Genomic DNA, 56,470 nt, shown 5'->3' on the forward strand with positions numbered 1-56,470 from the left:
CTGGGAACCAACTGGCAGCTCATCTCCAACGTCAGCCACATTTCCGACGACCGCTATTTCGAGGACTTCGGCGACTCGCTCACGATGGCGGCCACCAGCCTGCTGGAAAGCACCGCCGGCATCTATGGTCGCGGTGCGGGGTGGTCGGCCAGTCTCAGCGTCGAAGACTGGACCATCGCCGACCCGTATGTTCCCAAGAGTGCCGAACCCTTCCGACGCCTGCCGCGCGCGCTGCTGGCCTGGGAGCATCCCTTTGCGGCGGGTCTGGTGACCGGCGTGCGCGCCGAAGGCGTGGCCTTCGATCGCGACGGCGACCTCGATGCGACCCGCGTGGATGTCCATCCCTACGTGGGCTGGCGCTACGAGCGCGCCGCGGGCTTCATCCGCCCGGAACTGGGCATGCGGCACACGCAATACCGCCTGGGCGACAGCTACCTCCCGGGCTTCTCCGACCGCTCGCCCTCGCGCACCACGCCGATCTTCAGCCTGGACACCGGCCTGGTCTTCGAACGCCGCGCCGACCTGTTCGGAACCCGCACGCTGCAGACGCTGGAGCCGCGCCTGTACTACCTCAACGTTCCCTACCGCGAGCAGGATGCACTCCCGATCTTCGATACGCAGGAACTGGGCTTCAGCTGGGGCCAGCTGTTCCGGCCCAACCGCTTCTCGGGGGCCGACCGCCAGTCCGACGCGAACCAGGCCACGCTTGCGGTAAGCACGCGCTTCTTCGAGGAGGACAGCGGCCGCGAGCGGCTGTCGGCCAGCCTCGGGCAGATCCGCTATTTCGAGGCGCAGCGCGTGCAGATGCCCGGCGTACCCGGCATCGATCGGGCCGGCTCGGCCTTCGTGGCCGACGTCGAACTCCAGCTCGACGACCGCTGGAGCGTGGCGGTCAGCCAGCACTGGGACCCCAGCCGCGAGCTTTCCGACCTTTCCACGCTGCGCACGCAGTACCGCTTCGGCGGCCAGGGCGTCGTCAACTTCGCCTACCGCTTCCGGCGCGATGCCGGGATGGCGACGCAGGATCGCGTGACGCTGGAGCAATTCGACGCATCGACCCTGGTCCCGCTCAACGAGCGCTGGCGCTTCGTCGCCCGCTGGAACTACTCGCTGCTGGAGAGCACCACGCTGGAAGCTTTCGCCGGCGTGGAGTGGGAAAACTGCTGCCTGGCCACGCGCGTGCTGGTGCGGCGCTACATCCGCAACTTCGAGGGCGAGGTCAATACCAGCCTCTACGTCGAACTTGAACTGAAGGGTCTGTCCACGCTGGGGCGCAAGTCCGAGGAGCTTCTGGAGCGTGCTATTCTCGGCTATTCGCATTGAACGGTGCGGCGCGGAACCGCGCCGCGCCCCCGGCCCCCGCCATCGAATCCCCGAACATGACCATATCCTCCGCCCGCCTTCTGGCTTTCACCCTGCTCCTCGGCCTGGCGCCGGGCGCTTTTTCCCAGGCCCTGCACACGACCCCGATCGACGGCATCGTGGCGGTCGTGGAAGAGGACGTGATCCTGCGCTCGGAGCTGGATCAGGCCGTACGCAACATCAAGGAACGCTTCAGCAGCCGCACCGACCAGCTTCCGCCGGATGCGGTGCTGGAAAAGCAGGTGCTGGAGCGGCTGGTGATGATGCGCCTGCAGCTGCAGCGTGCCGAAGGCATGGGGCTGCGGATCGCCGACATCGAGCTGGACCAGACCATCGCCCGCATCGCCCAGCAGCAGAACCTGACGATGGAGCAGCTGCGCCAGCAGGTGTCGGGTTCGAGCGGCGGCTTCGAGGACTTCCGCCAGCAGATTCGCGATGAAATGATCGTGGCGCGGCTGCAGCAGAACTTCGTGCAGAGCCGGGTCAGCGTCAGCGAGACGGAAATCGACAACGCCCTGGCCTCGCGCGGTGCCGATCAGCCCCAGGTGCATCTGGGCTACATCCTCGTGGCGCTGCCCGATGGCGCCACGCCCGAGCAGATCGAAACCGCCAAGACCAAGATCGACGGCGTGCGCGACCTGATCACGCGCGGCGAGATGGATTTCGCCGCCGCCGCCATGCGCTATTCGGACCACCAGACCGCGCTGGAAGGCGGCGACATGGGCTGGCGCAGCATGGACGAGATCCCGCCGCTTTTTGCCGACGCGCTGCCTTCGCTGGCGCAGGGCGGCGTATCCGAGCCGCTGCGCGGACCCAGCGGCTTCAGCCTCATCCGCGTCATCGAAACCCGCGACCGCGAAACCGAGATCGTGACCGAGTACCACGCGCGCGGACTGATGGTGCGCGCGAACGACGTGGTCAGCCGCGAGCAGGCGCGCGCCAAGATCGACGCGCTGCGCGCCCGCATCGCGGGCGGCGAAGATTTCGCCAAGGTGGCGCGCGAGGGCTCGGACGACCCGATCACGCGCGCCCAGGGCGGCGACATGGGCTGGTTTCCCGTTTCCGCGTGGGGCAAGGCGGTGGCCGACGTGCTCGAGAATCTTCAGGACGACGAACTGTCCCAGCCGTTCGCCAGCGACGTGGGCTGGCACCTGATCCAGCGCCTTGGCACCCGGCAGCAGGACGTGACCCAGGAAGCACAGCGCAACCGCATGCGCGAGACCATCGTGCGGCGCAAGGCCGACGAGGAGTTCGACCGCTTCCTGCGCCAGATGCGGGATGAGTCCTACGTGGACGAGCGCCTCGGCGGCAACGGCTGAGCGCGCCGCGGCGCGGCCTCGTCGAATGGATGGTGCCACGCCCGCGCTGCTGGGCCTGATTCCCGGCGAACCGGCAGGCATCGGGCCGGAACTGTGCGCGCACCTGGCGCAGACCACGCTGGGCAACGCGCTTGTGGCCATTGCCGACGGCGACCTGCTGCGCGAAGCCGCCGCAAGCATCGGAAAACCCCTGGAGCTGCTGCCGCCCGATGCGTCCGTCGCCGGCCCGGGCCAGCTGCGTCTTCTGCACCGCCCGCGCCGGGTTCCCGGCCGATTCGGGCAGCTCGACGCCCGCAACAGCGCCTACGTCCACGACAGCCTGCTGGAAGGCGCGCGCCTGGCCGCCGCCGGCACCCTGTCCGGGCTGGTCACCGGGCCGGTGCACAAGGGCATCCTCAATGAGGCCGGCATCGCCTACACCGGCACCACCGAACTCCTGGCCGCCGAGGCTGGCTGCGAAGTGGTGATGATGCTGGCCAGCGCGCAGCTGCGCGTCGCGCTCGCCACCACCCACCTGCCGCTGCGCGCGGTGCCTGACGCCCTCACCCGCGAGGGCCTGCGTGGCACGCTGGAAATCCTGCACGCGGCGCTCATGGCCGACTTCGGCATCCTCGCCCCGCGCATCGCCGTGCTGGGCCTCAATCCGCACGCCGGCGAAGGCGGCCATCTGGGCCGCGAGGAAATCGAGGTCATCACCCCGGTGCTCGACGCGCTGCGCGCGCGCGGCATGCAGCTGACCGGCCCGCTGCCGGCCGATACCGCCTTCCTCCCGCAGAAACTGCAGGAAGTCGACGCGGTGCTGGCGATGTACCACGACCAGGGCCTGCCGGTGCTCAAGCACGCCGGCTTCGAAAACGCGGTGAACATCACCCTGGGCCTGCCCTACGTGCGCGTGGCGGTGGACCACGGCACGGCGCTGGAACTGGCGGGCCGCGGCGAAGCGGATCCCTCCAGCATGATCCTCGCCGCCAAATGCGCCATCGGGTTCGCCGCCCGGCGCGCGCGACTCGCGCCCCGGCTGCTGGCCTGAACATGCACGCGGACCGCTACCAGACCAAGAAGCAGCTCGGGCAGCACTTCCTGCACGAGGCCGGCGTCGTGGACAGGATCGTGCGCGCCATCGATCCCGCACCCGGCGATCGCCTGGTCGAAATCGGCCCCGGCCAGGGCGCGCTGACGCTGCCCCTGCTGCGCCGCATCCTCGAAGTCTCGGGCGATGCGCCGCCCGATCCGGCGCTCACCGTGATCGAATTCGACCGCGATCTCATCGCCGGGCTGGAGCGCATCAGCGCGGGCGTGGCACCGCTGCGGATCATCCATGCGGACGTGCTGGAGGTCGATCTCTCCACGCTCGGGAAAAACGGCCCGATCCGCCTGGTCGGCAACCTGCCCTACAACATCTCCTCGCCGATCCTGTTCCACGCGCTCGACCACGCCGCATCCATCGTCGACATGCACTTCATGCTGCAGAAGGAAGTCGTGGACCGGATGGCGGCCGAGCCCGGCAGCAAGGTTTACGGACGCCTGTCGGTGATGCTTCAGGCGCATGCGCGGGTGCAGGCACTGTTCCGCGTACCGCCGGGCGCGTTCCGGCCACCGCCGAAGGTCGATTCGGCGATCGTGCGGCTGCTGCCGCGCGCGCCCTCGGAAATCGGAATCGCGGACCCGGCGGTTTTTTCCCGCATCGTCAAAGCCTCCTTCGGGCAGCGTCGCAAGACCCTGCGCAACGCCCTGCACGAAGTCTGCCCACCGGCGTGGATGGAAGCGGTCGGCATCGATCCGGGCGACCGCGCCGAACGCATCGACGTGGCGCGCTTCATCGCCCTGGCCAATCACGCCGCCGCAGCCGGCGGCTGACCTCTTCCCCGCGGCGGGTATGCCGCTAGACTGTCCGGCATGGATATCCCAGACCGCCCCGCCATCGACATCCAGGTGCGCACGCGCTACCTCGACGAGCAGTCCGCGCCCGAGCAGAACCGCTACGTCTTCGCCTACACCATCCACCTGCGCAACCGCGGAAACACGCCGGCGCAACTCCTTTCGCGCCACTGGATCATCACCGACGCCAACGGGCGGGTCGAGGAAGTGCGCGGCGAGGGCGTGGTGGGCGAACAGCCCCGCCTGCGCCCGGGCGAGGGCTTCGAATACACCTCCGGCGCGGTACTCGAAACCACGATGGGGACCATGACCGGCGCCTACCAGTGGATCACCGACGACGGCACGCGCTTCGAGGCGCCGATCCCGCGCTTCACCCTCTCGATCCCGCGCACGCTGCACTGATGGCGATCTGGGCAATCGGCGACCTGCAGGGTTGCCACGACGCCACCTGTCGCCTGCTGGACGCCATCGGCTTCGACCCGGCGCGCGACCGCCTGTGGTTCTGCGGCGACCTGGTCAACCGCGGCGGGCAGTCGCTGGAAACCCTGCGCCTGGTGAAGTCGCTCGATGCCAACAGCCAGGTGGTGCTGGGCAACCACGACCTCTCGCTGCTGGCGATCGCGCAGCGCCGCGAGGAGGAACAGGCGCGGGTGAACCCCGACCTGCGCGCCGTGCTGTTCGCTCCCGACCGCGACGAGCTGCTGGAGTGGCTGCGGATGCGGCCCCTGATCCATGTCGACCACGCCCTGGGCTGGGCCATGGTGCACGCGGCGCTGGCACCGCGCTGGACCCTGGCGCAGGCCGAACGCCACGCCGCCGAAGTGCACCAGCGCCTGCACGGCCCCAACCCGCGCGCCCTGCTGTCGGGCATGTACGGCAATCGGCCCGACACCTTCCATCCGCGACTGCAGGGCATGGACCGGCTGCGCGCGATCATCAACGTGTTCACCCGGATGCGCTACTGCACCCCGCGCGGCACCATCTCGTTCGCCGACAAGGGGGCTCCTGGCACGCAGAAGCCCGGGACCTACCCGTGGTTCATGGTGCCGGGGCAGGTCACGCGCGAGCTGAAGATCGTGTTCGGCCACTGGTCCACGCTGGGCCTCTACATGGGCCTTGGCATCCACGGCATCGACACCGGCTGCGTCTGGGGCGGGAAACTCACCGCGCTGGCGCTGGACGAGGAAACCCCACGCTTCGTGCAGGTGGCGGGATGTGATGCGCCACCGGTGACGCGCGGTACCGCGCGCCGCTGACGCCGCGGCGGCGCGCCCGGCGGCGCACTGCGCGGAACCGGGCGTCGCGCAGTCGCGGTTTTTCTGTCTGGCAGCGGCTCGTTCAGGCCTTCCCTGGTGCCGGGAGGCGGGATGCTTCTATCTATTTATTTATCAACCGAAGCAAGGCGGAACGTGCCGTGGAAGGCGTGCCCATGCCAGGCTGAAATATTTCTCCCGTGGTCACCACGAGGTATTCCCCGCTCGGAGAGATCGCTGTAACCCACATCGGAGGCCAATCCAGAGCCTGCCCCAGCTCCTGCAGCAGTTCCGGTGCCAGCACGTGGCCGGTATCCCGCGTCCAGATCAATGCGCGCCAGGCTGAACCGCCATTCGGCAAGCTGCCGATCATCGAGGGGGAGCGATACGCACCCCCTGCAAGCGTGCCATCGGCAGAGGTGTGGTTGACTGCATGCTGCCAGTCATACGGCGACTCTTCGGAGGGGTGAATCAAGCCCAAGTGACCGCTGATGCCATCCCGCGTGAAATACCCGGGCAGGACATATGCCAGGCCGTTTTCATCGGCTCAGAACGCGTACTGGAGCTGCACCCAGAACTTGTCGGCATCCACGGTGCGGGCGCGGTCGTCGGAGCTGTAGCTGGCGTATTTAACCAGGCCCGACAGACCCTTGATACCGGGAATCGGGCGCGCGTAGCTCAGGTCGAACTCGCTGCCGTAGTCGCCGCCGCCGCGCTCGGGGGTGAAATCGTGGTACCAGCCCTGCAGATTGCCGCCGCCCAGCGGCACGGTGACGCCAACATAGCGGTCATCCACGCCATCGGCGGGCGTGGTGAGGAACATGTCGGCCCAGCCCTGGAAGGCGTGCTTGGTCGCCAGCGGGGTCTGGAAGGCGCGGTTGCCCGCGCCGCTGCCGGCACCCAGCACCTCCTGCCCGGCGCGCAGCTTCACCTGCTCGAAGGCATAGCCCACTTCGATCAGGTGGTAGCGCGAATCCAGCGCCAGCGGATTGCCCTCGGCATCCTTCTGCGTGGCGTATTCCAGAACATAATCCAGCGCGCCGCTCCTGCCCTGGGCGCGCAGCCCGGTGGTGGCGCTGGAAAGCGTCCCGCGCGCGGCCGTGGGCGCAATCGCGAGGTCGTCCAGCCCCAGGCGGTAGTGGTAGGCACCCAGGCTGAAGCTCGGCGTGAACGCCCAGCGCAGGTCGAACAGGTGGCTGTCGCCATCGACGCGGGCCGGGTTGACGGCGGTTGCAAACGCGCCGGTATCCGGTCCCCAAATCGTGTTCACCCGGCCGATGTAGGCGTAGGACAGGGCGAGATCCCTGCCCGGATTGAGCTGCAGCATCGCGCCATCGTAGGTCTGTTCGTTCTGCCGCCAACCCACACCGCCAACGAAGCGCTGGTTGCCCAGGTTGATGCGCTGGCGGCCCACCGTCAGGCTGCCGTAGTCGCCCGAGTGGCGCACCCAGGCCTGGTTGACTGCGGCACCGCTCGGATCGGGGATCAGCGAGCGGCCGGTGTGGCCGTTGCGGGTGTCGTTGTAGTCGCCGCCCAGGTGGCCGACGTGATCCACTTCCACCAGTGCGGAAAAACCGCCGTGGACGCCGGTGGCATAGCCCAGCCGGGTGCGCACCGAGTTCATCACGGCGTGCGCCAGCGCGTTGTCCTGCTCGACGTGCTCGTAGCGGTAGCGCACGTCGAAAATCGGCTTGCCCTCGGCCGCCTGGACGCCGTTCGCGGCGACCAGCGACGCCAGGGACAGGCCGATGCCGAGAATCTTCAGCATTTTCATGGGAAACCTCGCTCACGGATACTGCCGGTGACGATAGGTTCGGGCCTCCCCCGCCCGCTTGATCATCATCAAACCGGAGCCGGACGGTCAGCTGCGGCTCACGTCCCGGCTTGACGCAGGTCAAGCCGACGGCAGATCAGGCCAGGGCCGCCCCGGCTCAGCCGATCCGGCGGTAGTCGACGAAATCCATCGCCCAGGCGTGGCGCGCGTCGGCCGGGCGGTGCTCGCGCCCGATTTCCTGCCACAGAGCCGGGTCGATCACCGGGAAAAAGGTATCCGCATCCGGGATGGCGGCATCGACCCAGGTCAGGCGCAGGGCGTCGGCCTGCGGCAGCGTCAGGGCATACGCCTCGCCGCCGCCGATCACGCACAGCTCGCCGCCGCCCGCACGCGCGAGCGCTTCGTCCAGCGTTGCGACCGCCTCCATGCCCTCGAACGGCACCATGCCGTAGCGCGTGAGCACCAGGTTGCGCCGCCCCGGCAGCGCACGCCCCAGCGATCGGGCCGTCTTGCGCCCCATGAGCAGGGTCTTGCCCAGGGTCAGCGCCTTGAAGCGCCTGAGGTCATCGGGCAGGTGCCAGGGAAGCGCGTTGCCCTTGCCGATCGCGCGATTGCGGTCGAGCGCGGCGATGAGGGTCAAGCGCGGGGATTGGGGATTGGGGATTGGGGATTGGTCCCGCGCGCCTGCGGCCTCCCGAAGCCCCGACGAATCCCGAATCCCGAATCCCGAATCCCGGCCTCCGTTCATACCGCCACCGGCGCGCGGATCGCGGGCCAGGGATCGTAGCCTTCGAAGGCGATGTCGCCGTAGCCGAAGGCGAACAGGTCGCGCACCTCGGGGTTGAGCCGCAGGCGCGGCAGCGGGCGCGGGCTGCGGGCGAGCTGCTCGCGGGCCTGTTCGAGGTGGTTGGAATACAGGTGGGCATCGCCCAGGGTGTGCACGAAGTCGCCGACGCCCAGGCCGCTGGCCTGCGCCACCAGGTGGGTGAGCAGGGCGTAGCTGGCGATGTTGAAGGGCACGCCCAGGAAAATGTCGGCGCTGCGCTGGTAGAGCTGGCAGGACAGCTTTCCCTGCGCCACATGGAACTGGAACAGCGCGTGGCAGGGCTGCAGTGCCATTTTCGGCAGATCCGCCACGTTCCAGGCGCTCACCACCAGCCGCCGCGAATCCGGATTGCGGGAGATTTCATCGACCAGCCAGCGCATCTGGTCGAACGCCTGCCCGTCCGGTCCCTGCCAGTGGCGCCACTGGTGGCCGTACACCGGGCCGAGGTTGCCTTCGGCGTCGGCCCACTCGTCCCAGATCGACACCCCGTTGTCGCGCAGGTAGCCGATATTGGTGTCGCCGCGCAGGAACCACAGCAGCTCGTGCACGATCGAGCGCAGGTGCAGTTTCTTGGTGGTGACGAGCGGGAAGCCTTCGCCGAGGTCGAAGCGCAGCTGCCGCCCGAACACGCTGCGCGTGCCGGTGCCGGTGCGGTCGGCCTTGGGCGCGCCGTGCTCGAGCACATCGGCGAGAAGATCAAGGTACTGGCGCATCTCAGGTGGCTCCGGGGGCAAGCGTCGGCGCGCGGCGCGCGCGCCACAGCAGCCACAGCCCGAGCAGGACCAGCGGCAGGGAAAGCACCTGCCCCATGGTCAGCCAGCCGAAGGCCAGGTAGCCCAGGTGCGCATCGGGCTCGCGCACGAATTCCACCGCGAAGCGGAACACACCGTAGAGCAGCGCGAACATGCCCGACACCGCGTAGCGCGGTCGCGGCCGGCTGGAGAACCACCACAGCACCACGAACAGCACCAGCCCCTCCAGGAACGCCTGATAAAGCTGCGAGGGATGGCGCGCATAGCGATCCAGCGCGCCGGATTCGTGCATGGCGCGCAGTGTGTCGGCGGGCGCGGCGGCCAGGCCGGGCGGCAGCGCGCTGCGGAACACCACGCCCCAGGGCTGGCTCGTCAGGTGCCCCCAAAGCTCACCGCCGATGAAGTTGCCAAGCCGCCCGAAGCCCAGCCCCGGCGGCACCAGTGGCGCGATGAAATCCACGCTGTCGAAAAAATGCAGCTTCTGCTTGCGCGACCACCACCACACCGCCGCCAGCACGCCGAGCAGGCCGCCGTGGAAGCTCATGCCGCCTTCCCAGACGCGGAAGGCATACATCGGATCGGCCGCGATCTGCGCGGTGCCGTAGAACAGGAGATAGCCGATGCGCCCACCCAGCAGCACGCCCAGCATGGCGTAGAAGATCAGGTCCGCATACGCCTGTTCGCTGACCGGCAGCCGTCCGGCGCGCACCCGCCGCAGCCCGAGCCACCAGGCCAGCCCGAAGCCGAGCAGGTACATGAGTCCATACCAGTGCACGGCTACCGGCCCCAGCTGGATGGCCACCGGATCGATGTCGTTGAGGATGCTCATGTCCAATCAGCTCGGCAGTACGCGGCAGATGTAGCCCTTGAGGTACTCGGTTTCGGGAATCGCGGCCTGCACCGGATGGTCCGGCCCCTGCTGCAGCACCTGCAGCACCTGCACCTGCCGATCCAGATGCCGCGCTCCGGCGTTGATCTCGCGCAGCAGCGCGTCGCGGCTCATGTGGTGGCTGCACGAACAGCTCACCAGCAGGCCGTCGCGCTCCAGCACCTGCATCGCCATCTCGTTGATGCGGCGGTAGGCGAGCGTGCCCTCGCGCAAGTCCTTGCGTTTCTTGATGAATGCCGGCGGATCGACGATCACCAGGTCCCAGCGGCGGCGCTCGGCGCGCGCGTCCTTCAGGAACTCGAAGGCATCGGCGCAGACGGCATCCACGCGGTCGGAAAATCCGTTGAGCGCAGCGTGCCGCCGCACCGCATCCACCGCCGGCTGAGAGCCGTCCACGCAGGTCACTTCCCCGGCACCGAAGGCCGCCGCGCGCAGGCCCCAGGCACCGACATAGCTGAAGAGATCCAGCACCTTCGCGCCACCACCCACCCAGGGCGCAAGCTGGTCACGATTGGCGCGCTGGTCGTAGAACCAGCCGGTCTTCTGCCCGCCCAGCGCGTCCAGCTCGAAGACGAGCCCGCCTTCCTCCACCCGCAGCGGGCCATCGACCGTGCCGAATGCGACGCCCACTTCGCTCGGCAGGGCCTCCAGCGCACGCGCGCCGGCATCGTTCTTCCAGATCATCGCGGACGGATCGAGCACCTTGCGCACCGCATCCTCGACCTGCGGCTTGAGCCGCTCCATGCCCGCCGTGGTGGTCTGCCCGACGATGACATCGCCGAAGCGATCCAGCACCAGGCCCGGCAGGCCATCGGACTCACCGAACGCCAGCCGGTAGAACGGCGCGCCCGGGTAGCGCCGCTCGCGCAGCGACAGCGCCACGTTGAGGCGATGCACGAGGAGCGATGCATCCAGCGCGTGCCCGCCGCGATCGACCAGGCGCGCGGCGATCAGGGTGGAGGGATTGACGTAGCCGGTGCCCAGCGGCCTGTCGCCGGCATCGAGGATCCGCACCGCATCGCCTGCGGCAAATCCGGTCAGCGGGGTTTTCGCCACGTCGATCTCGTTGCTGAACACCCACAGGTGGCCGGCGCGCAGGCGGCGGTCTTCGCCGCGCTTGAGCAGCAGTGCAGGCAGGGTCGAATCGGACATCGGAATTTCCTGGAAAAGTGGTGCGGGATGCCTCGTCAGGCCCAAAGCCGCGGCAGGAGCAGGAGCCCCCAGACCAGCAGCACGTTCATCATCAGCACGAACACCGCCGCCGAACCCATGTCCTTGGCGCGCCCGATCAGTTCGTTGCGCTCGGTACCGAAGCGATCGGCCACCGACTCCAGCGCCGAATTCATCACTTCCATCGCAATCACGGCAAGGAGGCTTGCGACCAGCAGCACGCGCTCCACCGGCGTCTGCCCCAGCCACAGTCCCAGCGGTGCCAGCACCAGGGCCAGCAGGCACTCCAGCCGGAACGAGGACTCGAGCCGCCAGCACGCCGCCAGGCCCTGCAGCGACCACTGCAGCGCACGCCACACCTGGGTCGGGCCGCGTACCAGCCGGCGCTCGCTGTCAGCCATGCCGCAGGGCCCCGAACCCGCGCGCTGGCGGCACCCGCGCGACCTGTTCGATCCCGATCACGGCGCGCCCTTCCTGTCGCCCTGCCCGACCGGCGCATTCCACTTGTTGTGGCGCGACAGGCGCGCGAGCTCTTCCGGGGTGAGCATGCCCTGGTGGCGCTGCCCGCGGATCACCCAGGTCGGATAGCTGTCGATGCCCTGGCTGGCGCACTCGAAGGCAATCGCGCCGGTGCGACCGTTGGGACTGCACTCGACATAGGGCAGCGCGTCGGCGGCGCGACCGAACAGACGGCGCTGCTTCTGGCAGTTGGGGCACCAGAAGGCCCCGTAATATTTCGCGCCGCTGTCCTTCAGATGCACCGCCAGCGCCTCCAGTCGCGGATCGACCGGCGGCGACAGCCAGCCCGCCTGCGCCGCGCCGATCAGCGCGAGCATCGGCAACAGCACGATGGCATGGGTTCCGAGCCAGCGCGGCCAGCCCGCGGCGGGCGTCTGCGGCGGCCGGCGCGCGATGCAGTACGCGAAGATCGCGGTCACCAGCGCGAACGAGGCCAGGCACCAGCCGCAGAACGCTTCCAGCGCAACCCAGCCGACAACGGTGAGATAGAGGCTGACCGCGACGCCCAGCAGGGACAGCGTCGCGGCGCGACGCCAGCGCACCGCGGCGGTGCGTCCGGTCACCGCGACGATCGCGATCAGCACATACAGGCCCAGGCCCCAGAGCGTGATCGGCAGGCCGAACAGGTTCGACCAGCGGCTTTCCTGCACGATGTCGCAGGCCGCACCCTCGCTGCAGAACAGCGCGCCGCCGCCCGACAGGTGCACGAACAGCAGGTAGGCGGTCAGCAGCACGCCCGCGCCCGCCAGACCCAGGAGCCAGCGGTCCGGTGCCAGCCGCGACCTCTGCGCGCCTGGGACTCCCGCGCCCGCGCCCTTGCCCGGCACCTTCTTGCGCACTTTGGCCATGAATCCGACTCCCCTTGCAATGCTGTGACGATGGCGCGGAATCGTAGCAGCACGCGCCCATCCGCGGCCCGCGCCATCCGTGCCGCGCCTGCGGGGAATCGCGCGGGATTCCGACCGATGGGGCAAAAATCCGCCAATCTGGCTTATGCTTGCAGCCCTCAAGGGCGGAATCCGGGAATCGACGATGCGAGCGCCTCGCACCCTGTCCATCGTTGGCGCCTCCGAAGAAAGCGCGGCACACGTCCGACTGCTGCTGCGCATGGCCGGCATGCGCCTGGAGCACGCCTGGGCGCTGCAGGACGGCGAAGAGGCCGATCTGGTCATTTTGGAGCCTTCCGACGACGTCGCCTCGCGCACCCTGCAGGCACGCTATCAGGCCGCAGGCATCGCGTTCGCGATCCTGTGTGACGCCGACGCCGTGGTGATGCACGGGATGGTGCTGCGACGCCCGATCAAGCTCGGCCAGCTCGTTGCCGTCCTCAACGCCGCCGGCAAACTGCGTGACAACATCCCGGTCGTCACCGGAGCCGACTCGGACTTCTACAACGCCGAACTGGGCGATCTGATTCCCGATGGCCGCAGCGCGGCCACCTGGGACCGACCCGAGCACGCCCACGGCGAGGTGGCGGACGATGCCACGCCCGCCTCCACGGTGGACGCCTTCGAGCTTCTGGTGCACGGCGACCCGCTGGAGGAACCCCTGCCTTCGGCACCGCTGATCACCAGCGACACCCGCATCGAACCACATCGGCATTCGGCCACCGCGCGCAGCGCGATGCGGCACAACGAGACAGGGACCCATGATGCCAGTCTGCTGGGCGTTACCCCGATGCAGGTGGAGCCCATCTCGCTGGGTGACCACTCCCATCTCCCGCCGGCGCAGGCGAGCACCGCCGGTCTGGACCAGGGTCGCCCCGTACTGCCCGCGCTTCTGGCCGAGGGCGCGATCCTCAGCCCCACCCGCCTCAGCGGCGAGGGCCTCGCGGACCTGATCCTGGATCCCAAGCTGCGCCGTTACTACAGCCGTGCCGGCCTCCACGAGCTGCAGCCCTACGTCGAGGCCGGCAGCGATCGCGTCCAGAGCGCGCGCAGCGTCGGCTCGGAACTGCAGCAGGCGCGTGAAAACCAGCGTGCCGGGTCCTTCGACGAACTGCGCTGGCTGGTGGCGCTGACCACCTCGCGCGGTCGCCTCGATGCCAGCCTGGACCCGGGCGGCAGCTACAGCGTCAGCCATGCCCTGGACAGCGCGCCGGATCTGCGCGCCCACGGCCGCATCGTCGCGCTGATGGCGACCCCGATGCACCTGCACGTGCTCGCGCGCGTAAGCGGCGCGCAGATGGAGGAAGTGTTCGACGTGGTCAACGCCTACCACGCCATCGGGCGGCTCGACTACGTCCCGAGGCAAAGCCTGCAGGGCTACGCGAAGAAGGATGAGCGCAACCCGTTGTCGCGGCTGTTCTCGCGCAAATAGGCCGGCTCAGGGATACAGCAGCCCGCGCGTCCAGATGCCATCGACGCGGCGATAGGCGTGGCGATCGTGCAGCCTGAACCGCGCGCCGTACCAGAACTCGACGGCCTCCGGCACCACGCGGTAGCCGGACCAGTGCGGCGGCCGCGGCACAGCCTGCCCCGCATGGCGAGCCTCGACCTCGGCGTAGCGCGCCTGGAAGGTTTCCCGGTCGGCCAGCGGCTCGGACTGGAGCGAGGCCCAGGCCCCGATCTGGCTTTCGCGCGGGCGGCTGGCAAAGTAGGCATCGGCTTCGGCGGCCTCCACCGGCTCCACCGCCCCTTCGATGCGCACCTGCACCCCGTCGCGCAGGGTCTTCCAGTGGAACAGCAGCGCGGCGTGCGGATGCGCCGCCAGCGCACGACCCTTGCGGCTGAGGGTGTTGGTGTAGAAAACGAAGCCGCGCGCATCGAAGGCCTTGAGCAGGACGGTGCGCGCCGACAGCCGTCCGTCCGGATCCTTGGTCGCCAAGGTCATTGCGGTCGGCTCGGGATCGCCGGCGGCACGCGCGCCTTCGAGCAGCCGGCCGAAGGTATCGAGCACCTCGTCGGGCAGTACCGCAGCCACCGTCAGGTGCGCTCCAGGCGATAGCCGTGCTGGTACACGGCGTTGAGCCTCCAGCCGTGCTCGCCGGACAGCCGGAGCTTCTTGCGCAGGCGGCTGACGTGGGTATCGACGGTGCGCGTGGCCACGTCGCCGCGGATGTTCCAGATGTTTTCCAGCAGCGTCTCGCGGCTGACCACGCGGCCGCGACGCCGGAACAGGAACAGCACGAGGTCGAACTCGCGATCGGTGAGCGCGATCTCCTCGCCTGCCACTTCCACGCGACGGCGCGCCACGTCGATCCGGTAGGGTTCGGCGTCTTCGTCCGCACCGGCTTCCATCTGCAGGTGGGTGCGGCGCAGCAGCACCTCCACGCGGGCGAGCAGCTCGCCCTGCTTGGCGGGCTTGACCACGTAGTCGTCCGCGCCCTCGCGCAGGCCGGCCACGATGTCGGCCTCGTCATTGCGTGCGGTGAGGAACAGCACCGGCAGGATCGATCCGGCGTCACGCAGCGCGCGCAGCACGGACAGACCGCTCTCCTCGGGCAGGTTCCAGTCGAGGATCAGAAGATCGATCGAGGCCGCGCCCTGGCGGCGGCGGAATTCGGTCGCGCTGGGGTAGCAGCGCACCGTATAGCCCGCCTGTACCAGCCAGGCTTCCAGCAGCCGGCTCTGGTCCTCGTCGTCTTCAAGCAATCCTACGAGTTTGCTGTCGGTCATGGGCGCTCCGCAGGAAATGGCGGCCGGCAAGAGGTCATGCGGCCGCCGGCAGGCCCGCGTCCGGCGGCGGCGTGCGCCCGGGGCGCTTGCGACGCGGCAGGTAGCGCAGCCAGATCAGCCAGACCGCCAGCGCATCGAGCACGATCAGTGCCTGCCACAGGTAGAGGTGGAACCAGTCGAACCAGGTCTGGTTCCACTGGCCGAGATAAAAGAGGCTGATGATGCGGACCAGGTTGAGCGACTGGATCGCGACGAATCCGATCAGGATGCCGACCAGCTTGTGCTTCCAGGGCGAGGGAAACGCCACGATCGCCGCGATCAGGATGATGACCGCCTCGATGCCGTCGCAGCCCGGCGCGATCCCCACCGCAAAACCGTTGACCTGATTCTGGATGATGACGCCATAGGAAATCACGTCCTTGTCCCAGAGCTTGATCAGGAACGCGCTGACCGAAGCCAGCAGGCCGGTGAACGGTTCGGTGACGTAATCGTGGCCGATGGTGGTGATCCGCAGCGAGAACAGCGTGATCAGGAGCACGACAAAGATGGTGAAAAATCGAATCATCCGAATCAGTACGGCGCAGCCGCCCAGGGAATATGGCCCGCAATGCTAGCATCCACGGCATGAAATCTGCTTCAAACCTGATCCTGGTCGGCCCGATGGGCGCGGGCAAGTCCTCGATCGGCCGGCGGCTGGCGGCCCGGTTCGGCCTGCCCTTTGTCGACGCCGATCGCGAGATCGAATGCGCCACCGGGGCCGCGATCCCGCTGATTTTCGAACTGGCGGGCGAGGCCGGCTTTCGCGAGCGCGAGCACGAAGTGCTGGCACGCCTGTGCCGCTCCGGCCCCTCGGTGATCGCGACCGGCGGCGGCGCGGTGCTGCGCGCCGACAACCGTCGCCTGCTGTCCGAGCACGGCTTCGTGGTGCATCTGGACGTGGACCCCGAGAGCCAGCTGCGGCGCCTCGCCAATGACCGCGCCCGTCCGCTGCTGCAGCGCCCGGACCGGCGCGAGGTGCTGCAGCGCCTGGGCGAGGAGCGCGCACCGCTGTATGCCGACGTGGCCGATCTGCGCTTTGAAACCGGCCGCGGCAGCGTTCGCCAGGCCGCCGAACGCCTCGCCGGCCTGCTGTGCGAACACTGGCAGGCTCCCATCCGCCCCGCTCCGGACACCATCCCGTGAACTCCGATCGCGTGCGACGGATCGACGTCGAACTCGGCTCGCGCCGCTATCCCATCCGCATCGGCGCCGGTCTTCTCGCCGATGACGACTGGCCCGCGTTGATCCGCGGCCGGCACGTCCTGGTGCTCAGCGACGCCAACGTCGCCCCACTCTACCTCGCGCGCGTGCAGGCGCGCCTGACCGGCAGGGTCGTCGCGGTCCGCGTGCTCCCGGCCGGCGAACGGGAAAAGACCCTTGCCCGCTTCACCGAGGCGCTGTCCGACCTGGCGGCGCTCAAGGCCAGCCGCGACGCCACCGTGATCGCGCTGGGCGGCGGGGTGATCGGTGACCTTTCCGGCTTCGTGGCGGCCTGCTGGATGCGCGGCATCGCCTTCGTGCAGCTTCCCACCACCTTGCTGGCGATGGTGGATTCGTCCGTGGGCGGAAAAACCGCAGTGGACCTGCCCGAAGGCAAGAATCTGGTCGGTGCCTTCCACCAGCCGGCCGCGGTGATCGCCGATACCGACACCCTGGCGACCCTGCCCGAGCGCGAACTGTGCGCAGGCCTGGCCGAAGTGGTCAAATACGGCGCGCTCGGTGATGCCGGGTTCTTCGCCTGGCTGGAAGAACACGCCGAGGCGCTGCTCGCGCGCGATACCGCGGCGCTGGGCGAGGCGATCGAGCGCAGCTGCCGGCACAAGGCCGCGATCGTGGCGCGCGACGAAACCGAACGGGGCGAGCGCGCCCTGCTCAACCTCGGACACAGCTTCGGCCACGCGCTGGAAACCGCCGACGCCTACGGTGGCCTCCTGCACGGCGAGGCGGTCGCCATCGGCATGGTGCTGGCGGCCCGGCTGTCGGCGCGGCTGGGTTTGGCACCGGCGCAGGACGGCGCGCGTCTGGCATCCCTGCTCGCGCGCCTGCGCCTGCCCACGGCGCTGCCGGCGGGCAGCGATCCGGCGCGCCTGCTGAACCTGATGCGGCTGGACAAGAAGAACCTCTCCGGCCGCCTGCGCCTGATCCTGTGGCACGGACTCGGCCACGCCGTGATCGTCCCGGACGTGGACGAGGCTGCGGTGCTGGGCACGCTCGAAGCAGCCGCTTCCGACAGCGCACGACGCGCAGGCTAGAATGCCCGGATGCGACAACTCACGATGCAGCAAACCTCGACCAGCCTCCCGACACCCCGCTTCGTGCGGCTGGTGCTGCAGGAGGACCTGCTCGGCGGCTGGGAACTGATCCGGGAAACCGGGCAGGCCGGCGGTCGCAGCCAGGTGCGGCGCGCGCTGTTCCTGTCCCGCGCACAGGCCGTGGACGCCTTCGAGGCGGCCCGCGCCGAACATGCCCGGCGCGGATTCGAGGTCCGCGGCCCACACCCCGATGCCGCCTGAGTCGGCCCCACCCGGAACCACACCATGAAAAACGATCGTTTCCTGCGCGCGCTGCGGCGCGAGCCCGTCGACTGCACCCCCGTCTGGATCATGCGCCAGGCCGGACGCTACCTGCCCGAGTATCGCGCCACCCGCGCCCGCGCCGGCAGCTTCCTGGCGCTGGCGAAAACCCCGGAGCTGGCCTGTGAAGTCACCCTGCAGCCGCTGGAGCGTTTCGAACTCGACGCGGCGATCCTGTTCTCCGACATCCTCACCGTGCCCGATGCGATGGGGCTGGGCCTGTATTTCGTCGAAGGCGAAGGCCCGAAGTTCGAGCGTCCGGTGCGCAGCGCCGCCGACGTGGCCAGGCTTGCCGTGCCCGATATCGGAGCGGAACTGGGCTATGTCACCGACGCGGTTTCCCTGATCCGGCGCGAGCTCGATGGCCGCGTGCCGCTGATCGGATTTTCCGGCAGCCCCTGGACGCTCGCCTGCTACATGGTCGAAGGCGGCAGCAGCGACAATTTCGCCCGCATCAAGGCGATGATGTACGACGATCCGGCCACCCTGCATCGCCTGCTGGACGTGGTGACACAGGCCGTGATCGCCTACCTCGCCGCCCAGCGCGAGGCCGGCGCGCAGGCGCTGCAGATCTTCGACACCTGGGGCGGCGTGCTTGCGCCGGCGATGTACCGCGAGTTCTCGCTGCGCTACCTCACCCGCATCGCGCAGGAACTGCCGCGCGGCGAAGGTGGAAATCGCACTCCGCTGATCCTGTTCGGCAAGGGCAATGCGCCGCATCTGGAAGCCCTGGCCGACAGCGGTGCCGAAGGCATCGGGGTGGACTGGTCGGTGACGCTGGAAGAGGCGCGTCGGCGCACCGGCGGGCGCGTGGCGCTGCAGGGCAACCTCGACCCGGCGGTGCTGTTCGCCTCGCCAGAACGCATCCGCAGCGAAGCCGCCGCGGTGCTGCAAAGCTACGGCCCCGGCCCCGGCCACGTCTTCAACCTTGGCCACGGCATCACCCCGGACGTGAAGCCCGACCATCTCAAGGCGCTGGTCGATGCCGTGCACGAGCTGAGCCGCACCGCCCCCTGACCCAGCGCACAGGCGCGGCAAGCGCCGCCCTGACGCCGGTTACACTTCCCTTTTCCGCTCCGCATGCCGCCATGTCCGACGCTACGCCCGCCGCGCCAGAACGCAACGACTTCATCCGCCAGATCGTCCGCGAGGATCTCGCGTCGGGCAAGCACGGCGCGATCCAGACGCGCTTCCCGCCCGAACCCAACGGCTATCTCCACATCGGCCACGCCAAGGCGATTTGCCTGGATTTCGGCATCGCGCAGGAGTTCGGCGGGCGCTGCAACCTGCGCTTCGACGACACCAACCCGGCCAGGGAAGATCCCGAGTACGTCCGGGCCATCCAGGACGACGTGCGCTGGCTGGGCTTCGAATGGAGCGAGCTGCGCCACGCCTCGGACTACTTCGAGGTGTATTACCTCGCCTGCGAGAAGCTCATCGCGCAGGGCGACGCCTTCGTCTGCGATCTCTCCGCCGAGGACGTCCGCGCCTATCGCGGCAGCCTGACCGAGGCGGGGCGCGAGTCGCCCTGGCGCAACCGCAGCGTGGAGGAGAATCTCGACCTGTTCCGCCGCATGCGCGCCGGCGAGTTCCCCGACGGCGCGCGCACCCTGCGCGCCAAGATCGACATGGCCTCGGGCAACATCAACCTGCGCGACCCGGCGCTGTACCGCATCAAGCACACCCCGCACCAGAACACCGGCAACGCCTGGTGCATCTATCCGATGTACGACATGGCGCACGCGCTGGGCGATGCGATCGAAGGCATCACCCACTCGCTGTGCACGCTGGAGTTCGAGGACCACCGCCCGCTCTACGACTGGTGCGTGGACAAGGTGGACCTCGCCGGCCACCCCGAACTGATGGCACCGCTGGTGGCGAGAGGTTTCCCCAACACCGCCGCCAAGCCGCGCCAGATCGAGTTCTCGCGCCTCAACCTCAACTACCTCGTCATGAGCAAGCGAAAACTGCTCGCGATGGTGAACGACGGCCTGGTCGACGGCTGGGACGATCCGCGCATGCCGACCCTGCAGGGCATCCGCCGCCGCGGCGCGACGCCCGCGGCGCTGCGCCTGTTCACCGATCGCATCGGCATCTCCAAGCAGAACTCGCTGATCGACTACTCGGTGCTGGAAGGCTGCATCCGCGAGGACCTCGACGCCCACGCGCCGCGCCGGCTGGCGGTGATCGATCCGCTCAGGCTGGTGCTGACCAACCTGCCCGACGACCACGCCGAAACCCTGGATTTTCCGAACCATCCCAAGGATGCGTCCATGGGCCAGCGCAGCGTGCCCTTCTCGCGCCTGCTGTGGATCGAGCGCGAGGATTTCGCCGAGGTTCCGCCCAAGGGATTCAAGCGCCTGGTGCCCGGCGGCGAAGTGCGCCTGCGCGGCGTGGGCATCATCCGCTGCGAGGAGGTCATCCGCGAGGGCGAACGCATCGTCGAACTGCGCGCCACGCTCGATCCGGACACCCGCCCCGGCGGCAGCGCGGTGGATCGCAAGGTCAAGGGCACGATCCACTGGGTCTGCGCGCGGCGCGCGATTGCGGCCGAGATCCGACTCTACGACCGCCTCTTCACCGTGCCCGACCCGGACGTGGATGCCGACGGCAAGACCTACCGCGACTTCATCAATCCTGATTCGCGCCGCGTGGTGCAAGGTTACGTCGAGCCGGCCGCGGCCGAGGTTGAGCCGGAAACCCGCTTCCAGTTCGAACGCAGCGGCTACTTCGCCGCCGATCGCTACGACCACGCGCCCGCGCGCCCGGTGTTCAACCGCGTGGTGACCCTGCGCGACACCTGGAGCGCCTGATGCGCCCCGCGCTGCGCTACTTCGCATTCGCCGTGCTGCTGGTGCTGCTGGCGGCCTGCGGCACACCGCGCGAGGTGGCGGCACCGGAGGATGCGGACGCCGCGCCACCCGCGGCCGTCGTCGCCGACTCGTTCGAACCCGACGACGCGGACGAGGAGGAGCGGTACACCCTGGACGAGGACCTCATGCCCCCCGCGAAAGGCGATGCCAGCACGGCCAAGGACGGCACCGGCGCGATCGGCGAAGTCGACTATTCGTGCCGCATCGACGCCGACTGCGCCGTCAAGAACGTCGGCAACTGCTGCGGCTACTATCCGGCCTGCGTCAACGTCGACAGCCCCACGTTTCCCGATCAGGTGAAAGCCGCCTGCGCGGCCTCGGGCACGAGCGGCGTCTGCGGTTTTCCCGCCATCAGCGGCTGCGAGTGCGTGCAGGGGCGCTGCGAAGCTGTGCGCACCGGATTCCTGCGCGAGGACGGCCCGGTCCAGTAGCCGACCCGCGTTGCGGCGGCCTCACGATGCCGCCTGGCGCGCCAGCCAGCGCCGCGCCATGCGGCGGATCGAGGCATCCAGCGAGGCGTCTTCCGGCAGTTCGGCGACGCTTCGCCAGGCCAGATCGAGCGATTCCTCGCCCACGCTGAACGCCTCGCTCCCGGTCGCCCGCACGACGTGGCGCACGTCGTAGTGCCAGTGCGCAGGCTCAGTGCCGCGCGCCGGGATCAGGTGGCGATCCAGGTCGAAGATCGCCGGCTCCACCACCAGATCGGACAGGCCCGATTCCTCGCTGGCCTCGCGCAGCGACACGCGCACGAGGTCCGTATCGCCATCGGCGTGGCCGCCAGGCTGGAACCAGCGCCCGAGCTTGCGATGGTGTGTCAGGAGCACGCGAGCGCCGTCCGCACTGACCAGCCAGGCCGAGCCGGTGAAGTGCCCCGGCGGGTGGCTGCGCTCGAAAACGCCCGGGTTCGAGCGCAGGAAGGCGAGGAAGATTTCGACGGCATCGCGCTGATCGGGCACGGCATGCGCGTGATGCTGCAATGCAGCGTGCAATGGCGAATGGAGCGGCATCAGGAAAGGCTCGTGGCATCGCGGCGCTGCAGTATGACCGTGAACATCGCGTTTCGCGCTTGATGCGGCTCTCAGGCCGCGTTAAGGTTCGGCGCTCATTGCGGCAGGCTGCGTCCTGCCGCTTTTCGGATTCGCCATTTGCCGCGAGGGGAAACACCGCATGCTCAAGAACCTGTTGGCCACCAAGCCGATCGCACCATCGGGCCACGTCGATGCGGGCGAGCCGGTGGAAGGCAGTCTCGAAGGCGAGGCCACCCTCAAGCGCACCCTCACCGCCCGGCAGCTGGTGATGCTGGGCATCGGCGCGGTGATCGGCGCGGGCATCTTCGTGCTCACCGGCCACGCTGCGGCCGCGCACGCCGGTCCGGCCCTTGTGCTGAGCTTCGTCCTGGCCGGTTTCGCCTGCGCCCTGGCTGGCCTGTGCTACGCCGAGTTCGCCGCGATGATGCCGGTCTCGGGCAGCGCCTACTCCTACTCCTACGCCACCCTGGGCGAGTTCATCGCCTGGTTCATCGGCTGGAACCTGGTGCTGGAATACCTCTTTGCCGCCTCCACCGTGGCGGTCGGCTGGTCGGGCTATCTCAACAGTTTCCTCGGCAATCTCGGCATGGCCCTGCCGGCCGCGCTGTCTTCGGCGCCGCTGACCATCTCCGGCTCGGAGATCGTGATGAGCGGCGCCATCGTGAACCTGCCGGCGGTCTTCATCGTCGCTGCGATCAGCGGGCTGTGCTACGTCGGCATCACCCAGTCGGCCTTCGTCAACTCGATCATCGTGGCGATCAAGGTCACCGTGATCCTGCTGTTCGTGGCATTCAGCATCCAGTTCATCAACCCCGACAACTGGGTGCCCTTCATCCCGGAAAACACCGGCCCGGGCCAGTTCGGCTACAGCGGCATCGTGCGCGGTGCGGCGGTGGTGTTCTTCGCCTACATCGGATTCGACGCGGTATCCACGGCAGCCGGCGAAGCCAAGAACCCGCAGCGCGACATGCCCATCGGCATCCTCGGCTCGCTGTTCCTGTGCACCATCATCTACATCGTCGTGGCCGCGGTCCTCACCGGCATGATGCATTACACCCAGCTCGGCACCGCCAAGCCGGTCGCCACCGCGCTGGAAGCCTACCCCTCGCTGGCCTGGCTCAAGTGGCTGGTGGAACTGGGTGCCATCGCCGGCCTGTCCTCGGTGATCCTGGTGATGCTGATGGGCCAGCCGCGCATCTTCTACTCGATGTCCAAGGACGGCCTGCTGCCGGCCGTGTTCGGCAAGGTCCACCCGAAGTTCCGCACGCCCTACATCAGCACCATCATCGTGGGCACCGTGGCCGCCATCCTCGCTGGCCTGTTCCCGATCGGCCTGCTGGGCGAGCTGGTTTCCATGGGCACGCTTCTGGCTTTCACCACGGTATGCATCGGCGTCCTGATCCTGCGCTATACCCGCCCGGATCTGCCGCGCCCGTTCCGCGTGCGCGCGGTGTGGGCCGTTTCCATCCTGGGTGCCGCCGCCTGCCTCTACCTGTTCATCCAGCCGTTTTCCGAGCACTGGCGTCTGATGGTGGGCTGGACCGCCATCGGCATGGTGATCTACTTCGCCTACGGCTACCGCCACAGCAAGCTGCGCAAGCGCTGATCCCGGCGGCCCGGACGCACTCCCCATGACCGCAGCATCCCCGCGCGAGCCCAGCCTGCTCCAGGCGCTGACGCCGCTGCTGTTCCTCATCGTCGGGCTGGTCGGCGCCGTCTATCTGTACGGCGACGACGCCTCCTCCGGGGCCAGCCCGATCGTGCTGATGCTGGCAGCCGGCGTGGCGGCCCTCGTCGGGCTGCGCAACGGCATCGCCTGGCGCGACATCCAGGACCACCTGGTGCACGGCGTGGCGCTGGCCGTGGTGCCGATCTTCATCCTCCTGTGGGTGGGTGCGCTGATCGGCACCTGGATCCTCAGCGGCACGGTGCCGACGCTGATCGTCTACGGCATGAAGCTGCTGCATCCGGCCTACTTCTACCCGGCCGCATGCCTGATCTGCGCCATCGTGGCGATGGCCATCGGCAGCTCGTGGACAGTGGCGGGCACCCTGGGCGTGGCGCTGATCGGCGTCGCCCAGGGCTTGGACATGTCGCCGGAAATCACCGCCGGCGCGGTGATTTCCGGCGCCTACTTCGGCGACAAGATGTCGCCGATCTCGGACACCACCATCATCTCCCCGGCGGCGGCCGGCGCCGAGCTGTTCTCGCACATCCGCCACATGACCTGGACCACCTTCCCGAGCATCGCCATCGCTCTGGTGCTGTTCACGTCGATCGGCCTGTTCGGCAGCCACGGCGGCAGCAATGAGGTCGGCTTCGGCGACCTGCCGGTGCTGCTGGGCGAGCACTACGCGCTGGGCTGGTACCTGCTGATCCCGCTGGTGGTGGTCTTCGTGCTGGCGGTCAAGCGCTTCCCGGCCATTCCCACGATCATGATCGGCGCCCTGCTCGGCGGCCTGTTCGCGGTGCTCTTCCAGCCCGACCTGACCGTGGCGCTGGCCGACGACGAGGAGCTGTCCCGGCCCCTGGCCCTGCTGGCGGGCGCCTGGAAGGCGGTCATCGACGGCTACCAGGCCGATACCGGGAACGCGGCGGTCGACAGCCTGCTGACCCGCGGCGGCCTGATCAGCATGCTCAATACGGTCCTGCTGATCATCTGCGCGCTGGGCTTCGGCGCGGTGATGGAGCGCACCGGCCTGCTGGAGCGCATGATCCGCAGCGTGCTGGCGGCGGCCAAGTCGGCCGGCTCGCTGATCGCCGCGACCATCGTCACCGCCTTCGGCACCAACGTGGTGGCCGCCGACCAGTACATGGCCCTGGTGATTCCCGGGCGGCTCTACCAGCCCGAGTACCGGCGCCGCGGCCTGGCCCCGGAAAACCTCTCTCGCGCGCTGGAGGACGGCGGCACCATCACCTCGCCGCTGGTGCCCTGGAACACCTGCGGTGCCTACATGGCGGCGACTCTGGGCGTAGCCACCTTCGACTACCTGCCCTACGCCTTCTTCAACCTGGCGGGGCCGCTCGTCGCCCTGTTCATGGCCTGGGCCGGCCTCAAGATCCTGCCGCTGGCCAAGTCCGAGGCGGCGGAGGCGGCGCCGGCCTGATCCGCCGGCCGGCGCCGAAAGCACGCTGAAGGCACAGCCCGCCGCCGGTCCCGCGCGGCGGGCCCGGCCGCTACAATGCGGGCCCTGTCTTCGCATGCTCCCAGGAACCCGCACGATGAAATCCAGTGATGTCCGCGCCGTTGTCACCGGCGGCGCCTCCGGCCTCGGCCTGGCCGCCGCGCGGCGCATCGTCGCCGACGGCGGTCGCGTCACCCTGCTCGACCTCAACAACGAAAGGGGCGCGGCCGCGGCCGCCGAACTGGGCGAGGCCGCCCGCTACCTGCACCTGGACGTGAGCGACGAGGCCGCCGCGGAAACCGCGCTGGCGCAGGCGCGCGAGCAGATGGGCGGACTCAACGCCGCGGTCTGCTGTGCCGGCATCCTCGGCGCCGGGCGCACCCTCGGGCGCGAGGGCCCGATGCCGCTGGAGCGCTTCGCCACCACGGTGCGGGTGAACCTCATCGGCAGCTTCAACATCGCCAAGGCCGCCGCGAACCTGATGCAGCACAACGAGGCCAATGCCGACGGCGAGCGCGGGGCGATCACCTTCACCGCCTCCATCGCGGCCTGGGAAGGCCAGATCGGGCAGGCTGCCTACGCTGCCAGCAAAGGCGGCGTGATCGGCATGACCCTGCCGCTGGCGCGCGAGTTCACCCGCATCGGCGTGCGCGTGATGGCGATCGCGCCGGGCGTCTTCCACACCCCGATGGTCGACGGCATGCCCGAGGCGATCTACCAGTCGCTGTGCGCGCAGGTGCCCTTCCCTTCGCGTCTGGGCGATCCGGCCGAGTTTGCCGACACGGTCGCCTACATCCTCCGCAACGGCTACCTCAACGGCAGCGCGATCCGCGTCGATGGCGCGATCCGGCTGCAGCCCAAGTAACTCCCCAGCAGGATTTCTCCCATGAAGGCATCCGATGTCCGCAAGGGCAACGTCGTCGAGCACAACGGCGGCATCTACCAGGTGCGCGACATCGAGCGCAGTTCCCCCACCGCGCGCGGTGGCAACGTCACCTTCCGCTTCACCCTCTACAGCGTACCGGCCGGCAGCAAGCTCGACCTGAGCCTGCGCGCGGACGATGAGCTCAAGGAGGTGGAGCTGAGCCGGCGCTCCTGCAGCTATTCCTACATGGACGGCGACGCCTTCGTCTTCATGGACGACGAGGATTACACCCAGTACGTGCTTGGGCCCGAGCTGATCGGCGACAGCGCCGGTTACATCAGCGACGGCCTCAAGGACTGCTACGTGCAGATCATCGACGATGCGCCGGTGGGCCTGCAGTTGCCCCAGAGCGTGGAACTGGAGGTGATCGACACCCCGCCCGAACTCAGGGGCGGCACCGCGACCAAGCGCCCCAAGCCCGCCCGCCTCAGCACCGGCATCGAAATCCAGGTGCCCGAATACATTTCCAACGGCGAGAAGATCTGGGTCAACACCGCCACCGGCGAATTCGCCGGGCGCGTCTGACGCGGCCGACGCGGCACCCTTCCCGGTGCCGCGTGATCAATCCTTGGTGACGCGGTTGATCTCGGCCAGGCTGGTGACGCCGGCCGCGCACTTTCGGATCGCCGACTGGCGCAGATCGTTGATGCCGGCGCGCTGCGCAGCCTCGGCGATCTGCATCGAATTGCCTCCTTCCAGGATGATCTTCTGGATCTCCTCGGTCAGCGGCATCACCTGGTAGATGCCGGTGCGCCCCTTGTAGCCCTCGTTGCACTGGTCGCAGCCCACGGCATCGAACAGGTGCAGGCCGGCATCGATCTGCTGCTGGGTGAATCCTTCGGCCAGAAGCGCATGGTCGGGCAGCGCCATCGGCTTCTTGCAGTGCTGGCACAGGCGCCGCGCCAGGCGCTGGGCGATGACCAGCGACACCGAGGAAATGATGTTGAACGGGGCGATGCCCATGTTCATCAGGCGCGAAACCGTCTGCGGCGCATCGTTGGTGTGCAGGGTGGACAGCACCATGTGGCCGGTCTGTGCGGCCTTGACCGCGATCTCGGCGGTTTCCAGATCGCGGATTTCGCCCACCATCACCACGTCCGGGTCCTGACGCAGGAAGCTCCTCAGGGCCACGGAAAACGTCATGCCGCGCTTGGCATTCTGCTGCACCTGGTTGATGCCGGGCACGCGGATTTCCACCGGATCCTCCACCGTTGAAATGTTGCGCGCGTCGGTGTTGAGGATGTTGAGCGCGGTGTAGAGCGACACGGTCTTGCCCGAGCCGGTGGGGCCGGTCACCAGCACCATGCCGTACGGTTTCGCGATGGCGTCCAGGAAGAGCTGCTTCTGGTCGTCCTCGTAGCCCAGCATGTCGATGCCCAGCTTGGCCGCGCTGCCGTCCAGGATACGCAGCACGATCTTCTCGCCGAACAGCGTCGGGCAGGTGCTGACGCGAAAGTCCATCGCCTTGTTCTTGGAAAGGTTGAGCTTGATGCGCCCGTCCTGCGGCACGCGCCGCTCGGCGATGTCCAGGCCGCTCATCACCTTCAGGCGCGAGGAAATGCGCGGGTTGAGCTTGACCGGCGGCTTGGCCACGGTGCGCAGGATGCCGTCCATCCGGTAGCGCACGCGGTACTCGGATTCATAGGGCTCGAAGTGCACGTCCGAGGCACCGCGCTTGATCGCATCCACCAGCATCTTGTTGACGAACTTCACCACCGGGGTGTCGTCGCCCTTGGCATCCACGCCGCCGCCGGCATCCTCGTCATCGTCTCCCGTCGAGGATTCGAGGTCGGCAAGTCCCTCGTCGTCTTCGCCGCCGGCATCGAAGGAGTCGGTCGCCATCAGCGCGGTCTCGATGCCACGACGCAGCTGGTCGGCATCGACGAGGATCGCCTCGGTGAACAGGTTGGTCTGGAACTTGACGTCGTCCAGGCCGCGGGTGTTGGTTGGGTCGGCGAGGCCCACGTACAGGCGGGTGCCGCGCTTGAACAGCGGCAGCACCTGGTGGGTGGTCATGGTCTGCTCGGAGACCAGCTTGGTCGGTGCCTGGCGCAGGTCCATCGAGGTCACGTCGAACAGCGGCATGCCGAACTCCAGCGAGTTCGCCGCGGCAATCTGGGCCGCGCTGGCCAGGCGTTTTTCCATCAGCCAGACCGGGATCGGCTTGCGCTCCTTGCCTGCTTCATCCTGTGCGCGTCGGGCATCGGCTTCGGTGAGTACGCCGTCCATCGCCAGACGCCGGATGATGCCGGTGATTCCGATCAGGGGGGCGGCAGGGGAAGTCGCGCTCATTACACACTCTCGCAGCAGCGGGTGGCGGGAGGAAAACTCTAGCGCGAAGCGCGCACTTACTCCAATGCCGGCATCCGGCGGCACCCGTCGCGCGGCGCACATGCCCCGGCGTATGGCGCGGACTGCGCCGCAAGCGCCGCGGCGCAAGGCTGAACCCGCCGTGACCCCGCGGCTGCGAAATATCCCGGCAAAGCACCCCGGGCACGCTGCAAGGCCACCGAAGCCGATGCCGTGGTGGCATAATTTCCGGCCGTGTTCCCAACCTTTCGGTTCACGATGACCACCCTTTCCGATTCAACCGCCCCGACAGCCGACGCACGGCTCGGGGCGGTCCTCGACGCGCTGCGCGGCAGCGTGCCTGCCAACAAGGCACACGACGCCGACCTTTTCGCGCGGGCGTTCTATGCCCGCATGGAGGCGGAGGAGTACGCGATCCGCGCGCCCGCTGCATGGGCGGCACTCGCCCGCGGATACCTCGAGTTCCTGCAGCAGCGTGCGCCGGGAACGACGGCCCTGCGCATCTTCAACCCGACGCTGGAGGCGCACGGCTGGGAGTCGCCGCACACGGTGATCCAGATCGCCAACGACGACATGCCCTTCCTCGTGGACTCGGTCAGCATGGTGCTCGACGCGGCCCAGGTCGGCATCCACGTCCTCGGCCACCCGGTGATCGACGTGGAGCGCGACGCCAGCGGTGTCGCCACGCGACTGGGCAGCGGGGCCACCGAATCGGTGATGCACATCGAGATCGACCGCCAGATCGGCCCGGCGGCATTCCTTCGGCTTGAGCGCGCCATCCTCTCGGCGCTCGATGACGTGCGCGCCTGCGTCACCGATTGGCGCGCCATGCGCGATCGCGCGCTTGAAAGCGCCGAACACCTGTCGCAGGCCGGTTCGGGCCTGCCACGCGAGCGCGTGGACGAAGCCTGCGAATTCCTGCGCTGGGTCGCGGACGACCACTTCGTGTTCCTGGGCTATCGCGAGTACGCGCTGGGCTCCTCGCCCGATGACACGGTCCTGCGCGCCCTGCCGGAAGGCGGCCTGGGCCTTTTGCGCAGCAACCAGCGCGCCGGCCGCCCGCGCTCGGTGCGCGGCGTGCTCGACTCGCTCACCGCCGCGCAAAGCGAACCGGACGCATTGATCCTGACCAAGACCAACGCCCGCTCCACGGTGCACCGCGCCGGCTACATGGACTACATCGGCGTGCTCCAGTTCGATGCCGCCGGGCGCACGACCGGCGAACGCCGCTTCATCGGCCTGTTCACCTCCAGCGCGTACAGCGCGCGTGCCTGGGACATTCCGCTGGTGCGCCAGCGCCACGCCTTCGTGATGAACCAGTCGGGGCTGGCACCAGACAGCCACAGCGGCAAGGCCCTGCGCCAGATCCTCGAGATCCTGCCGCGCGACGAACTGTTCCAGAGCAATTCGCGCGAACTGCACCGCACCGCGATGAGCGTGCTGGCGCTGCAGGAACGGATCCGCCCGCGCCTGTTCCTGCGCCGCGACCGCTTCGGCCGCTTTTTTTCGATCCTGGCCTACGTACCGCGCGACCGCTTCAACGCCGAGGTCAGCCAGCGCATCGAGGACCTCCTGATGGCGGCACTCAACGGCCAGCAGATCGACACCACCAGCCACGTCGGCTCTTCGCCGCTGGCGCAAATGCACATGATCGTCCGCCCCAAGGCGGGTACACCGGAGAACGTAGACGTGGATGACCTCAACCAGCAGATGGCTGGCATCGTTCGCAGCTGGCACGACGCCCTGCGTGAACACCTCGTGCAGCGCTGCGGCGAAGCCGAAGGGCAGAAACTCGCCAACCGTTTTGCCCGCGCCCTGCCGGCCGGCTATGTCGCGGAAGTCGCACCCGAGGTGGCGGCCGACGACGTGATCCGCCTCGCCGCGCTGGAGCGTGATGATGGCCTCGGTCTGAACCTCTACCTGCACCGCGCCAAGGACAGGACGCCGCAGCTGCGCTTCAAGATCTACCGCACCGGCAGCGACATCTCGCTTTCCGAGGCACTGCCGCTGCTGGAAAACCTCGGACTGCGCATCCAGACCGAGCGCCCCTACGCCGTGCACCTGGATGATGCCGGCACCTTCATCCAGGACTTCGAGATCGAGGCCATCGGCACGGTCGACGTGGACGCCGTGCGCGCGCGCTTCGAACAGGCCTTCGAGAACATCTGGCGCGGGCGCGCCGAGAGCGACGGGTTCAACCGCCTGATCCTGGCCGCACGCCTGGACTGGCGTCAGGTCGCCATGCTGCGCGGCTACGCCAAGTACCTCTTGCAGGTCGGGGTGCCGTTCTCGCAGAGCTACATGGAAGAAACGCTGGCGCGCTATCCGCTCGTTGCCCGTCTCCTGGTCGAACTGTTCGAAGCACGCTTCCATCCGGACGAGGACAGCGCGCAGAAGGCCGCCGGCCAGAAGGATTTCGGTACCGAACTGCAGGCGCTGGTGGGTGCCGATGAGGCCGCGATGAAGGCGGTCGAGCCGGTCATCGCCGCGCGCCTCGATGGGCGCCACGCCCAGATGGACGCCGCGCACCAGGCGCTGCTGGCGGTGCTGGACCGGGTCGAGAGCATCGACGAAGACCGCATCCTGCGCAGCTTCAAGACCGCGATGCTCGCAACCCTGCGCACCAGCTTCTACCAGCGTCAGAAGCCCCGCGCGCAGGAGGTCATCGCGTTCAAGATCGATCCCTCGGCGATGCCCGAATCGCCCAAGCCGCGCCCCTACCGCGAAATCTTCGTCTACGGCCCGCGCGTGGAAGGCACCCACCTGCGCTTCGGCCCGGTGGCGCGCGGCGGCCTGCGCTGGTCGGATCGTCGCGAGGACTTCCGCACCGAGGTGCTGGGTCTGGTGAAGGCGCAGATGGTGAAGAACACCGTCATCGTGCCGGTGGGTGCCAAGGGCGGCTTTTTCGTCAAGCGCCCGCCCACCGACCGCGAAGCGGTGCAGGCCGAGGGCATCGATTGCTACAAGCTTTTCATCGGCTCGATGCTCGACATCACCGACAACATCGTCGAAGGCAAGATCGTGCCGCCGCCGGACGTGGTGCGCCACGACGAGGACGATCCCTACCTGGTCGTGGCCGCGGACAAGGGCACGGCGCGCTTTTCCGACATCGCCAACGGCCTGGCGCTGGAGGAAGGCTTCTGGCTGGGCGACGCCTTCGCCTCGGGCGGCTCGGTGGGCTACAGCCACAAGGGCATGGGCATCACCGCGCGCGGTGCCTGGGAATCGGTCAAGCGCCATTTCCTCGCGCTCGGGCGCGACTGCCAGAACGAGGACTTCACCTGCGTGGGCATCGGCGACATGTCGGGCGACGTGTTCGGCAACGGCATGCTGCTGTCCAGGCACACCCGCCTGGTCGTCGCGTTCGACCACCGCGACATCTTCATCGACCCCAATCCGGACGCCGCCACCTCCTACGCCGAGCGCGAGCGCCTGTTCAACCTGCCGCGCTCGTCCTGGGCCGACTACAACCCCGCGCTGATCTCGGCCGGCGGCGGCGTGTTCCCGCGCAGCCTCAAATCCATCGCGATCACCCCGCAAATCCGCGCGCTACTCGTCCTGCCCGAAGACACCGAGCACCTGACGCCCAACGAGCTGATCACGGCCGCGCTCTGCGCGCCGGTGGACCTGCTCTACAACGGCGGCATCGGCACCTACATCAAGGCCAGCTCAGAAACCCACGCAGAGGTGGGCGACCGCGCCAACAACGCCATCCGCGTCAACGGCAACCAGCTGCGCTGCCGCATCATCGGCGAGGGCGGCAACCTGGGCATGACCCAGCGCGGCCGCATCGAGGCGGCGCAGGCCGGCGTCATCCTCAACACCGATGCCATCGACAACTCCGCCGGCGTGGACACGTCCGACCACGAAGTCAACATCAAGATCCTGCTCAACGACGCGGTGGCCCATGGCCAGCTCGACGTGCAGTCGCGCGCCGCGCTGCTGCACGAGATGACCGACGAAGTGGCCGATCTGGTGCTGCGCGACAACGTGCGCCAGAACGAAGCGCTGTCGCTCATGGAGCGCATGAGCGTGACCCGCCTAGGCTCCAAGCAGCACTTCATCCGCACCTTGGAGAGCCAGGGCCTGCTGGATCGCCAGATCGAATACCTGCCTTCCGACGCGGAGCTCTCCGAGCGCAAGGCGCGCGGCGAAGGCCTCACCCGGCCGGAGCTGGCGGTGCTGCTCGCCTACGCCAAGATGACGGTCTACAACCAGCTGATCGATTCCGACGTGCCGGAAGATCCGTTCCTGTCGGCCGAACTCCAGCGTTACTTCCCCAAGCCGCTGCAGGAGCGCTTCGCTCCCAACATGCAGCGCCACCGCCTGAAGCGCGAGATCATCGCGACCGCCGTGACCAACTCCATGGTCAACCGCATGGGCGCCACCTTCCTGCTGCGCATGCAGGAAGACACCGGCGAAACCGCCGCGCAGGTGGCCAAGGCCTACACCATTGCCCGCGTGATCGGCGAGGCGCGCAGCCTGTGGCAAGGCATCGACGCACTCAGCCTTTCGGTGCCCGACCGCTCCCGCCTGGACGCGCTGATGCTCGTCTGGAACAAGCTGCGCGGCATGACGCGCTGGCTGCTCAACCTGCCGGGCGTGAACCTCGACATCGCAGCCTCGGTGGAACGCTACGGCGCCGGCGTCGCGGCCCTGCGCACCTCCCTGGATCAGGTGTTGTCCGAACAGGACCGCCTGGCACACGCCGACGCGCGCGCGCGCTGGATGGATGAAGGCTTCCCGCAGGAAATGGCCGAGCAGCTGGCGTCCATGCCTTTCCTCGGCAGCGCGCTGGACATCGTGCAGGTGGCGCTGGACAACGGCTTCGAGGTGCTCGACGTGGCTCGCACCTACTTCGGACTCGGCCAGGCGCTGAACCTGGCCTGGTTCGGCGAACGCATCGATACGCTGCCGGTGGACGGACGCTGGCACGCGCTGGCGCGCGGCTCACTGCGTGACGAACTGCAGTCGCAGCAAAGCGCGCTGGTGGCCCAGGTGCTGCAATCGGGTGCCGGCAAACCCGCTGATCGCCTCACGGCCTGGCTGGCGCGCGAGGAGTCGGGCCTGCGCTTCACGGTGGCCATGCTCCAGGAAGTGCGCAGCCAGCGTGAGCTGGACTACCCGACGGCCTCGGTGGCGCTGCGCCGCCTGGCACAGCTGGTGCAGCACGCAGGCTGAGTCACGCCCAGCATTGGGGAAAACCCGCCCCTCCGTGCAAACGGAGGGGCGCTCGGTGTAGGTCGGGGCTACGTCCCCGACGGCCTGGCCGCATGGCACTCCTGCGTCGGCCACGTAGGGCCGACCTACGGCAGGGCGGCGTAGACGGCCTGCCGATCAAAAATCCCGATCCACCGCATAGCGCGCCAGCCCCCGCAATGCCGCCGTCCAGGCGTTCTCCGGCAGCGTCCCCAGCGCGCGCTCGGCGGCATCGGCGTAGTCGACGGCGCGCTGGTGGCTGTAGGCGATGCTGCCGGCCGTCTCGATGGCGGCAAGCACTTCGGGCATCGCCTCCGCGTCGCCCGCCTGCACGATCTCGCGCAGGCGCTGGCGGGTGGCCACGTCGGCGCGGGACATGGCGTGGATCAACGGCAGGGTGGCCTTGCCCTCGGCCAGGTCGTCGCCAAGATTCTTGCCCAGCGCCGCGGCGTCGGCGGTGTAGTCGAGCACGTCGTCGGCGATCTGGAAGGCATAGCCCAGGTTGAGGCCATAAGCGTGCAGTGCGGCACCGTGGCGCGCATCCAGATCGCAAAGCACCGCGCCCAGGCGCGTGGCGGCGGCGAACAACACCGCGGTCTTGCGTTCGATCACGCGCAGGTAGGCGGCCTCGTCCACGTTCGGGTTGTTGACGTGCAGGAGCTGCAGCACCTCGCCTTCGGCGATGGCGTTGGTGGTGTTGGCCAGCACCTGCATCACCGCCATGCGATCCAGTTCGACCATCAGCTGGAAGCTGCGCGAATAGAGGAAGTCGCCGACCAGCACGCTGGCGGCGTTGCCCCACAGCGCGTTGGCGGTCTTGCGCCCGCGCCGCAGGTCGGACTCGTCCACCACATCGTCGTGCAGGAGGGTGGAGGTATGGATGAATTCGATCACCGCCGCCAGCTGCAGGTGATCCTGGCCGGCGTAGCCGAGCGCGCGCGCCGCGATCAGGTGCAGCTGCGGGCGCAGGCGCTTGCCGCCGGCCCCGACGATGTGCTCGCCCACCTGGTTGATCAGCAGCACGTCGGACGCCAACCGCGCCCGGATCAGGGCATCGACCCCGTCCAGATCGTGTTTCACGAGCCGCCCGATCGCATCGGGGGCCAGGGCTGTCGCGGGAGGCGGCGTCGGGGCGGAGGCGGCAATCGTCATTGGCGCATTATACGGTCCGCCGTGGCGGCTTTCCGATGCGCGAATGCGGAAAAGTCGCAGGCCCGGATACGGCTATTTCCGGGCATTCGCGTCGCGACGATATACTAGTCTGTCATCCCGCCGCGAATGGCGCGGCAATCCAAAGGAATCAGGAACATGGCGCGCGGCATCAACAAGGTCATCCTGGTGGGCAACCTGGGCGCTGACCCGGAAACCCGCTACTCCACGTCCGGTGCAGCCATCACCTCGATCCGGATCGCCACCTCCGAGAGCTGGCGCGACAAGCAGACCGGCGAGCAGCAGGAGCGCACCGAGTGGCACCGGGTGAAGTTCTTCGGCCGCCTGGCGGAAATCGCGGGCGAGTACCTGCGCAAGGGCTCGCAGGTCTATATCGAGGGCTCGCTGCGCACCGACAAGTACACCGGCCAGGACGGCGTGGAGCGCTACAGCACCGACATCATCGCCAACGAGATGCAGATGCTGGGCAGCCGCGGCGAAGGCGGCGGCGGTGCCCGTCCCGAGCGCGCCGCGCCGCGCGCGCGCGACGACGAGTTCGAAACCCGCGGCGGTGCCGGTTACGGCGGCGCGCGCGGCGGTGACCGTCCGGCACCTGCGCCGCGTGCGGCCACGCCTCCGCCGCCGGCGGATGTGCCCTTCGAAGACGACGACATTCCGTTTTGATGAACACCGTCCTCGTCACCGGCGGGGCCGGATTCATCGGCGGCAACTTCGTGCGCGGCGCGGTGGCCGCCGGTTGGACGGTCATCAACCTCGACGCGCTGACCTACGCCGGCAACCTCGATACCCTGGCCGGTCTCGATGCCTCGGGGCGGCACCGCTTCGTGCACGGCGACATCGGCGACGCCGCGCTGGTAGCGAGCCTGCTGACCGGGCACCGGCCGCAGGCGATCATCAATTTCGCCGCCGAAAGCCACGTCGACCGTTCGATCGACGGCCCGGCGGCGTTCGTGCAGACCAACGTCGTGGGCACGCTCGCCCTGCTGGAATGCGCGCGCGACCATTGGCGCGGGCTGCCGGAGGCCGAGCGCGCCGCGTTCCGCTTCCTGCATGTTTCCACGGACGAGGTCTACGGCTCGCTCGGCGATACCGGCAGGTTCACCGAAACCACGCCCTATGCGCCCAACTCGCCGTACTCGGCTTCGAAGGCCGCGTCGGACCACCTGGTGCGCGCCTTCCACCACACTTACGGGCTGCCGGTTCTCACCACCAACTGCTCCAACAACTACGGCCCCTTCCAGTTTCCCGAAAAGCTCATCCCGCTGATGATCGCCAAGGCGCTGGCCGGCGAGCCGCTGCCGGTGTACGGCGATGGGGCCAACGTGCGCGACTGGCTGTACGTGGAAGACCACTGCGAGGCGATCCGCACGGTGCTGGCACGCGGACGCGTGGGCGAGGTCTACAACGTCGGCGGGGATGCGGAGCGGCGCAACATCGACGTGGTCCACGCCATCTGCGCCCTGCTCGACGCGCGCCGGCCGCGCGAGGACGGCAAGCCGCGCGCGGCACAGATCACCTTCGTCAAGGACCGCCCCGGCCACGACCGGCGCTACGCCATCGATTCCTCCAAGCTCAAGCAGGAACTGGGCTGGCGTCCGACGGTCAGCTTCGAGCACGGCATGGCGCGCACCGTGGACTGGTACCTCGCCAATCAGGCCTGGGTGAACCGCGTGCTGGACGGCAGCTACCGCATGGAGCGATTGGGCCAGTAGGGCGCAGCTCGCTGCGCTTGCACTACGTGAAACATGGGAGCAGCGCAGCAAGCTGCGCTCTACGAATCTCGTTACAGATGACGACATGACATCGAACACCCCTGCCGCCCCGCGCGGCATCATCCTCGCCGGCGGTTCCGGCACCCGGCTGTATCCGATCACCCAGGGCGTTTCCAAGCAGCTCCTGCCGGTGTACGACAAGCCGATGATCTACTACCCGCTCGCGACCCTGATGATGGCCGGCATCCGCGAGGTCCTGGTGATCAACACCCCGCACGAACAGGCGCTGTTCCGCACCCTGCTGGGCGACGGCCGCCAGTGGGGCATGGACATCCGCTACGCGGCCCAGCCCAGCCCCGACGGCCTGGCGCAGGCCTTCCTGATCGGGCGCGACTTCGTTGCCGGCGAGCCGAGCTGCCTGATTCTGGGCGACAACATCTTCCACGGCCACGGCCTGCAGGCGCAGCTGCGCGATGCGGCGCAGCGCACGCACGGTGCCACGGTGTTCGGCTACCGGGTCGGCGATCCGGAGCGCTACGGCGTGGCCGAGTTCGATGCCGATGGCCGGGTGATCGGGCTGGAGGAAAAGCCCGCCCGGCCCAAGTCGCACCATGCCGTCACCGGCCTGTATTTCTATGACGCACGGGCTTGCGATTTCGCCGCCGAGCTGAAGCCCTCACCGCGCGGCGAGCTGGAAATCACCGACCTCAACCGGCGCTATCTGGAGGACGGTTCGCTCCGGCTCGAACGCCTCGGGCGCGGCTGCGCCTGGCTCGATACCGGAACCCATGAATCGCTGCTGCAGGCCGGCAACTTCATCCAGACCCTGCAGGAGCGCCAGGGCCTGCAGGTGTGCTGCCCGGAAGAAATCGCCTGGCGCAACGGCTGGATCGACACCGAAGCGCTCGAACGCCTCGCGGCCCCCCTGCTCAAGAACGGTTACGGCCAGTATCTGGTGTCGCTGCTGCGCGAGGATGCGGCCGAATGAAGCTGATTGAAACCGATCTTCCCGGCTGCCTCATCATCGAGCCGCGCGTGTTCGGCGACGAGCGCGGGTTCTTCTACGAAAGCTGGAACAAGGCGAAGCTCGCCGAGGCGGGCCTGACGGTCGATTTCGTGCAGGGCAACGTCTCGGCCTCCTCGCGCGGCGTGCTGCGCGGCCTGCACTACCAGTGGCCCAACCCGCAGGGCAAGCTCGTAAGCGTGCTGGAGGGCGAGGTCTACGACGTCGCGGTCGATATCCGCCGCGGTTCGCCCACGTTCGGGCGCTGGAGCGCAGTGATGCTCACCGCCGCGAACAGGCGTCACTTCTACATTCCCGAAGGCTTCGCGCACGGCTTCGCGGTGGTGTCCGAACGCGCCATTTTCACCTACCAGTGCACCGCCGCCTACGACGCCGCCGCCGACACCGGCATCCGCTGGAACGACGCCACCCTCGGCATCGACTGGCCGCTCGCCGAACCGATCCTCTCGGACAAGGACGCGCGCGCGCCCTTCCTTGCGGAAGTCGCACCCGATCGCCTGCCGGAGTACACGCCATGAAGCTGCTTCTGCTGGGTGCCGGTGGACAGGTCGGATTCGAACTGCACCGCAGCCTCTCACCGCTGGGCGAGGTGATCCCGGCGACGCGCGACGGCCGGCTTCCCGGCGGTGGCCGCGCACGCGCGGCCGATCTCGCCTCGCCCGCCTCGCTCGAAGCGCTGCTGCAGGCCGAGCGCCCCGACGTGATCGTCAACGCCGCTGCCTACACCGCCGTCGACCGCGCCGAGTCGGAGCCGGAGCTGGCCACGCGCATCAACGCCGAGGCACCGGCGGTGCTGGCGCGCTGGTGCAAGGTTTACGGCGCGCGCCTGCTGCATTACTCCACCGATTATGTCTTCGACGGCAGCGCCAACCGCCCCTGGCGCGAAGCCGACCCCACCGCGCCGCTGGGCGTTTATGGCCAGAGCAAGCGCGAGGGCGAAATCGCCCTGGCCGATAGCGGTGCCGAATACCTGGTGCTGCGCACCGCCTGGGTCTACGCCGCGCGCGGCCACAACTTCCTGCGCACGATGCTGCGCCTGGCGGCCGAGCGCGACCACCTGCAAGTGGTGTGCGACCAGACCGGATCGCCCACGCCGGCGCGCTGGATCGCGGCGGCGACCGCATTGACCCTGGCGCGGACGCGGAACGGCAACCCCTGGCGCTCGGGCACCGTGCACCTGGCCGCCAGCGGCCACACCACCTGGCACGGCTTTGCCGAGGCGATCTTCGCCGATGCGCTCGTCGCGGGGCTGATCGAGCGCGCGCCCTTCGTCGAAGCCATCCCGACCCTCGCCTGGCCCACGCCCGCCCGCCGTCCCGCCTATTCCTGCCTCGATACCCGCGCGCTGCGCGAGCGCTACGGCGTCACCCTGCCGGACTGGCGCGAGGGCGTGACGCAGGTGGTCGGCGAGCTGGCGCGCTGAGCCGCGCATCCTTCCGGAGAACAACGTGTCCGTCCTGATTCCCGTGATCCTGTCCGGCGGTGCCGGCACGCGCCTGTGGCCGGTTTCGCGCCGCGCCTTTCCCAAACCATTCATGCGCCTGCCCAGCGGCGAATCGCTGCTCGGGCGCACGCTCGACCGCGCGCTGGCGGTGGCCGATGCCGGGGAAGTGGTGACGGTCACCGGCTTCGACTACCGCTTCCTCACCGCGGACGAATACGCCCGCAGCGCGACGCGACCGTTCCGCTCGCGCCTGCTGCTGGAGCCGGCCGGGCGCAATACCGCGCCGGCGATCGTGCTGGCCGCGCTCGACATCGCGCAGCGCCACGGCGAGGACGCCCAGCTTCTGGTGCTGCCGGCCGACCATCTGATCCGCGATGTGGACGCATTCGCGCAGGACGTCACCGCCGCGCGCGCGCTGGCGGCGCAGGATTACCTGGTCACCTTCGGCATCACGCCCACTGCGCCGGAAACCGGCTTCGGCTACATCCGCGCCGGTGCCGCGCTCGACGGCGGCTTTGCCATCGACGCCTTCGTCGAAAAACCGGATCTGGCCACCGCCGAGGGCTACCTCGCCGCCGGCAACTACACCTGGAACGCCGGCATGTTCTGCTTCAGCGCCGGCGCGCTGCTGGCCGCCGCCGCTGCGACCTGCCCCGAGGTGCTGGCCGCCGCCCGCGCCTGCCTCGACGCCACGCCCCGCGAGAGCGACGTGGTCAGCCTCGACAAGCCAAGCTTCCTGGCCCAGCCGGACATCTCCATCGACTACGCCGTGATGGAGCGCGCCGCGCGCCGCGCCGTGGTGCCGGCACGTTTCGACTGGAGCGACATCGGCTCGTGGAATGCGCTGGGCGAGCTCACCGCGCCCGATGCGATCGGGAATCGCGTACAGGGTGAGGCGATCGTGGTCGAAGGCCGCGGCAACTACATCCAGAGCGAAGGTCGCCTCGTCGCCGCAGTCGGCGTCAATGATCTGGTGATCGTCGATGCCGGCGATGCGGTCCTCGTAGCCGGACGCGACCAGGTACAGGCGGTGCGCCACGTGGTCGATACCCTGCGCCAGCGCGACCACTACGCCGCCCAGCACCACCTCACCGTGCACCGGCCCTGGGGCAGCTACACGGTGCTGGAGGACGCCGAGGACTGCAAGGTCAAACGCCTGACCGTGAAGCCCGGCGGCGTGCTCTCGCTGCAGCGCCACCAGCGCCGCAGCGAGCACTGGACCGTGGTGCAGGGCACCGCCAGAGTGCGCGTGGGCGACGAGGAGCGGCTGCTGAATCGCAACCAGTCCACCTACATCCCGATGAACACCCTGCACCGGCTGGAAAACCCCGGCGACAGCGATCTGCACCTGATCGAAACCCAGTGCGGCGACTACTTCGGCGAAGACGACATCGAGCGCCTGGAAGACGTCTACGGCCGCTGTTGACAGCGCCGTGCCCGCTGCCGACACTGTGCGCCGTCACTGGGGAGTAGCCGCCTCCGCAACGGAGGAGCCGACGTCAACAGACTTGGTCGACGGACCATGGCGTCGGTGGCAAGGGCGAGACCTTTGATCGTGTTTTCCGGAGCCGGGCCGGCGACGGACGACAGGGTCATTGGTATCCGATCGCCGGCCCGCATGGAACCCTGAGTGGAAGCCCTCATCACCTCGTTCGGCATGGTCGCCATCGCCGAAATCGGCGACAAGACCCAGCTCCTGTCCTTCGTACTGGCCGCGCGTTTTCCCGGTCAGGCGTGGCGCATCGTTGCCGGCATCCTTGCTGCCACCCTGGTCAACCACTTCGGTGCCGCCGCGATCGGCGACTGGGTCGCGCTGCACGTGGGGCCGGCGCTGATGCGATGGATTCTGGGCCTTGCATTCCTGGGTTTTGCAGCCTGGGCGCTGATTCCCGACACGCTGGATGAATCGGACGCGCGCCCGCTGCGGCGCGGTGCCTTCCTCACCACCCTGATGCTGTTCTTCCTGGCCGAAATGGGCGACAAGACCCAGCTCGCCACCGTGGCGCTGGGGGCACGCTACGACAGCCTCATCATGGTCACGCTCGGCACCACGCTGGGCATGATGGCCGCCAACGTGCCGGCGGTGCTGGTCGGCGAAGGTCTCGCGCGACGATTCCCGCTGGCGAAGATGCGTTTCCTCGCCGCCGCGATCTTCGCCCTGTTCGGTCTTCTGGTCCTTCTGGGCATCGATTTCGGGCTGACGGCTGTCGGCTGAGTCCGACTCGGTTAGACTCCCTGCACCGCAGCGGCAGTCCGACGCAGCATGGCCGGACAAACCGGCGTGATCGCGCGCCCGGCCGAGCCTTGCGCGAGCCGAAGGGGCGGCTTGCGCGCTGCGCCTGCGCGCGAACCTCGCCATCCTCGAGACCCATTGCATGAAACTCCTTGCACGCCTTTTCTTCGCGCTGGCAGCCGTGGGGCTGCTTGCGGCCTTCGCCCACGCGCAAACGGACGCCAGCGCACCGGATGCGCCGATCCTGCTGGAGCTGGGCAAGGTGCCCGCCAGCAGCTTTCCCGCTCTCGATCTGGAGGCGCTGGCCGATGAAGACCTGCGGCGCGACGCCGACTCCGGCCTTCCGCGCCGTTTCGCGGTCGCGCGCGGCATCGATGTCTCCACCCAGGCCAGCGGCCTCTGGGCGCAGGCCGACAGCGGCGACTGGGTATGGCAGTACAAGGTGCGCGGCAGCGGTGCCGTCCACCTCAACTTCGGGTTCGACCAGGTGCGGCTGCCGGAAGGCGCGCGGCTGGACATCTTCGGTGCGAAGGGTGCCACCGCGCTGGGACCGTACACGGCCGCCGACATTCCGCCGCATGGCCAGCTCTGGACCGCGGTGCTCGACGGCGAGGATGCCACGATCCAGCTTCGCGTCCCGGCCACCGGCCGCAACCAGGCGCACCTTCGCCTGACGCGGGTCGGACAGGGCTATCGCGGCTTCGGCCATTTTTCCAAGGTCTGCAAATCCGGCTCCTGCAATACCGACGTTGCCTGCCTGGCCAGCAATGATCCCTGGAACCGCCCGCGCCGCTCGGTGGGTGCCTACACCGTCGGCGGCACCGATACCTGCACCGGCTCGCTCCTGAACAACACCGCGAATGATCGCCGCATGCTCTTCGCCACGGCAACCCACTGCGGCGTTGGCAGCAACAGTGCGGCGCAAAGCATGGTGGTCTACTGGAACTACGAATCGCCGACCTGCCGCGTGCCGGGTTCGGCGGCGAGCGGTACACCGATCGCGCGTCCCACCACCACCTCGCAAGGCCTGGCCTTCGTGGCCGCCACGGACAGCCCCTGGGGCAGCGGCACCGCCAGCTCGCGCTCGGACTTCACCCTGATCGAACTGGTCACCCCGCCGGTCGGCAACAGCTTCAACCTGCACTGGGCCGGCTGGGACCGTCGCCCGCCGCCCACGACCTGCGGCGCGCCGGCCGATCCAGCCTCCACCGCCGGCCTGTGCGCCTCGATCCACCACCCCGGCGTGGACGAAAAGCGCATCACCTTCGTCGAAGTGAATATGCCGCTGTCGGGCATCAGCGGCGCGCAGAACACCCACTGGCGCGCGAACTGGGATCCGACCCCGCCCAGGCTTGCGAACATCAGCCCGATGCCGCCCGTCTTGCCGCCCAGCGTGACCGAGCCCGGCTCCTCGGGTTCGCCGCTCTACAATGCCCAGCAGCGCCTGGTCGGCGTGCTGTCGGGTGGTGCCTCCTATTGCAACGCGCCAGCGGGCAGCCTCAACGACGACTACGGCGGCCTGTTCGCGGCCTGGGAGGGCATCGGCACGCCCACCACGCGGGCCAGGGACCATCTCGATCCACTGGGACTGGCACCTGATTTCATCGACGGCATCGACAACTGCAATCCGCCGCCGGCACCGACCGGCGTCACAGCCGTCGCCACCGCGCCCAATCAGATCACGCTGAGCTGGAACGCCGCGGCCGGTGCCGATCGCTATCGCGTGCTGCGCACGCTCGGTACCTGCCCGGGCACCGGCTACGTCGAGATCGGCGAAGTCACCGGCACCGGCTTCGTGGACGGCAACGTGTCCGGCGGCAGCGCCTACAGCTATCGCGTGATCGCCTGGAACGATGCGGAAGAATGTCCGTCCGTGCAAAGCAGCTGCGCATCGGCCACGGCCACCGGCACCTGCGCCCTGCCGCCCGACTTCGCCGGCCTGAGCTCGGCCACCAGCGCCGGCAGCGCCAGCCAGTGCGGCATCAACCTCGCCTGGACGGCGGCCACCTCGAGCTGCGGGGCAGCCAGCGACATCCGCTACAACGTGTACCGCTCGACCGCGCCCGGCTTCACCCCCGATGTCGGCAATCTGCTGGCCTCGTGCCTCACCGGCACGGCGCTGTCCGACGTGGACGAAGTGGGGTCGGGAGTGACGCAGCATTACATCGTGCGCGCCGAGGATCTTGCCGCGCAGCCGGCCGCCGGCCAGTGCGGCGGACTGGAGGACACCAACCTGGTGATCCGCAGCGCGGCGGCTTTCGGCCCGGACGTCACGAGTTTCAGCGACGATGTGGAAAGTGGCAGCGCGCAGTGGACGATAACCGGCAGCGGCTCGGTCGGCAGCAACTTCGCCATCGTCACCACGGACGCGCACTCGCCCACCCACAGCTGGTTCGTACCCGATCCGAGCGGACTGTCGGACCGCCAGCTGGCGATGGCCCAGCCGATCGCGCTCCCGGCAAGTAGCAGCGCGGTGCTCTCCTTCGCGCACAGGTACGCCACCGAGGCCAACTACGACGGCGCGGTGCTGGAGTATTCGCTGGACAACGGCACCACCTGGATCGACATCCTCGCCGGCAGCGGCACGGTGCCGGCCAACGGCAGCCGCTTCCTCGCCAACGGCTACACCACCACGATCAGCACCAGCTACGGCAGCGCCATCGGCGGACGCGCGGCCTGGGCCGGGAATTCGAGCGGTTTCATCGTCTCGCGCGTGGATCTGGCGGACTTTGGCGGACAGTCGGTGCGATTCCGCTTCCGTTTCGCCTCGGACCAGAGCGTTGGCTCCACCGGCTGGTGGATCGACGACGTGGGGATCGTACAGGGCACGAGCTGCGCGGCCGGGCTGCCGGCCACGATCTTCGCGGACGGGTTCGAACTCCCCTGAGGCGCGGTGCCGCCGGAGTCAGGCTTCCGGTCGGTTCTTGAGGCGCGCGAGGATTTCCTCGCGCGCCTCGCGCAGGATGGAGTCGCGGTCCAGACTCTGGACGATATCCGCCACCACGCGCTTGGGGCCGAGTTCGCCCCAGCTCTTGCCCTGCGCCAGGTATTTCTCCGCGGCGCGGCCGACCAGCACGGTGGCGTACCAGGCCAGCGCGCCCTGGGCGGCGGCGGTCAGCGCGGTGGACAGCCCCGCACTGGCAAGCTTCAGCGCGGAAGCGACCAGATGCACGCCCCAGATCGCGCCCATCAGCGCGGCGAGCTGGGCGGCGATGGTGGCCAGCAGCCTGCCCGCCTCGACCCGCGTCAGCGGCAGGCCGTAGATGCGCGAGAGGTGCATCACCAGGGCCACGTCCAGCGTCGCGGCGGCGAGAAGGTCGGCCACGGGCACGGGATTGAGCGCCACCGCCACGCCCTTGGCCAGGCAGTACATGCGGATCGTGCGGCCGGCCAGATCCTGGCGGACGGCGGTCAGACGCCCGCCGATCTCGTCCGAGAGCTTCCCGGCGAAGAGCGCGGCGTTGAGCGCCGCCAGGGTCTTGCCCTCCGACTCCAGGATTTCAAGGATGCGGCCGCGCAGCGCGGACACGTCGGGCGCACGCGCGCGCTCGACCTCCACCTCGCGCCCGTCCGCCTGCACCTGAAGCACGCGCCGGGCCGCCGGCTGGGCCATCACCGCGATGACGTTTTCCGCCACCACCAGGCCGCGCGCGTGCTCGCGCAGCCGCGCCAGCAGCGCCTCGCGCTCTTCCGCGGTGTAACGGTCGGCCTTGTTCAGGGCCAGCAGCAGCGGGCGCTGGGTGCCTGCCAGCAGCCGCAGCGCATCCACCTCCACCGAGGTCATGTCGCCATCCACGACGAAGATCACCAGATCGCTGCGGCCGGCCACGTCCAGGGCCAGCGCCTCGCGCTCCTCGCCGGAAAGCTCGTTGATGCCGGGCGTATCGATCAGATGGACGCCTTGCCCCAGCGCCTCGCGCCAGGCGCGGTGGCCGGCGGTGACGGTGGTGCCGTGCAGTACGCCGACCTCGAACGCCGGCTCGCCGAGCAGCGCGTTCAAGAGCGCCGACTTGCCGACGCTGACGCGACCGAACACGGCAATGTGGACGTGCCCGTGCTCCAGCTTGTCCAGCATCACCTCGATGCGACCGTAGTCGGCCGCGAGGCTGGCGCGGATGCTGCCGGGGATGGAGGGATCGTCGAGCAGTGCGCGCAGGCTGTCGGCGGCGCGCAGCAGGTGCGTGTCACCGCCGCGCGCCGGCGCATCGCCACCGCGCGGCCGGCGCAGGTGCCGCCAGCGATCACGCCACCCCATGCACACGCCTCGCCATCAAAGCCCTCTCGTGCCGCTACTTCGCGCGCAGCGACAGGTGCGTGGTGACGCCGATCTCGTGCACGATGGTCGAGGCGTCGGCCCAGTCGCCGCCGCCGACGTTGAAATCGATGCGGTTGACGCTGGCCGTGCCGTCGAGCGTGGCGGTTGCGCCCTCCTGCGACCAGGTGAACTCCAGGGTCACCGGCTTCTCCACGCCGCGCAGCGACAGCGTGCCGTCGGCGGCAAAGCGCCCGCCGCCCAGATCGCGGAACGCGCTGGCGGTGTAGGTGGCGTTCGGGAAACGTGCCACCGAGAAGAAGTCGCCGCCGCGCAGGGTTTCGTCACGCTCGGCGCTGCCGCTGTCGGCACTGGCGAGGCTGATGTCCACCTCGAAGCGCGCGCTGGCCAGATCGGCCGGATCGAAGGCGATGGCCGGGGTGAAGGTCTTGAATGCGCCGACGAAGGACTCGCCCTCTGCGCTGCCGGAAAACTTCAGCGACGACGTCGCCGGATCGGCCTGCCAGTCGCCGGCATGCGCACCGAACGACAGCGCCAGCGCGGCGGCAAGGAATATGGAGCGAATCATGTCGGAATCTCCTCTCAGCGCGTTTTTTCGAAAGAAGCAGGCAACATGCGCCACAGCGTGCGATCACGCTGCACCCAATGATGGACCAGCGCGGCACCCGCGTGCATCAGGATCAGGGCGATCAGCACCCACGCGCCCCATTCGTGGAACTCGTGCGCCACGCTCTTGATCCCGGGATCGGGCGCGACCAGCTTGGGCACCGTGAACCAGCCGAAGAACTTCAGCGCCCGCAGTCCGCTGGCCGAGTCGTACAGCCAGCCGGAGATCGGCATCGCCAGGGCCACGAAATAGATCGCCAGGTGCACCGCCTGCGCCATGACGTGCTGCCAGGGCGGCGTGCCGGGAACCGGCTTGGGCGCGCCGGCGTAAATCCGCCAGCCCAGCCGTATCAGCATCAGCACCAGTACGGTCAGACCGATCGACTTGTGCAGGTCGTAAACCCAGAAGTAGCGCGGCGAGCGCGGCAGTTCGACCATCACGAAACCGACGCCCAGGAGCGCGAGGATCAAGAGCGCGATGAGCCAGTGCAGCGTCATGCTGGGCCAGGCCCAGCGATCGTTCGTATTGCGCAATGACATGGGATTCCTCATGGCTCCAGTGACAGGGAGCAGCCTAACCGCAGGCCGCATCGGGAAAAAGACGATTCGGCGGATCACGACGTTGCATCCGGCGAAACAATGGGCGGGCGCTGCGCATCATTCATCTTTCGGGATGCGGATCGCCTCGGCCTCGATCATCAGATGAACGGCATCGTCCACGGCCCTGGGATGCGCCTTCATCCCGAACGCTGCCCGGCTGAGCGTGGCGCTGGCGGAGAAGCCCGCCGTGCGGCGCATCGAATTGTAGGCCGTGCGGGCATGGCGATTGAGCCGAACCTCCAGCGTCACCGGCTCGCTGGTGCCACGCAGGGTGAGGGTTCCGTGCACGCGGGCGTGCGTGCGGTCGACGGGTTCGATCGAGGTGGAGACGAAGCGCGCATCGGGATGCGTTTCGATATCCAGCCAGGCGCGCCGCCGGATCCGCGCGTCGAAGTCCGCGTCGCCAAGATCCAGCGTCTGCAGTCTGATCTTCACGTCCAGCCGCGCCGTCGTCCAGTCTTCGGAATCGAACCAGAGGGTGCCTTCGGGACGCGAAAACGTGCCCATGGCGCTGGAAAAGCCATTGTGTCCCACCCGGAACAGGATCCGCGTATGCACCGGATCGATCCGGTAGGCCGCCGGCGCGGCCGCCAGCGGAGGGGCGCACAGCAACAGCGCCAGCCAAAGCCATCGGGGGGAAACGGAAGGGCGCATCATCCACACGGCTCCATCGGGCACGGGTTTGCCCGTACCGATGCTACGCCAGCAGGGCATCTGGTGGCGCAGCGGCGTTCCACGAGCCCGGCAACGGGTCTATGCTGGCCGTCAGGCTCTCATCGGAGTTTCACCGTGGACGCCATCACCCTGCAGCGCAGCCCGCTCGCCAACGACACCGTCCTGAGGCGTACCGAAACCACGCTCGGCGGCGTCACCCTGGCAGCCACCGCCGCCGGCCTGTGCGGGCTGTGGTTCGACGGCCAGCGCCACTTCCCGGATCTTGCGCAGGTTCCGGAGCGCCGGGGCAATCCGATCCTGGACGCTGCCGCGCACCAGCTGCACGAATACTTCGCCGGCAGGCGCAGCGCGTTCGAGCTGCCGCTGGACATGTCGCGCGGCACCCACTTCCAGCAAACGGTGTGGCAGGCGCTGCTGCGCATTCCCGCCGGCACCACGACGACCTATGGCGCGCTGGCGGCGCAGCTGGATCGCCCGCGCGCGGTGCGCGCCGTCGCCGCCGCCGTCGGCCGCAACCCGATCAGCGTCATCGTGCCCTGCCACCGCGTCGTGGGCGCGGATGGGGCGCTCACCGGCTATGCCGGCGGTCTGGATCGCAAGCGCAGGCTGCTCGCGCTGGAAGCGGCGTGACAGTTTGATCGCGTCGCCCGTTATAGACTCGTCGCTCCATCCATCGCGGATTCCGGAGCACCGATGATCCTTCGCCTGCTGGCCTGCGCCACCGCACTGGCCCTCGCCCTGCCCGCCGCGGCCGAACCGGTGCTGTTCACCCGCATGAACGGCTACACGCTGGACGGCAGCGGCACACTGCAGCGCTTCGATGCGCTGCTGGTGGACGAGGACGGGCGCGTGGTGGCAACGGGCGGCGAAGCGGCGCTGCGCGAGCGCGCCGGCGGGGCCCGGATCGAATCCATGGCCGGCCGCACAGTGCTTCCGGGCCTGACCGATGCGCACGGGCACCTGATGGGACTGGGCTTCGCCCTGCGCCAGGCCGACTTGGTGGGCACCCGCTCCCTCGACGAGGCGCTTGAGCGCGTGCGCGCCTTCGCCGACGCGCGGCCCGGCGACGGCTGGATCGTCGGCAACGGCTGGAACCAGGTGATCTGGCAGCTGGGCCGCTTCCCCACCGCCAGCGAGCTGGATGCCGTGGTGGCGGATCGTCCGGTCTGGCTGGAACGGGTGGACGGGCACGCCGGCTGGGCCAATTCCGCGGCGCTGAAGCTTGCCGGCATCGACCGCCACACGCCCGATCCGGTGGGCGGGCGCATCGAGCGCGATGCCGACGGCGATCCGGGCGGCGTACTGGTCGATGCGGCAATGGGGCTGGTGAGCGCAAAGATTCCGCCGGCCGATGCCGCGGAAGCGCGCGCCGCGCTCGAGAGCGCACTGGTGACGCTCGCAAGCCTGGGCCTGACCTCGGTCCACGATGCCGGCATCGATGCCGACGACTGGCACCTCTTCCGCCAGATGGCCGACGCCGACCGCCTGAGCCTTCGCATCTACGCCATGGTGCGCGATACCGGCGAGGACTTCGACCAGATCGCCGCCAACGGCCCGCTGCTGGCCTCGGGCAACGATCATCTGACCGTGCGCAGCGTGAAGATGTGGGCGGACGGCGCGCTCGGCAGCCGCGGCGCGGCGATGATCGAACCCTACAGCGACGATCCCCACAACCACGGCCTGCTGTTCCGCACCCCCGCCGAACTCCGGAACGCGGTGGACAAGGCCTTCGCGCAGGGTTTCCAGGTCAACATCCATGCGATTGGCGACGCCGGCGTGCGCCAGGTGCTCGACGCCTATTCCATCGCCTACAAGGCCCATCCGGAGGCGCGCGGCCTGCGCAATCGCGTGGAGCACTCGCAGATCGCCGCGCTGGCGGACATCCCGCGCTACCTGCCGCTGCAGCTCATCGCCTCGATGCAGCCGACCCACGCCACCTCGGACATGAACATGGCCGAGGACCGCGTCGGCCCGCAGCGCATCCTGGGCGGCTACGCCTGGCGGCGCTTCCTGGACCAGGGCACCCGCATCGCGGGCGGCTCGGATTTCCCGGTGGAGCTGCCCAATCCGTTTTTCGGCCTGCACGCGGCGGTGACGCGGCAGGACCACGAGAACCATCCCGACGGCGGCTGGTACGCCGACCAGCGCATGACGCGCGAGGAAGCGCTGCGCGCCTTCACCCTCGATGCCGCCTGGGCCGCGCACCAGGAGGCGCGTCAGGGCACGCTGGAACCGGGCAAGTGGGCCGACTTCATCGTGATCGACCGCGACTACTTCAGCATCCCGGCCGAGGACATCTGGAAGATCGGCGTGCTGCAGACCTGGGTCGGCGGCAAGCAGGTGTTCCTGCGCTGAGGGACGGACGCCTGCGCGTGAACGCGCCGTCCGGGACGCCGTGCTTCCGGCGCGATTCGAGCCGCATGCGCGGCGGCGCAGGCACCTAGGGATCGCCGTCGCCCATCGCCTCCAGCGCGATGATCCGACGTTGCTCCGGCGCGCTGAAGTTCGCCTGCAGCCAGGCATCGAAGGCCGCCGGCTCGGCGGCCATCGCGGCGCGCGCCGTGCGGTAATGCTGCAGTCGCACCGCCCAGTCGGCGTTCTGCGCATCCAGTTGCGCCAGGCGCAGTGCGGCGTCCTCGCCCCACAGCGCGGCGCGCTCGTGATGGCGCCTTGCCGCATCGGCGTTTTCCGCCTCGAAGCGAGCGGCCTGTGCCTGCGCCAGCGATGCGTCAAGGCTGCCGCGCAATACCTCCTGCACCTCGTCGGCACGCGCCTGATCCAGTTCGTCGAGCCACTGCTGGCGCTCTTCCGGCCCGACTCCGGGCGCGTCGCGCACCGCCAGCCGTGCCAGCGCCAGATCCAGCTCCGCCTCCTCGGCACCGAACCACGCCTGCGCCACCGCATCCCCAAGGTGCCGGCGGCGCAGCGTCTTGAGGTGCGCGGCATACGCCTGCGGATCGACCGCCGATGCTGCGCCTTCCGCGATGCGCAGGTCGCAATAGCGATCGAACCAGCGCAGGACATCCGCCACCTGCGCATCACCCAGGGTGCCGCGCACCCGCTCCGCCACCAGGGCACGGATTTCGGTCAGGGAGAACTCGCCCGAGAGGCTGAGGAAATGATCGAACAGGCGCCGCAGACCGCGATCAGGCCGTACCCGCCCCGACGCATCGAGCGTCAGCTCGCCGTCGGGTGTGGCTCCGCGCAGCGAGCTGTGCGCAAGGCGCTCGCGCAGGGTGGCAAGCCCGGTCTCGGGAAGGTCCGGCATCGTGGCATGCGCCTGAGGCGGCGCGGCCTCGGCCGTGGTTCGGCCGGGCCGTGCAAGCGGATGCGCTTCGGCCGCGACCAGCGGTGGCGCGCCGGGCAACGCGTCGACCGGCGCGCGTGGCGCGGCCTGCCGCAGAAGCAGCAGGCCGCCCGCAATCACCACGACGGCAACCGGCAGCGATCGACGCCAGCGCATCATCCCGGCCCGCGACGGGCCTACAGCCCGGCGTTCTTCAGGCGGTTGGCGTGGCTGCGGATGACGGCCTTGGGATCGGATGTGAACAGCCCGCGCAGGCCGAACATCTGGTTGACCTCATCGAGATGATTCCAGCCGTAGTTGTCGCGCAGCACGACGCCCAGGTGCGAGCTGCAGCGCCCGACCAGCCCGTCGTTGGCTTCGCCGCCGAAGAACAGGCCGCCCGCGACCATCATCGCGTCGCTGGGATCGAACAGATTCGTCAGGCGCGAGGTGCCGCCCCAGGAGTAGTAGCGGACGCCATCGACCACCGCCGCGCCCTGGCCGCAGGCCATGGACGGCATGCCCTGGGGATGCAGCGCATTGAACTGCGCGGCACCCGCGCTCGAGAGCGAAGCCAGTGCGCCGAGGGAGTCCTGCGCCAGCGCCGGATTGCCCGACAGGAAGGCGATCAGGCTCGACAGGGCGTTGGCGAAGCCGGCCACGAGCGGGCGCAGTGGCGAACCTGACGGCAGCGCGGCATCGATGGCATCGGCCACCTTGCTGCCGGTGTGCGGGCTGCCGATCGAGGTGACCGAGGCGACCAGATCGGGCCGTACCGAGGCCACATAGCGAATCGTCGGCCCGCCGTGGCTGTGCCCGATCAGGTTGAAGCGGCTATGGCCGTACAGCGCCCGCCAGGCGTCAAGCTGCGCGATCAGCTGTTCGCCGCGCACCTCCGAATAGTGGCTCTGGGACACCGAGGCCACGTAGACCCTCGCGCCGCCGGCGCGCAGGTCGCCGGGAATCGCGTGCCAGTAATCGACCGCGCCCAGCAGCGAATCGAAGCCGAACAGGCCGTGCACCAGCACGATCGGATGCTGGGTCCGGGTGTAATTGACCTGCGCGAACGCAAGTCCCGACGCGGCGCACAGCAGCAGCGCCAGCGTCAGCCGAACGAACGTGGAACGAATCATCATGCTCTCCCCATGGTGTCGATGCCGGGCGGTCTGCGCCGCGATCCGGCCTGAACGTACGCATGCGTACGGTGCGGAATCTACGACGCTCTTCACGCTTGCGCACGCTGCATTGCACCATGCGGCACCGTATGTCGACGCGGCTTCATCGGGCGCTCGGGACTCACGCGCTAGGCTTGCGCGTTTCCTTCCGGTTGCCGCGATGCCCACCCGCTCCTCCGCCCTTCTGTGGCGGCTCACCCTGCTGCTGGCCGGTCTGTCGATGTTCGGCCCGTTCGCGATCGACGCGATCTTCCCCGCCTTCCCTGCCCTGCGCGAGGACTTCGGCGCATCGCACGGCGCGGTGCAACAGACGATCAGCGTGTATCTGGCCGCCTACGCGCTGATGAGCGTGCTGCACGGGCCGCTGTCGGATGCGATCGGGCGACGCCCTGTGATCCTCGCGGGCGTGACGATCTTCGTGTTCGCCTGCATCGGTGCCGCGCTGTCGCAAAGCCTGTTCTGGCTGCTGGTGTTCCGCGCCCTGCAGGGCATGTCCGCCGGTGCCGGCCTGATCGTGGCGCGTGCCGTCATCCGCGACTGCCTGGACGGCGATGCCGCGCAGAAGCTGATGGCACAGGCCACCATGATCTTTTCGGTGGCCCCGGCCATCGCGCCCATCATCGGCGGCTGGATCCTGGGCTGGAGCCAGTGGCACGCGATCTTCTGGGCCATGGCCCTGTTCGCCTTCCTGGTGCTGCTCGCATGCCTGGCGTGGATGCCTGAAACCCATCCCGCACAGGCGCGCACGCCGCTGCGGCTCGCAGCACTGGTGCGCGGCAGCTGGGCCATTCTGCGCAACCCGCGCTTCCTGCAGCTTTCGCTCGCGGCCTGCTTCAACTTCGGCGCACTGTTCCTCTACATCGCATCGGCCCCGGTGGTGGTGCTGGAATACCTGGGGCTCAACGAGCAGCAGTTCGGCTGGATGTTCGTGCCGATCGTGGCGGGCCTGATGGTCGGATCGTTTCTGTCCAGCCGCCTGGCGGGGCGCGCCAGCCAGTCGGCCACCGCGCGCCTGGGCTTCGGGCTGTCGCTGTTCGCCGCCCTGGCCAACCTGGCCTACAACCTGTCGGTGGATGCGGTCAGCCTGCCCTGGGCGGTGATTCCGCTCGGCTTTGCCGCTGCCGGCATCGGGCTGGCGTTTCCGCTCCTGACCATCCTCATGCTCGACATGTACCCGCGCCACCGCGGCGCGGCGGCTTCGATCCAGGCCTTCACCAGCCTGAGCATCAACGCCCTCATCGCCGGCCTGCTCGCACCCCTGCTCGCGCCCCATCGCAGCCTGCTCGCACTGGCTGCCGCGCTGATGTGCATCGCGGCGGTCGCGCTGTGGTGGGGCTATCGCCGCGGCGTGAAGCGTGATCCGGTGCTGGCACCGCCGCGCCCGATGATCGAGGAAGCCGAGCAGCTCTGAGATCCGGCATCGCGGCCCTGGCGCGACGGCACGCGCCTACAATGGGCGCATGGAAATCTTCACGCTGGAATCCGGCCGCGCGCCGCTGCTGGTGAGCCTGCCGCACGACGGCAGCCACATCCCCGATGCGCTCGCGGCGCGCATGACGCCCGCCGCGCGCACCGCGCCCGACACCGACTGGTTCGTCTCGCGCCTCTACGCCTTCGCGCGCGAGCTGGGCGCGTCGATCCTGCGCCCGAACCACTCGCGCTACGTGGTCGACCTCAACCGCCCGCCCGACGACGTCTCGCTCTATCCCGGCCAGAACACCACCGGCCTGTGCCCGAGCGTGCGCTTCACCGGCGAGCCGGTGTACCTGCCGGGCCAGGAGCCGGACGCGGCGGAAGTCGCCGCGCGCGTGGAGCGCTACTGGCGGCCCTACCACGACGCCCTCGCCGACGAGCTGGCGCGCCTGCGCGCACGCTTCGGGCGCGCGCTGCTGTGGGACGGCCACTCGATCCGCGGCGAACTGCCCTTCCTCTTCGAAGGCCGCCTGCCCGACCTCAACCTCGGCACCGCCAGCGGCACCAGCTGCACGCCCGCGCTGCAGGCGCGGCTTGCGTCCGTGCTCGCGTCGCAAACCCGCTACAGCCACGTCATCAACGGGCGCTTCAAGGGCGGCTACATCACCCGCCATTACGGCAACCCGGCCCGCGGCGTCGAAGCGATCCAGCTGGAACTGGCGCAATCGACCTACATGGACGAGGGCGCGACAAGCTACCTGCCGGAGCGCGCCGAGCGCCTGGAGCGCATCGTGCTGCGCCCGCTGCTGGAAGCGGCGCTGGGCTGAACCGAAGAAACTGAACCGAGGAGAACGCCGCCGACCACAGTGGTCAGGGCGATCCGCTCTTTGGGAGGCTTTTTGTACGCCTGTCGCACGGAAACGAAAAAGGCTCGCCGAAGCGAGCCCAAATCGTTGTTTTCATTGGTGGGCGGTGCAGGGATCGAACCTGCGACCCTTGCCGTGTGAAGGCAATGCTCTACCGCTGAGCTAACCGCCCGGTAATGCGGCCGCGCATTATGATGGCGGCGCGGATTCCGGTCAATGACGGATGATCGCGCCTCCCATCATTCCGCGGCGGCCTTGGGCACCGCTGCCGGGGTTTCGTAGATGAGGTAGGGGTCGGCCTGGTGATTGATCACCGACTCGTCGACCACGACCTTGACCACGTTCTCCAGCGACGGCAGCTCGTACATCGTGTCGAGCAGGACCGATTCCAGGATCGTGCGCAGGCCGCGGGCCCCGGTCTTGCGCTCCATCGCCTTGCGCGCCACCGCAAGCAGCGCGTCGGGACGGAACTCCAGCTCCACGCCCTCCATCTCGAACAGTCTCTTGAACTGCTTGGTGATGGCGTTCTTGGGCTCGGTGAGGATCTTCATCAGCGCGTCCTCATCCAGCTCTTCGAGCGTGGCGATGACGGGAAGGCGGCCGATGAACTCCGGGATGAGGCCGAACTTGATCAGATCCTCCGGCTCGACCTCGGCCAGCAGCTTGCCGACGCTGGCCTTGCGCTTCTTGCTGCGCACGTCGGCACCAAAGCCGATACCGCTGGAATCCAGGGTGCGCTGCTGGATGATCTTCTCCAGGCCCGCGAACGCGCCGCCGCAGATGAACAGCACGTTCTTGGTATCGACCTGCAGAAACTCCTGCTGCGGGTGCTTGCGCCCGCCCTGCGGCGGCACGCTGGCAACAGTGCCTTCGATCAGCTTGAGCAGGGCCTGCTGCACGCCTTCACCGGAAACATCCCGCGTGATCGAGGGGTTTTCGCTCTTGCGCGAAATCTTGTCGATCTCGTCGATGTAGACGATGCCCTGCTGCGCCTTCTCGACGTCGTAGTCGCACTTTTGCAGCAGCTTCTGGATGATGTTCTCGACATCTTCGCCGACGTAGCCGGCTTCGGTCAGCGTGGTGGCGTCGGCGATGGTGAACGGCACGTTGAGGAGCCGCGCCATGGTTTCGGCCAGCAGCGTCTTGCCCGAGCCGGTGGGGCCGACCAGCAGGATGTTGGACTTCGACAGCTCGACCTCGTCGTTCTTCTGGCGGCTCTCGATGCGCTTGTAGTGGTTGTAGACCGCTACCGACAGTGCCTTCTTGGCGCGCGACTGCCCGACGACGTACTGGTCGAGCACGTCCATGATCTCGCGCGGCTTGGGGAGGTGGCTGCGCGAAGTGGAGGCCTTTTCCTCCAGTTCCTCGCGGATGATGTCGTTGCACAGCTCCACGCACTCGTCGCAGATGAACACCGACGGGCCAGCGATCAGCTTGCGCACCTCATGCTGGCTCTTGCCGCAGAACGAGCAGTACAGGATCTTGCCACTGTCACCGCCACGGCCTTGCCGTTCTTCACTCATGCCTGCCTTCGTCCCGCAAATTGCCTGACACGCCCCGAGGATAGCTCAGGGCGCAAGAAAAAAAGCGTGCCTTGCGGCATTTTCCCGTTCGGCGGCCCTTGCAAGCGCCGTATTTCCCAGGAAAAACAACCGCCTGGCCAGAATCAACCCGGCTTGACGGTGTCCTCGGGACGCCGCTCCAGCACCTCGTCGATCAGGCCGTAGGCCTTGGCGTCCTGCGCATTGAAGAAGAGGTCGCGCTCGACGTCGCGCTCGATGCGCTCCAGCGGCTGCCCGGTGTTGGCGGCGAACTCCTCGTTCAAACGGCGTCGCAGGTAGAGGATCTCGCGCGCCTGGATCTCGATGTCGGTCGCCTGGCCCTGCGCGCCGCCGTGCGGCTGGTGGATCATCACGCGCGAATTGGGCAGGGCGAAGCGTTTGCCGCGGGTTCCCGCAGCCAGCAGGAAGGAGCCCATGCTGGCGGCCTGGCCGATCACCATGGTGCTCACGTCCGGCTTGAGGAAGCGCATGGTGTCGTAGATCGCGAGGCCTGCCGTGACCACGCCGCCCGGGCTGTTGATGTACAGGTGGATGTCCTTGTCCGGGTTCTCCGACTCCAGGAACAGCATCTGCGCGATGACCACGTTGGCGACGTAGTCGTCGATCGGCCCGACGAGGAAGATCACCCGCTCCTTGAGCAGGCGCGAGTAGATATCGTAGGCGCGCTCGCCGCGGCTGGTCTGTTCGACCACCATCGGCACCAGGTTCAGGCCCTGCACGTTCATTGGCTCGTTCTCCCGAAAGGGTGGCACCGCCTCAGGCGGCGGCCCCGGAATTCATCACATCCTCGAAACTCAGCGTCGTGGTGCTGGCGTCGGCGTGGTCCGCGATCCAGTCGATGACCTGGTCCTCGATCACGCGGCTGCGCAGACCGTCCAGAAGTTGGGGGTCCTTGCGGTAAAGTTCAATGACCTGCTCGGGCTCCTCGTAGGTGGAGGCGATGAGCTGCATCATCTCCTGCAGACGCGCCGGGTCCAGCCGGATGTTGTTCTGCCTCGCC

52 protein-coding genes, 1 tRNA gene and 1 riboswitch (2 of these 54 only partly in view) are annotated in these 56,470 nt (G+C 68.6%); of the genes, 30 read left to right on the forward strand and 23 right to left on the reverse strand.

Features of this window, described 5'->3' with window-relative positions; genetic code table 11:
• The 6 genes in view from lptD to WB794_RS02315 are tightly spaced (at most 56 nt apart) and all read left to right on the forward strand, a layout consistent with a single transcriptional unit that may run on beyond the window.
• Positions 1–1,323 carry the 3' portion of an LPS assembly protein LptD gene (lptD, locus tag WB794_RS02290; protein WP_337334223.1) on the forward strand. Its footprint begins 933 nt before the window's first position, so the window shows 1,323 of its 2,256 coding nt (coding positions 934–2,256); the start codon falls outside the window, past its left edge; its stop codon occupies positions 1,321–1,323.
• 56 nt (positions 1,324–1,379) lie between these two features.
• A complete protein-coding gene (locus WB794_RS02295; protein WP_337334224.1) occupies positions 1,380–2,681 on the forward strand; it encodes a peptidylprolyl isomerase in 1,302 nt (433 codons plus the stop codon).
• Positions 2,682–2,706: 25 nt separating this feature from the next.
• Entirely contained in the window at positions 2,707–3,711 is a 1,005-nt protein-coding gene (pdxA, locus tag WB794_RS02300) for a 4-hydroxythreonine-4-phosphate dehydrogenase PdxA (protein ID WP_337334225.1), read from the forward strand.
• Between the two features lie 2 nt (positions 3,712–3,713).
• Positions 3,714–4,538 (forward strand): 16S rRNA (adenine(1518)-N(6)/adenine(1519)-N(6))-dimethyltransferase RsmA, encoded by an 825-nt coding sequence (gene rsmA, locus WB794_RS02305; protein ID WP_337334226.1) that lies wholly within the window; start codon positions 3,714–3,716, stop codon positions 4,536–4,538.
• A gap of 39 nt (positions 4,539–4,577) precedes the next feature.
• Positions 4,578–4,961 carry a Co2+/Mg2+ efflux protein ApaG gene (gene apaG / locus WB794_RS02310; protein WP_337334227.1) on the forward strand — a complete coding sequence of 128 codons (384 nt, stop codon included), beginning with the start codon at positions 4,578–4,580 and terminating at the stop codon, positions 4,959–4,961.
• Positions 4,961–5,815 carry a symmetrical bis(5'-nucleosyl)-tetraphosphatase gene (locus tag WB794_RS02315; protein WP_337334228.1) on the forward strand — a complete coding sequence of 285 codons (855 nt, stop codon included), beginning with the start codon at positions 4,961–4,963 and terminating at the stop codon, positions 5,813–5,815. The genes apaG and WB794_RS02315 overlap by 1 nt, the downstream gene beginning before the upstream one ends.
• 544 nt (positions 5,816–6,359) lie before the next feature.
• Here WB794_RS02315 and WB794_RS02320 read toward each other — a convergent pair.
• The 7 genes from WB794_RS02320 to WB794_RS02350 all read right to left on the reverse strand — a co-directional run bounded on the left by WB794_RS02320 (position 6,360) and on the right by WB794_RS02350 (position 12,590).
• Positions 6,360–7,586, reverse strand: coding sequence for an alginate export family protein (locus WB794_RS02320; RefSeq protein ID WP_337334229.1), 1,227 nt, complete (start codon positions 7,584–7,586; stop codon positions 6,360–6,362).
• A 157-nt stretch (positions 7,587–7,743) separates the two neighbouring features.
• Complete coding sequence (locus tag WB794_RS02325) at positions 7,744–8,226, reverse strand: dihydrofolate reductase (RefSeq protein WP_337334230.1); 483 nt, start codon at positions 8,224–8,226, stop codon at positions 7,744–7,746.
• 104 nt (positions 8,227–8,330) lie between these two features.
• A complete protein-coding gene (locus WB794_RS02330) occupies positions 8,331–9,125 on the reverse strand; it encodes a thymidylate synthase (RefSeq protein WP_337334231.1) in 795 nt (264 codons plus the stop codon).
• Position 9,126: 1 nt separating this feature from the next.
• Positions 9,127–9,993: a prolipoprotein diacylglyceryl transferase gene (gene lgt, locus WB794_RS02335; RefSeq protein ID WP_337334232.1), complete on the reverse strand. Its 867-nt coding sequence runs from the start codon at positions 9,991–9,993 to the stop codon at positions 9,127–9,129.
• A gap of 6 nt (positions 9,994–9,999) precedes the next feature.
• The gene (locus WB794_RS02340; protein ID WP_337334233.1) at positions 10,000–11,205 is read right to left on the reverse strand and encodes a class I SAM-dependent rRNA methyltransferase; all 1,206 of its coding nucleotides are present in this window, start codon (positions 11,203–11,205) and stop codon (positions 10,000–10,002) included.
• A gap of 35 nt (positions 11,206–11,240) precedes the next feature.
• Positions 11,241–11,624 carry a diacylglycerol kinase gene (locus WB794_RS02345; RefSeq protein WP_337334234.1) on the reverse strand — a complete coding sequence of 128 codons (384 nt, stop codon included), beginning with the start codon at positions 11,622–11,624 and terminating at the stop codon, positions 11,241–11,243.
• Between the two features lie 57 nt (positions 11,625–11,681).
• Positions 11,682–12,590, reverse strand: coding sequence for a vitamin K epoxide reductase family protein (locus tag WB794_RS02350; protein ID WP_337334235.1), 909 nt, complete (start codon positions 12,588–12,590; stop codon positions 11,682–11,684).
• Positions 12,591–12,774: 184 nt separating this feature from the next.
• Between WB794_RS02350 and WB794_RS02355 the strand changes: the two genes are divergently transcribed.
• Positions 12,775–14,061 (forward strand): hypothetical protein, encoded by a 1,287-nt coding sequence (locus WB794_RS02355; protein WP_337334236.1) that lies wholly within the window; start codon positions 12,775–12,777, stop codon positions 14,059–14,061.
• A 6-nt stretch (positions 14,062–14,067) separates the two neighbouring features.
• On the opposite strand, the gene pdxH is transcribed toward WB794_RS02355, so the two are convergent.
• Genes pdxH through xrtH form a run of 3 tightly spaced genes read right to left on the reverse strand, consistent with a single transcriptional unit; the run spans position 14,068 to position 15,924 of the window.
• Positions 14,068–14,664, reverse strand: a complete 597-nt coding sequence (gene pdxH / locus WB794_RS02360) for a pyridoxamine 5'-phosphate oxidase (RefSeq protein ID WP_337334237.1) — start codon at positions 14,662–14,664, stop codon at positions 14,068–14,070.
• A gap of 2 nt (positions 14,665–14,666) precedes the next feature.
• Positions 14,667–15,359: a response regulator transcription factor gene (locus WB794_RS02365; protein ID WP_337334238.1), complete on the reverse strand. Its 693-nt coding sequence runs from the start codon at positions 15,357–15,359 to the stop codon at positions 14,667–14,669.
• A gap of 34 nt (positions 15,360–15,393) precedes the next feature.
• On the reverse strand, positions 15,394–15,924 hold the full coding sequence (gene xrtH, locus WB794_RS02370; RefSeq protein ID WP_337334239.1) for an exosortase H: 531 nt from the start codon (positions 15,922–15,924) through the stop codon (positions 15,394–15,396).
• A gap of 59 nt (positions 15,925–15,983) precedes the next feature.
• Here xrtH and WB794_RS02375 point away from each other — a divergent pair, with 59 nt between their 5' ends.
• From WB794_RS02375 to WB794_RS02400, 6 genes are all read left to right on the forward strand, one after another.
• Positions 15,984–16,541, forward strand: a complete 558-nt coding sequence (locus tag WB794_RS02375) for a shikimate kinase (RefSeq protein WP_337334240.1) — start codon at positions 15,984–15,986, stop codon at positions 16,539–16,541.
• Positions 16,538–17,650 (forward strand): 3-dehydroquinate synthase, encoded by a 1,113-nt coding sequence (gene aroB, locus WB794_RS02380; protein ID WP_337334241.1) that lies wholly within the window; start codon positions 16,538–16,540, stop codon positions 17,648–17,650. Before WB794_RS02375 ends, aroB begins: the two co-directional genes overlap by 4 nt.
• A 9-nt stretch (positions 17,651–17,659) precedes the next feature.
• The gene (locus tag WB794_RS02385; protein WP_337334242.1) at positions 17,660–17,911 is read left to right on the forward strand and encodes a WGR domain-containing protein; all 252 of its coding nucleotides are present in this window, start codon (positions 17,660–17,662) and stop codon (positions 17,909–17,911) included.
• Between the two features lie 24 nt (positions 17,912–17,935).
• Entirely contained in the window at positions 17,936–18,988 is a 1,053-nt protein-coding gene (hemE, locus tag WB794_RS02390; protein WP_337334243.1) for a uroporphyrinogen decarboxylase, read from the forward strand.
• A 71-nt stretch (positions 18,989–19,059) separates the two neighbouring features.
• Positions 19,060–20,784 (forward strand): glutamine--tRNA ligase/YqeY domain fusion protein, encoded by a 1,725-nt coding sequence (locus tag WB794_RS02395; RefSeq protein ID WP_337334244.1) that lies wholly within the window; start codon positions 19,060–19,062, stop codon positions 20,782–20,784.
• Positions 20,784–21,275, forward strand: a complete 492-nt coding sequence (locus WB794_RS02400; protein WP_337334245.1) for a hypothetical protein — start codon at positions 20,784–20,786, stop codon at positions 21,273–21,275. The genes WB794_RS02395 and WB794_RS02400 overlap by 1 nt, the downstream gene beginning before the upstream one ends.
• A gap of 21 nt (positions 21,276–21,296) precedes the next feature.
• Here WB794_RS02400 and WB794_RS02405 read toward each other — a convergent pair whose 3' ends face one another.
• Positions 21,297–21,851 carry an NUDIX hydrolase gene (locus tag WB794_RS02405; RefSeq protein WP_337334246.1) on the reverse strand — a complete coding sequence of 185 codons (555 nt, stop codon included), beginning with the start codon at positions 21,849–21,851 and terminating at the stop codon, positions 21,297–21,299.
• Between the two features lie 160 nt (positions 21,852–22,011).
• On the opposite strand from WB794_RS02405, the gene WB794_RS02410 reads away from it, so the two are divergent.
• From WB794_RS02410 to efpL, 4 genes are all read left to right on the forward strand, one after another.
• Complete coding sequence (locus WB794_RS02410; protein WP_337334247.1) at positions 22,012–23,478, forward strand: amino acid permease; 1,467 nt, start codon at positions 22,012–22,014, stop codon at positions 23,476–23,478.
• Positions 23,479–23,503: 25 nt separating this feature from the next.
• Entirely contained in the window at positions 23,504–24,979 is a 1,476-nt protein-coding gene (gene nhaC, locus WB794_RS02415) for a Na+/H+ antiporter NhaC (RefSeq protein WP_337334248.1), read from the forward strand.
• A gap of 115 nt (positions 24,980–25,094) precedes the next feature.
• Entirely contained in the window at positions 25,095–25,862 is a 768-nt protein-coding gene (locus WB794_RS02420) for an SDR family NAD(P)-dependent oxidoreductase (RefSeq protein WP_337334249.1), read from the forward strand.
• Positions 25,863–25,883: 21 nt separating this feature from the next.
• On the forward strand, positions 25,884–26,447 hold the full coding sequence (gene efpL / locus WB794_RS02425) for an elongation factor P-like protein EfpL (RefSeq protein ID WP_337334250.1): 564 nt from the start codon (positions 25,884–25,886) through the stop codon (positions 26,445–26,447).
• Between the two features lie 36 nt (positions 26,448–26,483).
• On the opposite strand, the gene pilB is transcribed toward efpL, so the two are convergent.
• On the reverse strand, positions 26,484–28,214 hold the full coding sequence (pilB, locus tag WB794_RS02430; RefSeq protein WP_479686623.1) for a type IV-A pilus assembly ATPase PilB: 1,731 nt from the start codon (positions 28,212–28,214) through the stop codon (positions 26,484–26,486).
• Between the two features lie 276 nt (positions 28,215–28,490).
• Between pilB and WB794_RS02435 the strand changes: the two genes are divergently transcribed.
• On the forward strand, positions 28,491–33,413 hold the full coding sequence (locus tag WB794_RS02435; protein WP_337334251.1) for an NAD-glutamate dehydrogenase: 4,923 nt from the start codon (positions 28,491–28,493) through the stop codon (positions 33,411–33,413).
• Positions 33,414–33,569: 156 nt separating this feature from the next.
• On the opposite strand, the gene WB794_RS02440 is transcribed toward WB794_RS02435, so the two are convergent.
• Complete coding sequence (locus tag WB794_RS02440; protein WP_415926629.1) at positions 33,570–34,583, reverse strand: polyprenyl synthetase family protein; 1,014 nt, start codon at positions 34,581–34,583, stop codon at positions 33,570–33,572.
• 156 nt (positions 34,584–34,739) lie between these two features.
• Between WB794_RS02440 and ssb the strand changes: the two genes are divergently transcribed.
• The 8 genes from ssb (at position 34,740) to WB794_RS02480 (ending at position 43,901) form a co-directional block, all read left to right on the forward strand.
• On the forward strand, positions 34,740–35,264 hold the full coding sequence (gene ssb, locus WB794_RS02445; protein ID WP_337334252.1) for a single-stranded DNA-binding protein: 525 nt from the start codon (positions 34,740–34,742) through the stop codon (positions 35,262–35,264).
• Positions 35,264–36,313, forward strand: a complete 1,050-nt coding sequence (gene rfbB, locus WB794_RS02450) for a dTDP-glucose 4,6-dehydratase (protein WP_337334253.1) — start codon at positions 35,264–35,266, stop codon at positions 36,311–36,313. The genes ssb and rfbB overlap by 1 nt, the downstream gene beginning before the upstream one ends.
• 85 nt (positions 36,314–36,398) lie before the next feature.
• The gene (gene rfbA / locus WB794_RS02455) at positions 36,399–37,301 is read left to right on the forward strand and encodes a glucose-1-phosphate thymidylyltransferase RfbA (RefSeq protein WP_337334254.1); all 903 of its coding nucleotides are present in this window, start codon (positions 36,399–36,401) and stop codon (positions 37,299–37,301) included.
• Positions 37,298–37,855: a dTDP-4-dehydrorhamnose 3,5-epimerase gene (gene rfbC, locus WB794_RS02460; RefSeq protein ID WP_337334255.1), complete on the forward strand. Its 558-nt coding sequence runs from the start codon at positions 37,298–37,300 to the stop codon at positions 37,853–37,855. Before rfbA ends, rfbC begins: the two co-directional genes overlap by 4 nt.
• Positions 37,852–38,760, forward strand: a complete 909-nt coding sequence (rfbD, locus tag WB794_RS02465) for a dTDP-4-dehydrorhamnose reductase (RefSeq protein ID WP_337334256.1) — start codon at positions 37,852–37,854, stop codon at positions 38,758–38,760. Before rfbC ends, rfbD begins: the two co-directional genes overlap by 4 nt.
• Before the next feature lie 25 nt (positions 38,761–38,785).
• Positions 38,786–40,207 (forward strand): mannose-1-phosphate guanylyltransferase/mannose-6-phosphate isomerase, encoded by a 1,422-nt coding sequence (locus tag WB794_RS02470; protein WP_337334257.1) that lies wholly within the window; start codon positions 38,786–38,788, stop codon positions 40,205–40,207.
• Positions 40,208–40,233: 26 nt separating this feature from the next.
• Positions 40,234–40,336: riboswitch (yybP-ykoY riboswitch) on the forward strand.
• 75 nt (positions 40,337–40,411) lie between these two features.
• The gene (locus WB794_RS02475) at positions 40,412–40,996 is read left to right on the forward strand and encodes a TMEM165/GDT1 family protein (RefSeq protein ID WP_337334258.1); all 585 of its coding nucleotides are present in this window, start codon (positions 40,412–40,414) and stop codon (positions 40,994–40,996) included.
• A gap of 160 nt (positions 40,997–41,156) precedes the next feature.
• The gene (locus WB794_RS02480; RefSeq protein WP_337334259.1) at positions 41,157–43,901 is read left to right on the forward strand and encodes a fibronectin type III domain-containing protein; all 2,745 of its coding nucleotides are present in this window, start codon (positions 41,157–41,159) and stop codon (positions 43,899–43,901) included.
• An 18-nt stretch (positions 43,902–43,919) separates the two neighbouring features.
• On the opposite strand, the gene WB794_RS02485 is transcribed toward WB794_RS02480, so the two are convergent.
• From WB794_RS02485 to WB794_RS02500, 4 genes are all read right to left on the reverse strand, one after another.
• Positions 43,920–45,269, reverse strand: coding sequence for a DUF697 domain-containing protein (locus WB794_RS02485; protein ID WP_337334260.1), 1,350 nt, complete (start codon positions 45,267–45,269; stop codon positions 43,920–43,922).
• 34 nt (positions 45,270–45,303) lie between these two features.
• Positions 45,304–45,855 carry a YceI family protein gene (locus WB794_RS02490; protein ID WP_337334261.1) on the reverse strand — a complete coding sequence of 184 codons (552 nt, stop codon included), beginning with the start codon at positions 45,853–45,855 and terminating at the stop codon, positions 45,304–45,306.
• 14 nt (positions 45,856–45,869) lie between these two features.
• Positions 45,870–46,433, reverse strand: coding sequence for a cytochrome b (locus tag WB794_RS02495; RefSeq protein ID WP_337334262.1), 564 nt, complete (start codon positions 46,431–46,433; stop codon positions 45,870–45,872).
• Positions 46,434–46,550: 117 nt separating this feature from the next.
• Positions 46,551–47,150 carry a YceI family protein gene (locus tag WB794_RS02500; RefSeq protein ID WP_337334263.1) on the reverse strand — a complete coding sequence of 200 codons (600 nt, stop codon included), beginning with the start codon at positions 47,148–47,150 and terminating at the stop codon, positions 46,551–46,553.
• Between the two features lie 132 nt (positions 47,151–47,282).
• Here WB794_RS02500 and WB794_RS02505 point away from each other — a divergent pair, with 132 nt between their 5' ends.
• Together WB794_RS02505 and WB794_RS02510 are read left to right on the forward strand one after the other, a co-directional pair.
• A complete protein-coding gene (locus WB794_RS02505) occupies positions 47,283–47,798 on the forward strand; it encodes a methylated-DNA--[protein]-cysteine S-methyltransferase (protein WP_337334264.1) in 516 nt (171 codons plus the stop codon).
• Between the two features lie 63 nt (positions 47,799–47,861).
• Positions 47,862–49,523, forward strand: a complete 1,662-nt coding sequence (locus tag WB794_RS02510; protein WP_337334265.1) for an amidohydrolase — start codon at positions 47,862–47,864, stop codon at positions 49,521–49,523.
• Positions 49,524–49,608: 85 nt separating this feature from the next.
• Here WB794_RS02510 and WB794_RS02515 read toward each other — a convergent pair whose 3' ends face one another.
• Positions 49,609–50,631: a lipase secretion chaperone gene (locus WB794_RS02515; RefSeq protein ID WP_337334266.1), complete on the reverse strand. Its 1,023-nt coding sequence runs from the start codon at positions 50,629–50,631 to the stop codon at positions 49,609–49,611.
• 20 nt (positions 50,632–50,651) lie between these two features.
• The gene (locus tag WB794_RS02520) at positions 50,652–51,587 is read right to left on the reverse strand and encodes a lipase family alpha/beta hydrolase (protein WP_337334267.1); all 936 of its coding nucleotides are present in this window, start codon (positions 51,585–51,587) and stop codon (positions 50,652–50,654) included.
• A gap of 202 nt (positions 51,588–51,789) precedes the next feature.
• Between WB794_RS02520 and WB794_RS02525 the strand changes: the two genes are divergently transcribed.
• Both WB794_RS02525 and hutG read left to right on the forward strand, forming a co-directional pair.
• Positions 51,790–53,040 (forward strand): multidrug effflux MFS transporter, encoded by a 1,251-nt coding sequence (locus tag WB794_RS02525; RefSeq protein WP_337334268.1) that lies wholly within the window; start codon positions 51,790–51,792, stop codon positions 53,038–53,040.
• 49 nt (positions 53,041–53,089) lie between these two features.
• Positions 53,090–53,869 carry an N-formylglutamate deformylase gene (gene hutG / locus WB794_RS02530; RefSeq protein WP_337334269.1) on the forward strand — a complete coding sequence of 260 codons (780 nt, stop codon included), beginning with the start codon at positions 53,090–53,092 and terminating at the stop codon, positions 53,867–53,869.
• 136 nt (positions 53,870–54,005) lie between these two features.
• Here the strand turns inward: hutG and WB794_RS02535 are convergent.
• The 4 genes from WB794_RS02535 to tig all read right to left on the reverse strand — a co-directional run.
• Positions 54,006–54,080: transfer RNA gene (locus tag WB794_RS02535), tRNA-Val, on the reverse strand.
• A gap of 67 nt (positions 54,081–54,147) precedes the next feature.
• A complete protein-coding gene (clpX, locus tag WB794_RS02540) occupies positions 54,148–55,431 on the reverse strand; it encodes an ATP-dependent Clp protease ATP-binding subunit ClpX (RefSeq protein ID WP_337334270.1) in 1,284 nt (427 codons plus the stop codon).
• A gap of 143 nt (positions 55,432–55,574) precedes the next feature.
• Positions 55,575–56,195, reverse strand: coding sequence for an ATP-dependent Clp endopeptidase proteolytic subunit ClpP (gene clpP / locus WB794_RS02545; RefSeq protein WP_337334271.1), 621 nt, complete (start codon positions 56,193–56,195; stop codon positions 55,575–55,577).
• A gap of 31 nt (positions 56,196–56,226) precedes the next feature.
• Positions 56,227–56,470, reverse strand: partial view of a trigger factor gene (gene tig, locus WB794_RS02550; RefSeq protein ID WP_337334272.1) — the 3' portion only. It continues 1,067 nt past the right edge of the window; the window shows 244 of its 1,311 coding nt (coding positions 1,068–1,311); its start codon lies beyond the right edge, outside the window; the stop codon is at positions 56,227–56,229.

Source organism: Denitratimonas tolerans (assembly GCF_037203605.1).
GTDB classification, from domain to species: Bacteria; Pseudomonadota; Gammaproteobacteria; order Xanthomonadales; family Xanthomonadaceae; genus Denitratimonas; species Denitratimonas tolerans.

Excerpts from the sequence above, each read along its gene's own strand:
- WB794_RS02295 (WP_337334224.1), top strand. The coding sequence starts at position 1,380 with ATGACCATATCCTCCGCCCGCCTTCTGGCTTTCACCCTGCTCCTCGGC.
- pdxA (WP_337334225.1), top strand. The coding sequence starts at position 2,707 with ATGGATGGTGCCACGCCCGCGCTGCTGGGCCTGATTCCCGGCGAACCG.
- rsmA (WP_337334226.1), top strand. The coding sequence starts at position 3,714 with ATGCACGCGGACCGCTACCAGACCAAGAAGCAGCTCGGGCAGCACTTC.
- apaG (WP_337334227.1), top strand. The coding sequence starts at position 4,578 with ATGGATATCCCAGACCGCCCCGCCATCGACATCCAGGTGCGCACGCGC.
- WB794_RS02315 (WP_337334228.1), top strand. The coding sequence starts at position 4,961 with ATGGCGATCTGGGCAATCGGCGACCTGCAGGGTTGCCACGACGCCACC.
- WB794_RS02320 (WP_337334229.1), bottom strand. The coding sequence starts at position 7,586 with ATGAAAATGCTGAAGATTCTCGGCATCGGCCTGTCCCTGGCGTCGCTG.
- WB794_RS02330 (WP_337334231.1), bottom strand. The coding sequence starts at position 9,125 with ATGCGCCAGTACCTTGATCTTCTCGCCGATGTGCTCGAGCACGGCGCG.
- lgt (WP_337334232.1), bottom strand. The coding sequence starts at position 9,993 with ATGAGCATCCTCAACGACATCGATCCGGTGGCCATCCAGCTGGGGCCG.
- WB794_RS02340 (WP_337334233.1), bottom strand. The coding sequence starts at position 11,205 with ATGTCCGATTCGACCCTGCCTGCACTGCTGCTCAAGCGCGGCGAAGAC.
- WB794_RS02345 (WP_337334234.1), bottom strand. The coding sequence starts at position 11,624 with ATGGCTGACAGCGAGCGCCGGCTGGTACGCGGCCCGACCCAGGTGTGG.
- WB794_RS02350 (WP_337334235.1), bottom strand. The coding sequence starts at position 12,590 with ATGGCCAAAGTGCGCAAGAAGGTGCCGGGCAAGGGCGCGGGCGCGGGA.
- WB794_RS02355 (WP_337334236.1), top strand. The coding sequence starts at position 12,775 with ATGCGAGCGCCTCGCACCCTGTCCATCGTTGGCGCCTCCGAAGAAAGC.
- WB794_RS02365 (WP_337334238.1), bottom strand. The coding sequence starts at position 15,359 with ATGACCGACAGCAAACTCGTAGGATTGCTTGAAGACGACGAGGACCAG.
- xrtH (WP_337334239.1), bottom strand. The coding sequence starts at position 15,924 with ATGATTCGATTTTTCACCATCTTTGTCGTGCTCCTGATCACGCTGTTC.
- WB794_RS02375 (WP_337334240.1), top strand. The coding sequence starts at position 15,984 with ATGAAATCTGCTTCAAACCTGATCCTGGTCGGCCCGATGGGCGCGGGC.
- WB794_RS02385 (WP_337334242.1), top strand. The coding sequence starts at position 17,660 with ATGCGACAACTCACGATGCAGCAAACCTCGACCAGCCTCCCGACACCC.
- hemE (WP_337334243.1), top strand. The coding sequence starts at position 17,936 with ATGAAAAACGATCGTTTCCTGCGCGCGCTGCGGCGCGAGCCCGTCGAC.
- WB794_RS02395 (WP_337334244.1), top strand. The coding sequence starts at position 19,060 with ATGTCCGACGCTACGCCCGCCGCGCCAGAACGCAACGACTTCATCCGC.
- WB794_RS02400 (WP_337334245.1), top strand. The coding sequence starts at position 20,784 with ATGCGCCCCGCGCTGCGCTACTTCGCATTCGCCGTGCTGCTGGTGCTG.
- WB794_RS02405 (WP_337334246.1), bottom strand. The coding sequence starts at position 21,851 with ATGCCGCTCCATTCGCCATTGCACGCTGCATTGCAGCATCACGCGCAT.
- WB794_RS02410 (WP_337334247.1), top strand. The coding sequence starts at position 22,012 with ATGCTCAAGAACCTGTTGGCCACCAAGCCGATCGCACCATCGGGCCAC.
- nhaC (WP_337334248.1), top strand. The coding sequence starts at position 23,504 with ATGACCGCAGCATCCCCGCGCGAGCCCAGCCTGCTCCAGGCGCTGACG.
- WB794_RS02420 (WP_337334249.1), top strand. The coding sequence starts at position 25,095 with ATGAAATCCAGTGATGTCCGCGCCGTTGTCACCGGCGGCGCCTCCGGC.
- efpL (WP_337334250.1), top strand. The coding sequence starts at position 25,884 with ATGAAGGCATCCGATGTCCGCAAGGGCAACGTCGTCGAGCACAACGGC.
- pilB (WP_479686623.1), bottom strand. The coding sequence starts at position 28,214 with ATGAGCGCGACTTCCCCTGCCGCCCCCCTGATCGGAATCACCGGCATC.
- WB794_RS02435 (WP_337334251.1), top strand. The coding sequence starts at position 28,491 with ATGACCACCCTTTCCGATTCAACCGCCCCGACAGCCGACGCACGGCTC.
- WB794_RS02440 (WP_415926629.1), bottom strand. The coding sequence starts at position 34,583 with ATGACGATTGCCGCCTCCGCCCCGACGCCGCCTCCCGCGACAGCCCTG.
- ssb (WP_337334252.1), top strand. The coding sequence starts at position 34,740 with ATGGCGCGCGGCATCAACAAGGTCATCCTGGTGGGCAACCTGGGCGCT.
- rfbB (WP_337334253.1), top strand. The coding sequence starts at position 35,264 with ATGAACACCGTCCTCGTCACCGGCGGGGCCGGATTCATCGGCGGCAAC.
- rfbA (WP_337334254.1), top strand. The coding sequence starts at position 36,399 with ATGACATCGAACACCCCTGCCGCCCCGCGCGGCATCATCCTCGCCGGC.
- rfbC (WP_337334255.1), top strand. The coding sequence starts at position 37,298 with ATGAAGCTGATTGAAACCGATCTTCCCGGCTGCCTCATCATCGAGCCG.
- rfbD (WP_337334256.1), top strand. The coding sequence starts at position 37,852 with ATGAAGCTGCTTCTGCTGGGTGCCGGTGGACAGGTCGGATTCGAACTG.
- WB794_RS02480 (WP_337334259.1), top strand. The coding sequence starts at position 41,157 with ATGAAACTCCTTGCACGCCTTTTCTTCGCGCTGGCAGCCGTGGGGCTG.
- WB794_RS02485 (WP_337334260.1), bottom strand. The coding sequence starts at position 45,269 with ATGGGGTGGCGTGATCGCTGGCGGCACCTGCGCCGGCCGCGCGGTGGC.
- WB794_RS02490 (WP_337334261.1), bottom strand. The coding sequence starts at position 45,855 with ATGATTCGCTCCATATTCCTTGCCGCCGCGCTGGCGCTGTCGTTCGGT.
- WB794_RS02495 (WP_337334262.1), bottom strand. The coding sequence starts at position 46,433 with ATGTCATTGCGCAATACGAACGATCGCTGGGCCTGGCCCAGCATGACG.
- WB794_RS02500 (WP_337334263.1), bottom strand. The coding sequence starts at position 47,150 with ATGATGCGCCCTTCCGTTTCCCCCCGATGGCTTTGGCTGGCGCTGTTG.
- WB794_RS02510 (WP_337334265.1), top strand. The coding sequence starts at position 47,862 with ATGATCCTTCGCCTGCTGGCCTGCGCCACCGCACTGGCCCTCGCCCTG.
- WB794_RS02515 (WP_337334266.1), bottom strand. The coding sequence starts at position 50,631 with ATGCGCTGGCGTCGATCGCTGCCGGTTGCCGTCGTGGTGATTGCGGGC.
- WB794_RS02520 (WP_337334267.1), bottom strand. The coding sequence starts at position 51,587 with ATGATTCGTTCCACGTTCGTTCGGCTGACGCTGGCGCTGCTGCTGTGC.
- WB794_RS02525 (WP_337334268.1), top strand. The coding sequence starts at position 51,790 with ATGCCCACCCGCTCCTCCGCCCTTCTGTGGCGGCTCACCCTGCTGCTG.
- hutG (WP_337334269.1), top strand. The coding sequence starts at position 53,090 with ATGGAAATCTTCACGCTGGAATCCGGCCGCGCGCCGCTGCTGGTGAGC.
- clpX (WP_337334270.1), bottom strand. The coding sequence starts at position 55,431 with ATGAGTGAAGAACGGCAAGGCCGTGGCGGTGACAGTGGCAAGATCCTG.
- clpP (WP_337334271.1), bottom strand. The coding sequence starts at position 56,195 with ATGAACGTGCAGGGCCTGAACCTGGTGCCGATGGTGGTCGAACAGACC.